This window comes from Clostridium lentum, assembly GCF_014287815.1.
Lineage (GTDB): Bacteria > Bacillota > Clostridia > Clostridiales > Clostridiaceae > Clostridium > Clostridium lentum.
The window spans coordinates 1-57,671 of the sequence record NZ_JACOOQ010000018.1 but is presented as its reverse complement, the minus strand read 5'-3'; the positions used below and the strand labels follow the sequence as shown (position 1 = coordinate 57,671).

The window sequence follows — 57,671 nt, the reverse complement described above, 5'->3', positions numbered from 1 at the left end:
ATTAAAACTAAAAAATATTATCAAATAGAAAAGTTTACAGATAAACAGGTATTTCACAAAAATATATCATTGGAGGAAATTAAATCTGTGGTATTAGAATATACATCAGGAAATTACAAACAATTCACAGCTTGGTCAAATGTAACTACATATGATGTGAAGATTTCTAAAAAAGGAAAGGTACATTGTAGCAAGAAAGATGGAAATAACGAAAAATTTGCTAAAAAGGGACATAATAAAGAAAAGAATTATATACTTAAAGAAGGAATGATAATAGAACCGTTAATAGACTTAGGTGTATTTACTAAAGAAGGAAAAGTGATAAATTCTAAATACGACAAGTATAAGCAAATAAATAGATTTATAGAGATAATTGACGATGAGATAAAGAAGAATGATTATAAGGAACTTACAATATTAGATTTTGGTTGTGGAAAATCATATTTAACATTTGTTTTATATTACTATTTCGTAGAAATTAAGAAAATTGATGTAAAAATGATTGGTTTAGACTTAAAAGAAGATGTAATAAAAAAATGTAACGATATTGCTAAAAATTATGGATATAAAAATTTAAGTTTTGAACTAGGTGATATTAATGGATATAAGTATAATAATAATGTAGATATTGTTATTACACTTCATGCTTGTGATACAGCCACAGATTATGCTTTATATAATGCAATAAAGTGGAATGCAAAAATGATTTTCTCAGTTCCTTGTTGTCAGCATGAATTTAATGCTCAAATGAAAAGTGATAATTTTTCAATATTAACTAAGTACGGCATAGTAAAAGAAAGAATTGCTGCATTAATGACTGATAGTGTAAGAGCAAATCTTTTGGAATGTGCTGGGTATAAAACTCAATTATTAGAGTTTATTAATATTGCACATTCTCCTAAAAATATTTTAATAAGAGCATCAAAAGCCAATATATCACAAGAAAAACAAGAGAAATCTTTAAAGGAAGTAAAATCATTAATTAATGAATTTAATGTGAGTCCTACGTTATATAAATTATTAAAAGAAGATAAAATAATATAAAAAAACTTCCAGTAGTTTTAGCTACTGGAAGTTTTTTTATTAAATTGTAACAAAGCTATAATGATATATAAATAATCAATATTCAAACTAATATTATAAAAATATGAATAAAATCAAAAAAAATACATTAATGTATATTTTTATAAAATATTATGATAAAATCAGAGTATTATTAACATTTGGAGGTAGTTTATGGGAAAAGTAAATAATAAATATGGTTTAGTAGCTTTAAGCAGTGTATTTGCCTTAAGCATGTTTGGATGTACTAAAGTAGGATCAGCAGCAGAAATGGGAAGATACATAGAAGAATTCTATGATGCACCAGAAGGAATTTATGATGTAAGAGACTTAAGAGTTCTTTCAGATGGTACTATAGGAATGTTAGCGTATGGGGAAAAAGAAATTGAACTTTATATATCAGACGATGAATGTCAAAACTGGAATAGAAAAGAGATAAATTTACCACAGGGTGATTCGGAAAATAGCATGCTATCAGTAAATAATGCTATTTTATCAAAAGATGGAAACATTTTTATTTCATATTATTTTTATGATTATATGAAATCTGAAGAAGATGAAAATTTAAAAGAGGAATCAGTGGATGACAATGCAGAAGATGCTACAGATGATAAGTATTTTGAACCAGAATACAAATATGCATTTATAGATGATGAAGGGAGTATACATGATATTTCTTTAGATGAAATTTCTCAAAATACAGCAGAAGATGAGGATATGTCTTATAGTAGATATTATTATACATTTAAGTTTGCTAAGAATGGAGACATTGTATTCTCCAATGATAATGGAATGATATATCAATTAGATCCAGCTAGTGGTGAGATAAAAAATGAATTTGTTTTAGATGATTCATATATTAGTGATTTTACTACTGTAGGAGATTCTTTAGTTATTGTTGGAGGTAATTCTGTAAAGGAATATAGTTTAGAAAGTGGTAAAGAACTAGGAAATATTAAACCTTTAGAAAGTGAAGTATTATATGAAAATAACTCAAATTTCTATGGTATTTCAAATATATTTTCTGATGATGATAAAACTATATATTATACTAGTACCACAGGGCTTTATAAGTATAAATTAGGTGAAAAGGAAGTAGAGCAAATCATAGAAGGGTCATTAAGCTCCATAGGTGATGACAATATGTATATTAGTACGTTTGTAGTAGGCAAAGATAATACTTTCTTGGCTTGTGGACAAGATTATAACAGCTATGAAGTTGGTACAAGTATCATAAGGTTTACTTATTCAGCTGATACACCAAAGGTTCCAGAGAATCAAATAACAGTTTATTCATTATATGAAAATTATCAGATAAGACAAAATATAGTGCTATATCAAAAAGCTAATCCAGATATATATATTAAGCTTGAAATTGGTACTTCAGGTGAGGATGCTGTTACAGAATCAGATGCTTTAAGAACTTTAAATACTGAGATAATGGCAGGTAAGGGTCCAGATATAATATTACTTGATGGTATGTCAGAAGCATATTTTGAACAAGGATTATTAGAAGATATAAGTGATGTTATAGCAGATTATACAAAGAATGACTTATTATTTGAAAATATAATAGATGCATATACAGATAAAAATGGAAAAGTATATTCAATTCCAACAAAGATTACAATTCCAGTAGTGGTAGGAAAAACTGAATATGTAAGTTCAGTTACTGATTTACAGACATTAAGTGCAGCATTAGTTAAATCAGCAGAAAACTCTGGTAAAGCCAATGATGATAAATATGTTGAAATGTATACTCCATCAATGTTAGTCAGTATGCTTTACTATGCTAATGGTAGTACTTGGTTAAATGAGGATAATACAATAAATGAAGATAATATAAAAGAATTTTTAGAGGAAACAAAAAATATATATGATGCATATTTAGCTACTTATGATGAAGCTCAATATGAAGAATATAAGGAAAGTATGCAGTCTTATATAGATGAATATGGTGAAGATATAGGGATTTATTATTTAGATAATTATTTAAATCCGATGAGTATTATGAATGAATCGTCTAAAAAGCTTGCAGTAGGGGTTATTAGTGGAAGAGATTTTATAGAGTATATGTATTCTTTAAGTAAAGGGAATCAAGATATATCTTATGCTTTAATTAATGGACAAACATCAGGAGTATTTGTTCCAAAAAACTTAATGGGTATTAATGCTAAAAGTGATAATAAGGAAATAGCTAAGAAGTTTATTGCTTATTTATTAAGTGAAGAAAGTCAAAGTAAAGAATCTTATGATGGTTTACCTATTAATAAAGCAGCTTTTGATAAAATTTCAGAATATCCATATGCAGATGAATTTGTTGGAGAAAATGGAGAAGGTTATAGTGAAGATCAATCTATTGGTACATGGGGATTTTCAAATGAAAATGGAACAACAGTGGAATTAAAAGTGTATTGGCCAACGAAAGAATATTTTAACAACTTTAAAGCTGAAATAGAAAGTTTAAAGTCGCCAGTTACAGTTAATACTATTGTTTTAGAGGAAGTGGCAAAAGCCTTTGATAAATATGCAAATGGAAATGCGACATTAGATGAAGTTGTTAAGAATATAGGCGATAATATTGATTTAATATTGGCGGAATAGTATGGAAAAGTTAAAGAAAAGGAAAAGAAAAAAATATGAAATGGAAGGATGTTTTTTTATCCTTCCAAGCTTAATAGGGGTAAGTATATTTATTTTAATTCCATTTGCAGATGTGGTCATACGATCTTTTCAAAGTCCAATAACTAGAGAATTTGTATTTTTTAAAAATTATATGGAGGTATTTAAAAATGCAGCTTTTAAGTTAGCAGCAACAAACACCATAAAGTTTGTTTTTATATGCATTCCATTATTACTGATAATTTCTCTTATTATAGCAGTATTAATGCAGAGGTTTGTAAGAAATGCTTATATAATAAAGACAGCTTTTTTAATACCAATGGCTGTGCCTATAGCTTCCATAGTATTGATATGGAAAATAATTTTTCATGAAAATGGGGCATTAAGTTCATGGTTAGTTAAAGTAGGGGGTCATGGATTTGACTGGATGAACACTAAATTTGCCTTTTGGATATTAGTTTTTAGTTATATATGGAAAAATCTTGGTTATAATATTGTTTTATGGCTAGCTGGTTTAAGCTGTATACCTGAAAGTGTATATGAAGCTGCTAGAGTTGATGGGGCCAGTGAATGGAAATGTTTTACACAAATAACTCTTCCTAATTTGAAGACTACATTATATACAGTAGCAGTGCTATCTCTTTTAAATTCCTTTAAGGTATTTAGAGAAGCTTATCTTATTGGTGGAGATTATCCTGATAAAAGTATGTATGTATTGCAGCATTTATTTAATAATTGGTTTAGAGATTTATCCTTTGGCAAAATGTCAGCAGGTTCAGTGATTATGGCTATAGTGATATATATTCTAATAGCATTATTACAAAAAGTATGGGAAAGAGAAAATTAAAGAAAGGTAGATAATATGAAAAAGAAAATAATAACTTTACTTTTATTTATTTTAGCAATGATAATGTGTTTTCCTATAGTATTTCTACTTTCAGGATCTATTATGGGAGCTGCAGAAATCAAAGAGTATTTGGGACCAGTATTAAATGATGGGAGCGGATATGTTACTTGGAGTGTACTACCAAAGTATGCTACTTTAAGATCATATGTAGAGCTTTTACTAGATACACCAAAGTTTTTTGTGATGTTTTGGAATTCTGTAGGTATGACAGTAAGTATTTTAATTGGACAGTTAGTAGTATCAGTAACAGCAGCCTGGGGATTTGCACGATATGAATTTCCATATAAAAAACTGCTATTTACTTTATATATAGTGCTGATGCTTATGCCTTTCCAAGTAACAATGCTTTCCACATATTTAGTGCTTGATAAGATTAAACTTATAAATACAGCAATGAGTATAGTGTTACCAGCAGTTTTTTCTACATTTCCTGTATTCATAATGTATAGATTTTTTATAAGTATTCCAGAAAGCATTATAGAATGTGCAAGACTAGATGGGGCTAGCGAGTTTAAAATTTTTATTAAGATTGGAATACCTCTTGGAAAGCCTGGAATTATGTCAGCAATGATACTTGGATTTTTAGAGTATTGGAACTTAATTGAACAGCCATTAACATTTTTAAAGGATAAGAGCCTTTGGCCTTTATCATTATATCTACCTAGTATTGGTCTGGAAAGTGCAGATGTAGCATTTGCAGCATCTGCTGTAACATTAATAACAGCAATAATAGTATTTTTTGCTGGTCAAAGTCATCTAGAGCAGGGAATAGCAGCAACAGCAGTAAAGGAATGATAGTATGAAGATAAAAGAAATAATAAAATATCAGTGGAAAAGCAAGACAAATAAAACCTTACAGCAAAAAGCCTTGAAGCTTTTAGCCTACTTTTTAGTACTAATGGTTATCCTTACTATATTATCAAGATTTGCAGATTCTTTATTGATACCAATTGTAAAGGTTGAAACATCAAAAGGAATGACTATTACTCATGAAGTTGAGGTAGATGGAAGTATAATTCAAAATAGAGAAGAGGGTATTGCTGTAGTGGAAAATTTAAAGGTTTCATATGTAAATGTATATCCAGGTAGTGAAATTAAAGCAGGTGATACATTGTTTGAAATAGATTTAACAGATTTAAAATCACAGATTCAGCAAATTGAAAGTCAAATATCTGAAAAGGAAAAGAATTTATCTAGAGCTACGGAGGATTATAATTTAGCAGTATCTAGGCAAGATAAAATAATTTCAGATGCATTAGCGGCATATAAGGAAGCTGAGGCTTTAGTTAACAAATATAATAATGCCAGTGAAGAGGAAAAGCAATCATTAGATAAGGAAAGTATTGAATATGATTATAACTTAAAGAAATCGGCTTATGATCAAGCTACGAATGATAAAAGTAACAATCTTTTAGCAGAAAAGAGAACTTTAGAAGATATTAAGGAAGCATCTAATACTGATGAACTTAAAAATAAACTTGAAAGCCTTAAAAAAATTGAAGGAGCAGAAGGAAAGATTGTATCAGAGAAGGAAGGTATTATAACTAATGTAGTAGTAACGGTAGGAGATATCACTAGTGGAGGAAGTACAGTATATTTAGCAGATAAAGAATCAGGATATAAGTTTGTAGCGGAATTATCTAAGGATTTAAAAAAATATGCTAAGCAAGGGCAATCAGTTGTATTGAAAATAGGTAGTTCCAATAATGAAATAGGAGATATAACCATAGATAGTATAAGTAAAAGTGAAAGTGATAATTATAATATTTCAGTGATACTACCAGTTGGTATAGGAGAAATAGGTGATTCAGGTAAGCTTACTTTATCTAGTAAGAGTAAGAAATATCAAGTATGTGTACCGTTAGAAGCATTGCATCAAGAAGGGCAAGATAAATATTATATCTTAGTGGTAGGAGAAGAAGAAACTATACTAGGAACAGAAAAAGTTGCTATAAGAGTTGATGTATCTATTGCAGATAAAAATGATACTTATGCAGCTTTAGAAGAAGGTACTATAAGCAATAGTCAGAAAATAATAATTAGCAGTAATAAGACTATAAAAGAAGGCGATAGAGTTCGTTTGGAGGAAGAATAAATGAAAAGGGTATTTAGCCATGTAATTAAGATAGCTTTAGTTTTGGCTATGATTATATGCTGGGTTTTATCTATAGGATACACCAATAGATTAGCTTCAGTAAAAAATACTTTTAACATATATTTTGATGAAGAAGAATATTTTCCTGCTGATATTTATAAAATGCAGAAAGAAGAAAAAGATAAGGGAAACTCTCTAGTATTTACAGGATGGCATGAAAAAGAAAAGCAAACAGTATTAAATAGTAATTTTAATAGAAGGGTAGAAAGTAACATAATATTTATTTGTGGGCAGTCTTCTCTTGTGGCAGAAGGACCTATATTATTTGAAGATGATATAAAAGGGTGCTTAATTGATGAAGAAACAGCATACAAGCTTTTTGGTAGTAATGACGTCATAGGTAATACAATTATTTATGATAGTAGAGAATTTATTATTAGAGGCATCCATAGAGCAATGGAAGATACTATAATAATGAAGGCAGAAAGTGATTCAAAAGATAAAATTCAAGGATTACTTATTGATATAAGCAATGATGGTATAAAAAATATAAAGCTTATAAGTGAGAGATATGGTGTAAAAGAATATGGAGTTAATTCTACAGTTTATTATAACTTAGGAAAAATGTGTACAAGTCTGTTACCATTGATAATATTGTTGATTATAGTATGCAGTGATTTAAAAAAAGCTATTGAAATTAAAGATAGACCAGTATTGTTCATATTTAGTATTATGATGATAATAGTATGGATAATTGCATTCTTTTGTATAACAAGATATAAAATATCTATTCCAGTGGATATTCTTCCAAACAAATGGTCTGATTTTGATTATTGGAGTAAATTTTTTCAAGAATGTATGGATAAGATAAAATATGTTATTTATATGAAGAAATATATGCTTGATATTTATGTAATTTCATATTTAAATAAAATATTTTTATGCACTATAATAGCCATAATACTATTTTTTGTAAATAAGAGAAATATTGAGATTAACTCTATGAAAGAATTATTTATAAGTATTATTGCGTTATTTATTATTACTTTTATGGCTATTTATATATTAAAAGAAAGTATATTTATTAACAAATCTTCAGCGGTAATATGGCTTATATATCCATATTATTTATTATATAGATATGTATATTTGATTAAAGAGCAGTTTTTAAAAAGAATACTAAGATGAATTATGTATTAGAAAGTTTTAATCTATTGAAAAGTTTATAGAAAATAATAAATAAATGTATATTTTATTTGCACATTTAAAATCTTTATGATATATTAAATTTATAGATAAATAATAATTATTAATTAATAATTAATACAGAGGAGAAATAATTATGTTAGATCAAAAGACAATAGATATAATAAAAAGTACTGTACCAGCATTAAAAACTCACGGATTAGAAATAACAACTACTTTCTACAAGAATATGTTTGCTAATAACCCAGAAGTAAAACCTTTATTTAATATGGACAAGCAAGCTTCTGGTGAACAACCAAAAGCTTTAGCAATGACAATATTAGCTGCAGCACAAAACATAGATAATCTTCCAGCTATTTTACCAGTAGTTAAGAAAATTGGAGAAGTTCACTGTAATAAAGAAATTCAAGCTGAACATTATCCAATAGTAGGAAAAAATCTTTTATTAACTATAAAAGAAGTATTAGGAGATGCAGCTACTGATGAAGTTATGGAAGCATGGGAAAAAGCTTACCAAGTAATTGCTGATATATTCATTTCAGTTGAAAAAGAAATTTATGAAACAAGAAAATAATCTAAAGAGATTGTATTAAAATAATATTTGATATTTCGTAGATAAAAAAGGGGATTTGCATTAAAAATCCCTTTTTTTAATGTAATATTATTATGAAATATTCCATTTATATAATTTTAAGATTTATTTATTTGATATATAATAGATATTATTAAAAAATAATTGTAAAGGAAGATACTATATGACAGAAATGATAAAGAAACCTGAATTATTAGCTCCAGCAGGTAGTTTGGAGAAATTAAAAATAGCATTTCAATATGGAGCAGATGCAGTATATTTTGGAGGAGGAGCCTTTTCACTAAGAGCTACGGCACAAAAGTTTACATATGAAGAAATGAAGGAAGGAGTAGAATATGCACATAGTTTAGGAAAAAAAATCTACTGTACAGTTAATATAATGCCTAAGAATAGCGAAATAGATGCTTTAATTGAGCACTTAAAAAAGCTAGATGAAGTTGGAGTAGATGCTGTTTTAGTTTCAGATTTAGGTGTACTAGCGTTGGTTAAGAAGTATACTAATTTAGCAATACATATAAGTACACAAGCAAACACAACTAATTATGCAGCTTGTAATATGTGGGAAGAGCTAGGAGCTGAAAGGGTAGTACTAGCAAGAGAAAGCACACTGCAAGATATTAAGGATATACGTAAAAATATTTCTCCAGAGTTAGAACTTGAAATATTTGTTCATGGAGCAATGTGTATTTCTTATTCAGGAAGATGTCTTTTATCAAGCTATATGACAGGAAGAGATTCCAATAGAGGTGCATGTGCACAAAGCTGTAGATGGAAATATTCTTTAGTAGAAGAAAAAAGACCTAATGAATATTTCCCAATAGAAGAAGATCAGCATGGAACTTATATAATGAATTCAAAGGATTTATGTATGATTGAGCATATACCAGAGCTTATGCAAGCAGGAGCACAATCATTAAAAATAGAAGGAAGAAATAAAAGTGAATATTATTTAGCACTAGTTGTTAAGGCGTATAGACAGGCAATAGATTTATACTGTGAAGATCCAGAAAACTATAAGTTACCTAAAGTATTATTAGATGAAATGTATAAAGTAAGCCATAGAGAATACCATACTGGTTTCTTCTTTAATGAGCCAAAGCATGAAGGAATAATTTATAAAACAAATAACCATGTAAGAGAATATGATGTAGTGGCAATTGTTCATGAATATGATGAAGAAACTCAAATAGCTACATGTAAGCAAAGAAATAAGTTCTCAATGGGAGAAAAGGTAGAAATACTTTCTTCAAACTCTGATGGTGGAGAATTTGTAGTAGAAGAAATTTATGATTTAGAAGGCAATAAATTAGAATCATGCCCACACCCTGGAATGATGTGCAAAGTTAAGATTCCATACAAAGTAGAAAAGAACAGCTTTATTAGAAAAGAGCTTGTTTAATATACATTAAGGAACAATTTTATTGATAAAAAAGGCGAATTTTGTTAAAAAATTGTTTTATTATTAAAAATATAGCTTTCTTTAACGGTTCATATCCTTTACTAATTGTATATATGAAATTATAATATTACTGTGAAAAAAATAAATTTAAGAATTTAGTTTATTATTCTAAATAATAAACAATAGGGGGAATACATATGAAAAGTTTACTTTTAGTTACGTCGCCACCAGCTTGTGGAAAGACATTTGTTTCAAAAGAATTAGCGAAAGCGTTAAATCCAATAGTATACTTAGATAAAGATACTTTAATTGGATTATCTAAGCAAATCTTTGTTGTTGCTGGAGAAGAGTATAACAGAAGTTCCGATTTCTTTGAAGAGCATATAAGAAATTATGAGTATGATGTAGCGTTAGATTTAGCTTTAGAAGCTTTAAACTACTGTGATACAGCACTAGTAAATGCTCCATTTACTAGAGAAGTAAGAGATAAAGAATATATGGATAACTTACGTGAAAAACTTGCAGAAAGAGATGTTGAGTTAGTAGTAATATGGGTAGAAACAGATCCAGAAGTATGTCACCAAAGAATGATTGAACGTAATTCTGATCGTGATACTTGGAAACTAGAAAATTGGGACAAGTATATAAGCAGGTGTAATTTTGAAAAACCAGATATTCCAGGACTAATGGTATTTAAAAATTCATCAACAGAAGAATTCAATGAATCAATAGAATCAATGGTAAAACATTTTAGAGGATAATTTTATTCTTTTGTGTTAGAAAATAATCATCAATCTAATAAAAAAAGTAGATAAAATTAAACTTATCTACTATTTTTTATTAGCTATAATTTATATATGATTTTTAACATTTATAATATGCGTATCTTTGATATATACTCTAGGAAGTCTAGATTTAAGCATACATGTAACTTCGTAATTGATAGTGTCAAGTTTTTTGGCCATATCATCTGCATTATATTTAAGACCATTTTTTTCGCCAAGAAGAATTACTTCATCACCAATTTTTACATCTGGAATATTTGTTACATCGATCATAAATTGATCCATGCATATGCGGCCTATGATAGGAGCAAATTCACCTTTAATTATTACTTTACCATTTTCAGCAAGTTTTCTTAAATAACCATCGGCATAGCCAACAGGTATAGTAGCCACAATTGTTTCATTGCTAGTTTTGAATGTTCTGCCATAACTTACATACATATCTTTTTCTAGAGTTTTTACATTAGTTATTGTTGCTTTTAAGGTTAAAGCAGGTTTTAAAGCAAGGTTATTTTTATCTATTTCATCGGAAGGATAATAGCCGTAAAGGATTATTCCGGCCCTGACAGCATCTAAATAAGTATCAGGTAAATCAATAATAGCACCACTATTAGCTACATGCTTAAGAGGAATATCTATACCTCTTTTTTTTAGTGTATCCATCACTGATAGCATCTTAGTAAATTGCTCATGACTATATTCTTTATCTTTTTCATCTGAAGTAGAGAAATGAGTGAAAATTCCTATTACCTCAATTCCTTCTAAGGAACAAATTTCAGTTATGTTATCAATTGATTTTTCATTAGGCAAGAAGCCAATTCTCCCCATTCCAGTATCAATGGCAATGTGAATTTTAGCCTTTTTATTAAGGGTTAAGGCTATTTTTGATAACTCTTTTGCATAATCTAAATCATAAACAGTTTGTTCAATATTATTATTAATAAGCTCTTCACCTAAGTATAAAGGTGTAAAACCTAAAATCATTACAGGTGCAGTTATCTTATTATCTCTTATTTCAAGAGCTTCTGAAATCATGGCAACAGCAAAGCGAGAAACCCCATTTTCCAGCAAGGTTGGAATTATATCTATGACTCCATGACCATAACAGTTTGCTTTTACCACTGCAATTAAGTCTTTATCGCCAATTAATTTTTTTATATTTCTTGTATTATAAGCTATTGCATCTAAATCTATTTCAGCCCATGCAGGTCTTAAAATCTTTTTCATTAATAACACCTCGTATAAATTTTTAACTCTAAAAGTATTATATTACAAATATATAATAAAGATAAGAACCACTAGGGATATTAATTAAGCTTATAGTGGTTCCTTTATATATAAGGTATAAATTATAAGAAGTATATGGTATAATTTATATATTGTGCTAAAATTGATAATGATTTATAATATTTTTCAATGCTCAATACAAGTTTTCTAGATATTTAACAATAAGGAAGATATAAGCAATATAGAGTAGAATTTAATATTCTAAAAAATCAAATAATATTCGACGGGAAAAGAGGGAATTGTTTTATGATGAAGGATTTAATTTATACTATACCTAAAGAAAAACACACTAAAGAAAATATTAAAGCCATATTAAAAAGTCATTCAGAAATTAAATTTGTTTCATTTGTAGGTGTTGACTTATCAGGAAATGACACAGATGAAAAAATACCAGTAAGTCTTTTTTTAGATGATTTAGAGTCATTTATTAATGGAGTTGCTGTACAGACAGATGGATCTTCTGTTGTACTTCCAGGAATAGCAACTCTTAATAACGCTAAAGTTGATATGATAGCAGATTTAAATGCAAAGTGGTTTGTTGATTATAATTATGATTTTATTGATCCAGAAACCCAAAAACCAATTGGTACATTAAGAATTCCTTGTTTCTTATACCATGATAATAAGGCAGTAGATTCAAGAAATATACTAAGATCTGCCATCGAAACATTTAAGGGAAACCTATGGAATATATTTGATAATCATCCTGAAGTTTTATCTGATTATAATATTTCTAAGGATGATATAGAAGAAATTATAGTTACTTCAGCTACTGAATTAGAATTTTGGGTTAAGACACCAAATGATGTAGCAGAAATAGAACAGCTATCAACATCACAAGAATTACATGAACACTATTGGACTAGAACAAAAGGAAACGTTCGTACAGCATTGGAAGAAACTCTTATATTAATGGAACTTTATGGTTTTGAACCAGAGATGGGTCATAAAGAAGTTGGTGGAGTTAAGGCTAAGTTAAGCTCAAGTGGTGATTTTAATCATATAATGGAACAAATAGAAGTAGATTGGAAATATGCAGATGCTGTTCAAGCAGCAGATAATGAATTATTTGTAAAGATACTTGTACAGGAAACATTTAGAAGAAGAGGATTGGAAGTTACGTTCATGGCCAAACCAATTGATGGAGTAGCAGGTTCAGGAATGCACGTGCATTTAGGAGTGAGCTTAAAGCTTAAGGATGGCAAGAGAATCAATTTATTCCATACTGATAAAGAACACTTTTTATCAATTATTGGCTATGGTGCCTTAATGGGAATATTAAAGAACTATGAAGTTATGAATCCATTTATTTCTTCAACTAATAATTCATTAAAGAGATTAAAACCAGGATTTGAAGCACCAGTATGTATTGTAACATCACTAGGAATTTCACCAAGCAATCCTTCAAGAAATAGAAGTATATTAGTTGGCTTGATAAGAGATTTAGCAAGTCCATTAGCTACAAGGTTTGAACTTAGATCACCAAATCCTCATTCCAATGTTTATTTAACAATGGCCACATCGTATATGGCAATGCTTGATGGTATACTATATGCAGTAAATAATAATAAATCTCAAGATGATTTATTAGCTGAAATATCTAAAAAATCAGGGGAAGCTGCAGATTATTTAGAAAAAGATAGAGAGTATAGAAGTGAAGAGGATGTCTTCGAAGCATTTAGTGATGAAGAAAGAAATAAATACTTTGGTAAAGCACCAGCAACAATTTATGAAAATATCAGTGCTCTTGCTAAATATCCAGAAAAGGTGCAAGTATTAAAGAGAAATGATGTATTAACTGAACAACTGATAGATAGTGTAAAAATGGCAGTAACTAATAGATGGATTTTAGAAATAAGCCATAGAGTAATAAATAGCTATGGAGATAAGATAAGAGGATATAAGGCTCTACATTCAGTTGACAAGGCCTTAGATTTAGATATAACTAATTGGACTAATATAAATAATTTAAGAGTTTATATAATGAAAGACACATATACAAATAAGAGTTTATTCACTAGGATAAAAGAAGCTTTTGATAAGAAAGATTTAGAACTTGCTTCTAATCTGTATATAGAGTTAGAAGAAAAAATGGAAGAGCTAAGAAAATTATACTCTTCATATAAGAGAAACCTATTAGATATTTAATATAATTATGAATGATGAACTTAAATTCATCATTCATAATTCATCACTATTATTGGAGATACTCATAGAATCACTCCTTAAAAATATATAATAATTTCCTATAAATATTTATTATCCTAAAAATTCAATAAATATACCTTTTTTATAAAATATTACAATAAAAGTTTGTTTATAAAAGAACTTGTGAAAGTTGGGAATTTAAAGTAAGATATATAAAGATAAAAGTAGGAGTGAAGGAAATGCATAAAGTAGATGAAATATTAGCTATGAATAAAAAATTATCAAGTAAGAAAGAAATTAAATTTACTTTAGATGGATGTTTATCTGATTTAACTAAGGAGCGATTAAGTAAAATAGCAGCTTCATATGAGATTCCTCAGAGATCTAAAATGAAAAAGGATCAATTGGTGGAGGCAATAAGGATAGCAATAATGGAGCCATCAGCACTGATTGAAAAATTAAATGGCTTTGATAAGGAAAATCTTCAGTTATTAGATAACTTAAAGAATAAAGAATATATAGTTTCAACTGAAATTTCTTTATTAAGCTATGTACCATTATTAAATTATGGTGTAATATTTACATATTTAAAAAATGAAGACGTATTTATGGTAATGCCGAAAGAAGTCAAAGAGGCTTTAAATGATATGAGTAATGATGAAGATAGCCAAAGATATTTTGAAGTAGTAAAGTATATTGTAGCTTTTGCAGAAGCTTATGGTGTATATGAATCAGAGATACTTGTAGAGACTTTCAATCTTCATAATGAAGAAAAATTATCATTAGAAGAATTTAATAGCATATTTGAAAAGTATGCAGCTTCTAGCAAAATAGTGAAACCATATAAAGAGCACATTATTGAAAGCATTTTATTATATAATATAGAATCTTTAGAGCAATTGCTTGAAAATAGAAAGAAAATAGCAGAATACTATAAATTAGATAAAGAAAAGATAGATGCTTATAGTAAAGAATTCCATTGCCATATGACTGAAGCACATACAAGTCTTTATGAAACATTTTTAAAATTATGTGCCAATAAGGATATAGCAGATAAATTATTTAAAGATATCTGTGGACCATTAGTATTTTCGGATGTAAATATCCAATATGTAATATCTGAATTAAAGAAGAGAAATATCCAATTTAATACTATGGTTGAGTTCCAAAATGTTGTGGCTAAAATTCAAAAAGTAAATAAGAATACAAGAAAGTGGAGCTATAAGGGATATACAGAAAATGAATTAGCTTTAATTCCAAACAAGAAGCTTTTAGGAAGAAATGAACCTTGCTTATGTGGTAGTGGAAGAAAGTATAAGAAATGCTGTGGAAGATAAATTTTAAGGGGTTATTGTCTGACAATAACTCTTTTTTTAACGCTATAGATGTATAAAAGTGTATTTTTTTCATAATAATGAGTAAACTAATAGTTAGATAGATTTTATCTAATAAGAAAGTAGAGATTAATAAGATTGGACTACAGTAGGTTATACAGCGATGATTATAAAAAGGTTCAAGGAAGATTAGTTTACTTGAACCTTTTTCAATGGGTTTGATTAATATTAGATTTTCATTTGTTTAACAAGATAAAAGCTTATTGCCTAATCAATTTAATGGGGTAATAGAAATTAAACTTATTTGCTGCTTTAAAGTTTCATATTGAGCTTGTAGAGCTGATAAACTATTAGCCAAAGGGGTGATGTTTTCTTCGATAAACTTTGAAATATTAGGATTTTCTAAAGTGTTAAGCCTTGTATTCACTTTTTCTATGGCAGAAGAATTATTAAGATTAATTTCATTTATTGATGATTTAAGAGTGTTTACTGAATTATTAAGTGAATTTATCATAGGTGAAAAATCAGATGAATCTGAAATGCTAGAAAGTTTAACTTCAATTTCAGCCAAGTGATCAACGATTGAGGCAATAGTTTCATCATTTTTATTTAAAATGTTTTTTAATATATCGTAATTAAGTTTTAAAGTATTAACGTTATCATTAAATATATCTAGCTTTTCTTCTAAGTTTAAAATTTTGCTAGAAAGTTCCTCAGTAGCATTAGAATCTGATGGTATGGATATGCTATCAGCAGTAGTTTTAACTATGGACTCTAAAGATGAGTATTTAGTATTAAGTTCATCAATTGAAGTTTTTAATGAAGTGAGCATTGAAGGCTCAATATTGCTTTCCAAAGTGTTTTTAGGTGCTAAATTTTCAGTAGTTTCATCAGGAATATTTGTAACTATTTCAGCAGGACTTTCTTCATTGTTATTAACTGTATCGGAGACTGTTTCAATGATTATATAAGGAGGATTAGATGAATTTTTACTTAAAAACTGAAGCATGGATGTATATTTTTCATGTGAGCTTTCTAAGGCTATGCCATAAAAGTTATCATAAGAGTTTTTTATTAGATAAGTAATATCAAATTCTATATATTTTCCAACGCTAGAAGAGTTTATTGGGAAATTCAATGAATTTAAACTGTTTATTTCAGGTTTATTGCTCCAAGTTGCTGTATAACTCATAAATGGAGCTGTTAGTGTGGAAATTTTAAAGTTTGCTTGCATATTATTATAAACACGGATATTATTTAAAAATATATTTAAGCTTATCTTATTTATGTTATCTAGATCAATAGAAGGCAAAGAAAAATTTAATAAGGTTTTATAGATATCATAATTATATAAATTTACATAAAATACACCACACAATAAAAATTCATTTTTGAAGAATGTATTATTATTTCTAAGTTTCTCTACATATGTGGAAGAAATATTAGTTATTTTAATTATATCGTTCAAAGTTAATATCCTTTCTAATTATTAATAGTCACATTTATAATATGAAAATAATCAGTATTAAGTTCAAATTAATTAGATAATAATTGGGGATAGAGAGTTTTTAATGGCATAAAATATAAATAGATAGCTAATGATTCCAGTATTACTATTATATTGGCAACGATAAAAAGATTTAAAATAATTAGGAGCTGAAGTTTTTTGCCTCAGCTCCTTTTGTTATAAATTTAAATATGTATTATATAAATTGTCAATTAAGTTTTTAATAGCTATACCTATTTTTGGATAAGCTTCATCTTTTAAGTTAGCCAGAGACACTCTTATAGACCATTTTGAAGAAGCAAAGCCATCACCATTTAATAAGATTACTCCATGATATTTGGCCAAATCATATAGTAAATCAAAGGTACTATAGTTTTCTTTTATGTGTTCAGCAAAAGTGTTGCCGTATTTCATTAAGGCTATATCTAATATGTTTAACTCAGTATAATAAGCTGCATCATGGCGGCTTTTCTCATATTCAAGTTCTAATCCATTAAATAATAAATTTTTTCTGCTTTTACAAATATCCTTTGTAAGTTGTTTGTAAGTATTTTCCTTATCTATTAAGGCGAATAGTGAGAAAAATGCCATTTGTACTTGTTGTGGTGTAGAAAGTCCAGCAGTATGATTTAAGGCAACTTGTCTGCTGTCAGCCACTAATCTATCCATAAATGAAATCTCAGTTGGATTTTGGCATAAATGTTTGTAACGTTCATTTAATTCATTTTTCATATCTGGTGATAGTTTTTTAATAAGGTCATTAAATATATTTTTTTCATTTAAAAAGATAGTTCCTAATCTCCAGCCAGTTACACCAAAATATTTTGAGTATGAATAAACACCTAAAGTATTATATGGTAGTTCACTAACTAATGAATGGAAGTTATCAACAAATGTACAATATACATCATCTGTAACTATCATTAACTCAGGATTATGTTCTTTAACTACAGAAATAAGGTTATCTTTGCAGTCTCTGCTTAAAGCAACGGAAGCTGGATTATTTGGGTTTACCACAAATAATACCTTGATATTTTTATTCTTAAGTTTATTTAATTCTTCTTTTGTATATTGCCATGTTGGATTTCCATTTTCATCTATCTCATTTGCTTTTATATTTATAACATTAAACTTATAGTTAGGTAAATGAGGTATTTCTAAATAAGGTGTAAATATAGGAGTCATTAAAGCAATGGTATCACCAGATTTTAAAAGGTTATTTACAACTAATGAATCAAAGATATAACACATTGCAGCAGTACCACCTTCTACAGCAAATACTTCAAAATTACTTTCAAATTCTTTGTTTTGGCATAATTCCTTCATTAAATAATTATGTACTATTTTTTCAATATGTATAAGCATTTTGTCTGGTACAGGATAATTATCTCCGATAATTCCATCAGTAAGTTCAAAAATATATTCATCTGAATTAAAATTCATTTCTTCAGTTCCATATTTTAAAATATTAGTTAATAATTTTATAGCAGATGTTTGGGGAGAGTTTTCTAAAAATTCTTGGAATCTTTTAGCAATACCTTTCTTTTCAGGCATTCCTGCCAAATCATCTTTGCACCAAGTTCTTTGCGTCTCTTTTATAGCAAATTGGCCAAAGGTAAAAAATGCTTCTCTTGGTGTGGATGCAGTCCAGTTGGGATTTCCCCTTCCAGCATCAAGAATATCATCATTATTTTCTTGTGCCAGACGTATCAATTTATCTTTAAATTCAAATGGACTTATTTGACCATAAATTTTTTGTAATTCATCTTTTGGTAAATTCATTATCAATATCTCCTAACTTTAATTTGATAGAGTATATTCTATCAATTAATTTTTAAAAACACAAATATTTACTGAGCAAAATTAAAAAATGATAATAAAATGTAGAAAAAAATAATAAATTATTGATATACATATTATTAATATATATTAAAATTATTAATATGATATAATTATCATTAGTAAAATTATAAAAATAATAAAAAAGTATAAAAGTGAGAGATAAAAATGGACTATAACAAATTGAGTTTAGATATACATGAAAAAAATAAAGGAAAAATTCAAGTAGTTTCAAAGGTAAAGGTTGAGAACAGGGAAGATTTAAGTGTAGCCTATACTCCTGGTGTAGCAGAACCTTGTAGAAGGATTAGTGAAAATAAAGAAGATGTTTATAAGTATACAGCAAAAGGAAATCTTGTGGCGGTAGTATCTGATGGTAGTGCAGTATTAGGACTAGGAGATATTGGACCTGAAGCTGCTATGCCCGTTATGGAAGGAAAGGCAATACTATTTAAAGAATTTGCTGATATTGATGCTTTTCCAATATGTTTAGCAACAAAAGATGTTAATGAAATAGTTAAGACAGTAAAATATTTAGCACCAACTTTTGGAGGAATTAATTTAGAGGATATATCTGCTCCAAGATGTTTTGAGATTGAAAGAATATTAAAGAAAGAGCTTGATATACCAGTATTCCATGATGATCAGCATGGAACTGCCATTGTGGTTTTAGCAGGAATAATTAACGCTTTAAAGCTAGTTAATAAATCAATAAATGAAGCTAATGTTGTAATAAATGGAGCTGGTTCAGCTGGAATATCAATATGCAAACTTTTGTTGGAAGTAGGTATTGGCAATGTGGTTTTAGTAGATATGAAAGGAGCTTTAGCTGTAGGAGAGCAATGGATGAATCCAGAACAAACTATTATGGCAGAAAAGACTAATAAGTATGATGAAAGAGGAAGCTTGCAAGAAATTATTAAGGGCAAAGATATATTTATAGGAGTGTCTGCCCCTAATATTGTATCAGCAGAAATGGTTAGTACTATGGCCAATGATGCAATTGTTTTTGCCATGGCAAACCCAGTGCCTGAAATTATGCCTGATGAAGCTAAAAAAGGTAATGCTAGAGTTATAGCAACTGGTAGATCAGACTTTCCAAATCAAATTAATAATGTGCTTGTATTTCCAGGAATATTTAGAGGGGCTTTAGATGTGAGAGCTAAAGATATTACTGAAGAAATGAAGATAGCAGCAGCAAAAGCTATTGCTTCAATTGTTACTGATGAAGAATTAAGTGAAGAGTATATTATTCCTAATGCTTTCGATAAAAGAGTAGTAAAGGCTGTTTCAGCATCAGTTTCAAAAGCAGCATATAAATAATTTAATGAATAATAAAATCCTTAAAAGGCAATTCTCTTAAGGATTTTTTATATTTTTTTGAATATTAATCTAGTGTATACTAAAAAATATTTTTTATGAATTTATTTTAAATTTAAAAGAATTGATAAGGATTTAAAAACTGAATGGTTATAATCTTGATGTAGCGATACATCTAATACGTCATATAATTTTTGCAGCTGCTTTATAACTTGATCTAGATATAAATCATTTTTTACAAGTAGATATATCTTGCTAGTCTTTCCATCACCAACTTCTCCACATAATATTCCTTCAAGATTAAATCCTCTTCTGGCAAAAAGATTTGTAATATGACTCATTACTCCAGGATGATTCCTAACATGAAGTTCAATAAGATAAAAATCAGTATTAATCATTTATAGGTATACCTCCTATCATTTCAGTATTGGCAGCACCAGGTGGAACCATAGGATAAATATTTTCATCATCATTAATTGGAATATTAATAACAGCAGGTCCAATTTCAGTGAGCAAAGCTGTGAGTTTTTCAAGTGGATCACTTTCATTACTTAAATCATAACCTTTGATGCCAAAGCCTTCAGCAATGGTTTTAAAATTTGGATTGAAGATAAATTCAGAAGCAATATAGTGTTTATGATAAAATAAGTTTTGTTGTTGACGAACTAATCCAAGATGATGATTATTGATAATTAATAGTTTTATATTAGATTTTGTTTCTGCTAATGTGGCTAATTCTTGAATATTCATAAGTATGGACCCATCTCCACTAAAGGAAACAATGAGCTTTTGAGGATTATATAGAGATGCTCCTATAGCTGCCGGGAGGGCAAAGCCCATGGTACCTAGTCCACCGGAAGTTAATAGTGTTTTTGGATATTTAAATGGATATCTTTGAGCAGTCCACATTTGATGTTGTCCCACATCTGTTACTATAATAGAATCATCAGGTATTTTATCAGCTACAAAAGAAATGATATTAGCAGGATGCATAGGGTCATCATATGAAGGTAATGGATATTTATTTTTAAAGCAATTAATACGTTGTATCCAGCTAGTTCTAGGATTTTCATCTATGTAGCCAATAATTGCTTTTAAAAATGAATTAATGGAGCAATTCATAGATATACTACTATTTTTAACTTTATTTATTTCCGATTCATCAATATCTACATGAATAATTGATGCCTTAGGGCAGAATTTTTTTATATCGCCAGTGGCTCTGTCATCAAATCTTACCCCAAAAGCTAATATTAGGTCTGCTTCATTTATTAAAATATTAGTAAATGGACAGCCGTGCATACCTAGCATTCCTAAATATAATTCATCATCAGCAGAGAATGCTCCAAGGCCCATCAATGTTAATGCTACAGGAATATTATTTTTCTTAGCTAAGTCATAAAGATATTTTGAGGAATTAGAACTTATAATTCCGCCACCTGCATATATAATTGGTCTTTTGGCTTTATTAATTTGTGTTCCAATATATGATAAAGCATTGGTATTAGGTATATCTATATCCACTTTATTTTCTTCTATAGAAGGAAATTTCTTAAACTCAATCACTTCGCTTTGAATATTTTTCGGAAAATCTATTAAAACAGGGCCAGGTCGACCTTCCGTAGCAATTTTAAAAGCTTCTGGAACAACATAAAATATGTCTTCAATTTTTCTTATTATAAAATTATGCTTGGTAATAGGAATAGTAAGTCCATAAGCATCAACTTCCTGAAAAGCATCAGTACCGATGGCTGAATAAGGAACTTGTCCAGTGATGGCAACCATAGGTATAGAATCTAGCTTGGCATCAGCTATAGCAGTAAGGAGGTTAGTGGCACCAGGACCAGAAGTAGCAAGGCATACACCTATCTTATTGGAAGATCTGGAAATACCTTGAGCAATGAAGCCAGCACCTTGTTCATGTCTAGATAATATATGTTTAATATTGCTATTATATAGTGCATCATATATAGGTAAATTAAAACCGCCAGGAATTCCAGCTATATATTCTACCCCTTGTTTTTCTAAAAGTTTTACTAATATTTCTGCTCCATTATATTTCATAAAAAAACTCCTTTAAAAAGATACCTCATCATGAAGAAGAGGAAGAAAAATTTTACATAAAAGTAGTAAGCCTTTACGTAGCCATAAAAGTTTATATAAATATATGCAGATAAAATTAATTTTAATAATAATTTTTTATGTGTATAATAATAGATAAAATACATTAAAAAGAGGGATAGGAATGGAACTAGTAAAAACATACGAAGAATATAATGAATTAAATAAGGAATACGTGAAGTTTATTCAAATGGTTATGGAAAGTGATATTGCAAATTATGATGATATAATTATGAATAATCTTGAAAAGTATAGTGAATTATTTGAAGAGTTAAAGTTAAGATGTGATAAGGTAGAAGTGGAAGAAAAAGATATTGATAATTTAAGAGATTTAAATTATTTAGCTTTAGATACTTTATTCTTGACAATGGATTTAAAGAATTTTTATAAATTAGGTGAAAGTGAAAGATTCAAAATGAGAGCTGTAAATTATATTAATAAGAGAAGTAGAGGGCAAATTTTATAAGTAAAGTTAAAAATACTGTATCAACTTAACATTTGATACAGTATTTTCTATTTTATAATCACCATTTTTATTGTAGTGCTTTTTTATCTTCTCATCATCTTAGTAGATTGTTGTCTAGCTTTCTTTATTTGGCTATGATCAAAAGGATGAAGGTCTTTTTTTGTTGTTAAGTTTGCTATATTAGAAACAAGAATATTTTCTGAGTTAGCTTTTCCTTTAATACCTTTTAATCCCATTATAATAACTTTATGACCTTGATTTACATCAATAAATTGAGGCTTTTTAAACCATTTATTCTGTTTATATTCACATTTTACAACTTGTTTACCAACTTCAGGTTTAACAACTAAAAATACATGTAATTTATTAAAAATTCCTAGAATGCTTTTAACTTCAGTTTTAACTGATAAAATTGTTCCAGCTACACTTGTCATTCTATCTCCGTATTTTTCCATATAAGCATCTGAGTAGTATTTAGTCATTTTATCTTTGAAACCCATTCAAAAAACTCCTTTTACTATAAATATAATATATTTATTCAATGAAATAACCCTGACTCAAGGCTGAGTATTATGTTGAGTTAATCATGTATAAGCTTTACAAATTTAAATTATTTAAGTTGATTATATCATATAAAGGTACTTTGATAAACAAAAATGAAAGAAAACTTCATAAATAAACTTATGAATATATAAGAATTTATTGTTAAATATGGATATAAATAAAGTATAATTATAGTATAATTACAAATATTTCCAAAGTGAAATTTTTAAGGAGGTCTTATGGGAAAAATAATTAAAAGAGCAATAGAAAAAGATAAGTTATTAAATGAACTGGAAACAAATATAAAAAGTGGTGGGCGGCTTGTATGTATCAATGGATATATAAATGAAGAGGGACAGATGATGGTGATTTATACTATTGAGCATGATGAAGTTAGGGAAATTCTTAAATTGGAAGATCAAAGAGAAATACCTACAGCTACAAGCATATATATAGGAGCTGCTTGGTTTGAAGAGGAAATAGAAGAGATGATGCCAGTAAAGTTTATTGGGCTTAAAAGAAGTGGAAGATTATTTTTGCCAGATGAATTTAAAAATGGAGAAGGAAAAATATTAGTATTGCCTTTAAATGAACTTAAAAAATTAAAGGATAGTTAGGAGGTATTGATTTGAGTTATGTTTTACCATTAGGACCATATCATCCATCTCTTGAAGAGCCGGTTCATGTGAAGCTCTACACAGAAGGTGAGCTTATAAAGAAAGCAGAAGTCTTTATTGGATATAACCATAGAGGAATTGAAAAACTAACAGAAGTAAGGAATTATATTCAAACAATAACTTTGGTGGAAAGGGTGTGTGGAATTTGCTCACATTCACATGCCATGACATATTGCTTAGCCGTAGAAGATATAGCTGGTCTGGAAGTTCCTAAGAGAGGACAGTATATAAGGATTATCATCAGTGAACTAGAAAGAATTCATTCTCATTTTTTATGGCTTGGACTTGCAGCACATCTCATAGCTTTTGATTCATTATTCATGAAATGTTTTGCAACTAGAGAAAGAATAATGGAAATGTTGGAAATAATCACAGGTAATAGAGTTAATTACGCTATGAATATAATAGGAGGGGCCAGAAGAGATATAAGTAAAGAACAATTTAATGAATTATTAAAAGTCATTAAGGAAACTGAGGAAGAGTTTAAAGGTATATATGATATATATGACAGTGATAGCAGCATAGCTGCAAGGACAAAAGGAGTTGGTATACTGACTCATGAAGATGCTTTAATTTATGGAGCTTGTGGACCACATGGTAGAGCATCTAATGTAAATTTTGATGTAAGAAAAACTATGCCTTATAACAGCTATGAAGATTTTGATTTTAAGGTAGCATTAGCAGAAGATGGAGATGTATTTTCAAGAGCTGTAGTAAGGCTTGTGGAAATTGAAGAAAGCTTTAAAATAATCAAGCAGGCAGTAAAAAATATGCCAGATGGACCTATAAACTTAGGAAATAAAATTCCTAGAGTGCCTAAGGGAGAATCATTAGCAGTAACAGAAGCACCAAGGGGAGAAGTATCGTATTTTGTAGTTTCTAATGGTGGACAGACTAATAGTCGAGTTAATATTCATGTACCAACCTTTAAAAATGCAGCCACAGTGCCTGTGATGCTTAAAGATAACACCATTGCTGATGCAGGTCTTATTGTAGCTAGTATAGATCCATGTTTCTCATGTTTAGATAGGTGATATTATGCATGAATTGTCAGTAACTGAAGGAATTTTAAAAATATGTTTAGATGAAGGAAAAAAACACAATATAGAAAAAATAAAGAAGATAAATATAGTAGTAGGAGAGCTTACAGGTCTTATGCCAAATTGTATATCATATTATTTTAATATTGCTGCTAAAGGAACTTTAGCTGAAGATGCAGAAATATCAATTGCTTATGAAAAGGTAATGATTAAGTGCCATAATTGTGGATTTGAAGGAAAGTTTATAAATAAGCAATATGTTTGTCCAAGTTGTGGTAAATCTGATTATAAAATAGTAAAAGGTAGAGAATTTTATATTGATACTATGGAGGTGGAATAAATGCAAATTAAGGTTATGAGACAGATATTAGAGTGGAATGAGGATATAAGCAGTAAAGTTAGAAGTATTCTTCAAGAGAAAAATATTTATATGGTTAATGTAATGGGATCTCCAGGAGCAGGTAAAACAACATTTATTGTTAACTTAATTAAATATTTAAGAGATAAAGGAATTAGTTCAGGTGTAATAGAAGGCGATATTGAAGGTACCATTGATGCTGAAAGAATTCAAAAAGAAGGTTTTCCAGTGGTGCAGTTAAATACAGAAGGTGCCTGTCATATTGAAGCTAAGTCCATTGAAAATATATTACCTTATTTTGATTTAGATAAGATTAATATGATTTTTGTGGAAAATATAGGAAATTTAGTATGCCCAGCAGAATTTGATATTGGTGAAAATTTAAGAATAGCATTGTTAAGTATTCCAGAAGGTGATGACAAGGTAGTAAAATATCCACTTATGTTTATTAAGGCTAATGCAGTGGTATTAAATAAATATGATATGGCAAAGTATTTTAACTTTAATGATGGAAAAGTGGAAGAGGAGTTATGGGAGAGAAATAAGGAAGCAGAGGTATTTAAGATAGATTCTACAGATGAATCAGAAATACAGCCATTTGCAGAGTGGCTCATTAAAAAATATAAAGGATAGGGGAAATCATATATGAAGTTTAAAGCTTTTTTTTCAACGTTTCTATTATCATATATTTTTTGGATACTTTTTTTGGCACAAGATTTTAATATTTTTAAGTTAGGATATGAGGAATTAATTACAGGACTAGTTGTAGCTGTGGTGGTAGGAGTGTTTTGTAGTCAGTTTTTTGTTAAGAAAGATGGATTTTGGTTATTTAAAAAATTTAGGCTTGTTAATCTTTTAATTTTTATTCCTATTTATAGTATTGAACTTATTAAAGCCAATTGGGATGTGGCAAAAAAAGCACTATCATTTAAGAAGATAGAAGTAAATCCTGCTATTGTAAAAATACAAACAAATCTTTCATCAGATTGGGGATTATCAATGCTTTCTAATTGCATAACGTTGACTCCAGGAACAATAACTATGGATATATATGAAGAAAAAAATAAAAATTACCTATATGTGCATTGGCTTAATAGCACTACAGATGATGGAAAAAAGGCGGCAAAAATTATTAAGGGCAAGTTTGAAAAATATATAAGGAGGATATTTGATTAATGAATATTGATTTGCTATTTAAGGGAACAGCTATAATATTTGCTATTTTTTCATTAATACTAATTTATAGGGTTATTAAAGGGCCAACTATTATTGATAGGGTGCTTAGTGCAGATGCCATTGATATTTTAGCTGGTATAATAATGGTTTTATTTGGTGCTTTAAAAAATAGAGCCATGTATTTAGATCTAGGACTTATAATAACTCTTTTAGGATTTATTGGTACAGTACTCATATCTAAATATATAAAGGGGGAATTATAATGGGTATATGGGAAATCATAATACTAATACTTATTATAATGGGAATCTTTTTTACCTTTGCAGGAGTGGTTGGGATACTTAGAATGCCTGATACTCTTTGCAGATTACAATCTTCAACCAATATTGCAACAATGGGGGCTATGCCAATAGCTTTAGCTTGTAGTATATATGGGTTTCTTAACAATAACATTTCTATTGGTATTAAATCACTTATAATAATTTTCTTTTTATTAATCACTAATCCAGTGGCTTCCCATGCTATGGCAAAGGCGGCATATAAGCATTTAGATGAAAAAAGCAATAAAGTTAAGTACGATCATTATGGGAGGGATATAAAATGACAGCATTTAATATTGTCAATGCCATCATAATAATAGGGCTTATAATTTCAGCGGTATCCATATTTATTCTCGATGATGTATTACAATGCATTATAGCTACTTCAGTTTTAGGGACATTTTTAGCATTAGAATTCCTACTTTTAAAGGCACCAGACGTGGCCATAGCTGAAGGTGCAGTAGGAGCAATACTAACTCCAGTAATTTTTATCATAACTTTAAATAATGTTAAGAGAAATAAAAATAAGGAGGAGAAAAATGGGTAAAAAGATAACATATATTATTTTGTTTGCGTTATTAGCCTCTTTTATATATGTAGGTTTCAATATTGAAGAAAATAGGGATTTAGGTGATGCTTCACAAATAGTCCTTAATGAAACCATCTCTAAGACTTCAGCCCTTAACTCTGTAACTGCTGTAGTATTTGATTTTCGTGGATATGATACGTTAGGAGAATCTATAGTTCTATTTACGGCTATTTGTGGTGTTAGTGCTGTTTTAAGAAGCAGTAAGAAAGATGAGGTGAATAATAAAGATGAATAATAAAAGAATGAGAAAGGATTCAATTCTTACCTGTTGTTCAGATTTAGTACTTCCAATAATAATAACTTTAGGCTTATATATCATTATACATGGCCATTTATCACCAGGTGGAGGATTTCAAGGAGGAGTATTGGTTGCTGGAGCCTTTGCAATTTTATATGTGTCTTATGGCATTAAAAATTTAAGTAAAAAAATAAAGGTGAATGTCCTTAAGATTGGTGAAGATATTGGTGCTTTAGGTTTTATAATATTGGCTTTTCTAGGATTTGTTTTTGGTGGAACATTTTTTAAAAATATATTTTATTTAGGTGAGCCAGGAGAATTATTTTCATCAGGTAGTATATTTCTAATGAATTTTGCAGTAGGATTTAAAGTTTTTGCAGGAGTATCTTTTTTGATTTTAATAATGGTATCAAATTTGAAATCGAAAGGGGATGAATAATCATGACCATTAATTATATAGGAGCATTTTTACTGATATTTATAGGACTAGCTATCATAGTTTTAAAGAAAAATCTTATTAAAATAGTTATTGGTATGGGAATAGTTGATTCAGGAATAAATTTACTGCTTATTTCAATTGGATATAGAAATGATGCAACAACACCAATATTTACTGATGGAGCAGCTAAATTTGTTGATCCTATTCCACAAGCTCTTACACTTACATCCATAGTAATAGGAGCTTGTGTTTCAGCATTAGCACTATCACTAGTCATTAAGATAAATGAACATTATGGCAGTATAGATAGTGATGAAGTAAGGAGGATTAAAGGATGAATAAAGAAATATTAAATAATCTTCCACTTATAGCAATTATTACACCAATAGCCATAGCCTTTGTTATAGGCTTATTTAAAAATAAGTACATGAAGCTAAAAAAAATCTTTGTTATAGTAGCATTATTAGTAAGCGTAATTGCAGTGATCTTGATGATAAAGCCTGTAATGTTTAACAATGATACCATAACTGTATGGCTAGGGAATTGGAAACCATTGGCTGGAAAGGCCTTTGGTATAGCATTAGAAGTTGATGCACTAGGTATATTTATGGCACTTATAATTTCAATAGCTTGTTTGCTCTCAGCTATTTATTCTTTAAAATATATGAGTAAAGATAATGGACTTGATAAATATTATGCATTGTTCCTACTTTTATCAGGTAGTATGCTAGGATTTGTATTTACAGGTGATTTGTTTAATATGTATGTAATGCTAGAGATAATGACTTTTGCAGCTATTTCATTGACTGCCTTTAGAAATTATAAGGATAAATCCTTGGAAGCAGCATTCAAATATATAGTAACAGGTTCATTAGGGTCATCCCTTATATTGCTAGGAACAGTTTTATTATATACAGAAACTAAAACTTTAAATTTAGCAGAAATAATAGATATACTAAGAAATACTTCAGAAATGTCTTCAATTACCATCTTAGCTTTTAGCTCCATGATGGTAGGATATGCCGTAAAAGCTTTTATGGTTCCATGTCATACTTGGCCTACAGATGCCCATATGGCAGCACCTTCATCAATTTCTATGATATTATCAGGTGTTATGAGCAAAACAGGAATATATGCAGTAATAAGAATATTATTTGGTATATTTGCACTTAATGACAATAAATACGTAGGTTATCTAATTATTGTTTGGGGTATTGCAACAATGATAGTTGGTGTAACCATGGCATTATTGCAGCATGATTTTAAAAGACTTTTGGCTTTTCATTCAGTTTCACAAATTGGCTATATTGTAAGTGCATTTGGGGTAGCAATTATATGTACTGGCAAGATTCAAGATTTGGCTATGGCAGGTGCATTATATCATATGATAAATCATGCCGTCTTTAAGGGATTATTATTTTTATGTGCTGGTGCAGTATTATATACAACTGGTACAACTGATTTAAATTCAATATCAGGATTAGGTAAAAAAATGCCTTTTACCATGACTATGTTTTTATTTGGAGCAGCAGCTATCAGTGGAATACCTCCTTTTAATGGGTTTGCTTCCAAGTGGATTATTTATGAAAGTGCATCACAAGGTAGAGTGGAAATAGTTACTGTTGTAGCTGTAGTGGTATCGGCTATGACTTTGGCATCTTTCATAAAGGTAGGACATTCAGTTTTTTTTGGCCCAGAAAATATAGGTGGTGGACAGATAAAAGAGGTACCTTTTTCTATGAAAGTACCAATGTCTGTCTTATCTATAGGTACATTAGTTTTAGGGCTATTTCCAAGAGTTATGATGAAATATATATTAAGTCCAGTTATATCTTGTATCCTCAATATAGACTCCTACATCAATGCAGCACTTAATATTGGTACCAGTGAAAGTATAGATACTACAATAAAGATAAGTGGAATATATTCTCCAGGAAACTTTTTTATATTGTTTATAGTAGTGCTTTTAGCAATATTTATTTTCATCCTGTTTAATATGAAGTACTCAATAGATGAAGATAAAGATTTAAGTGAAGCATATATAAATAGAGGTAGTAGGAAGTTTGATGTATTTATTGGAGGAGAAAATGAAGAAGCTACTAAGGTGAATTCAAGTGATTTATTTTGGCCAATGAAGCATGAATTAAAGGGATATTTTAAATTTATTGAAAATGCACATAATGGAAGTGTAAATACCTACTCACTTTGGATTGTAACTATGCTGATAGTAGTAACAATACTTTCCTTTATATTTTTATAGGAGGTGGAAATATGGAATATTTAAAGATAATTTTATATATACTTGTATTTCCAGGGATAATTTTTTCAAGTTTAATAGGATTTTTCATATCTGGATTAGATAGAAAGATTGTAGCAAAGATGCAAAGAAGAAGAGGGCCCAAGATAAGTCAGAGCTTTTATGATTTTATAAAGCTTTTAGGAAAAGATACAATTATACCTTCTAGTGCCAATAGAAAGTTATTTATTATTGCTCCTGTTATAGCAGTGGTAAGTATAGTAATCATACCGTTATTTATTCCTTTGGGAAAGTATACTTTTATAAAAAGTACAGCAGATGTGGTGGTATTAATATATCTACTTATTATCCCATCTTTAGCTTTAATAATTGGAGCAATGGCATCAGCATCACCATTTGCTTCCATAGGATTATCCAGGGAAGTGGTATCAATTATAGGGTATGAACTTCCTTTAATTATAATTATTATAGATGTATGTAAGAAGGCAGGAAAGATATTAGGTACTGAAACTATTTATTCCATGGAGCTTATAGAAAAAGCACAGGCAATAGAGGGGAATTTTATGTTTTCTTTAGCTTTATTGCCTGCAGCTATAGCATTTTTAATGATTTTACCAGCTAAGGTAGGAGTAGCACCTTTTGATGTAGCAGAAGCAGAAACAGAAATATGTGAAGGACCTTTAGTTGAATATAGTGGAATATATTTAAGTTTATTTAAATTAAGTCATAGCATTAAAAGCTATGTAATGGCTATGCTTTTTGTGGCCTTGTTTTTAGGAAATATATTTGTGGAGTTTGGAAGCACTTCTATTAATTTAATAATTAATACAGTAATTATGATAGCTTTATCAACTTTAATAACTATAGTCTGCTTATCTATAGTAAGAGGATCTATGGGAAGGTATAAGGCACATCAAATGTTTAAATTTTATTGGACAATACCTACAATATTATCAGTAATAAGTTATTTTTTAGTGAGTATGAATATATAGGAGGAAAAGCTTATGTCATTAATTGAAAAAAGTAGAGAAAAATCTCCGTGGATATATCATTTAAATACTGGTTCTTGTAACGGCTGTGATATTGAAATAATGGCATTGCTAGGTCCTAAATACGATGCAGAAAGGTTTGGTGTGAAGCTTACAGCTTCACCTAAACATGCAGATATAGTGCTTATAACAGGGCCAGTTACAACACAATGCAGAGAAAGAATGATAAATGTGTTGTCACAAGTGCCAGAACCAAAAGTTATAGTATCAGTAGGATCATGCCCTGCTTCAGGTAATGTATTTAAGGATAGTTACTCTGTTGATGGACCTTTGGATAAATGGACAAAGGTGGATGTATCAGTGGCAGGTTGTTCACCTAAACCAGAAGCAATCTTAAAAGGAATACTAGAAGCTGTTGAAATATTAAATAAGCGTAGGAGGGAAGAAATATAATGTTTAAAATTCCATTTCTTACAGAAGGAATAAAAAATGTATTTAAAAAGCCTATTACAGAAGAAGGCTCTATTGAAGAATTAAAATCAGCTGATAATTATCGAGGAAGATTAAGCTTTAATGAAGATGCTTGTATTGGTTGTGGATTATGTATAAGGGTATGTGCAGGCAATGCTATAACTAAGAGCATAAAGCCAGTAGAAGATGGACAAGAAATTACCATGTCCTTTGATATGGCATCTTGTACTTTTTGTGGTTTGTGCCAAGATTTTTGTAGTAAAAAGGCCATAACATTAACAAATGATCCTATAATGGTACAAAAGAATAAAGATAATTTAAAGGTACAGGGGACTTTTATTAAAAAGATGCCATCTAAAGTTAAAATAGAGAAAAAAGTATCAAAATAAGAAATGGCTAAAGAAGATGATAAATTAGTATAATAAGTGTTTATATATTCTAAAGAAAGAAGCAATATAAAAGGACAGCTAAAATTATTAGTTGTCCTTTTAGGTTAATTGTTTTGAGAAAGTAATATTAATTAAAATCATGAATTACATATTTATAAATATGATTCAATTTTAATCTTTCTTTCAGAAGCTGTTGAGTCTGTAGCCTCTTTATTTGTTTTAGTAAACCTAGCATGCTCCCATATTCCAAAGTACTTATCGAAAATGTATGATTCCTCATCGATATTTACTATAGGGGCAGAAGTTTCATCAAACCCAATCAGTGAAACTTTTCTTCCGGTATTTTTTAAGTATTTTAAGGCTTTTCCTAAAAGAATATCTGGATCAGGGATTATTCTTTCTTCTAAAAAAACCTCAAAAAAATTCTTCTTGCAACTACTATTTTCCAAAGCTTCATCTCCTTATTAAATAAATCATAATAATATTATATGTTTTGTGGAAAAAAATTACAATAAGCTAAAAATAATTAAGATAATTAATTAATTTAATAAAGTAGTTCGCTTATATACGTATAAAAATTATATATTTTCAAGTTTTATATGGAAAAAAGATTATAAAAAAGCTTGAAAAAAGTATCTATATACAATACTATTACAAGTGTATATACACATATGATGGTATTTATTTTTTTATATTAATAAAAGTGGGAGGATAATATATTATGGCAAAGTTACTTGTAGTAGTTGATTATCAAAATGATTTTGTTAACGGTGCTTTAGGTTTTGTAAAAGCAGAAACTTTAGAAAAAGGCATATGTAATAAGATAGAGGAATATTTAAATAGGGGAGATAAAGTAATATTTACTTATGACACTCATTTTGAAAATTATCTACATACTAGGGAAGGCAAAAAGTTGCCAGTGAAGCATTGTATCATAGATACTGAAGGACACGATTTATATGGAGAGTTAAAGAAGTTCAAAGATGTAGAAAATACACTTCATTATAATAAAAAGTCCTTTGGACTATCACCGGAAGATATGTTGGACATTGCTAAAAAGGTTTATGATGATATTGAAGAAATAGAGTTGGTAGGAGTTGTGACCAATATATGCGTTATTAGTAATGCAGTTACTTTTCAATCTCAATTTGTTAATGCAGAAATAATTGTGGATGCTTCGCTTACTGCTGGTTTTGATGAAGAAATGCATAAGAAGTCATTAGAAGTTATGGAATCATTTCAAGTTAAAGTTATTAATAGGTAGATTTTCTCATGGCAATTATTTATGACTATTTTTTTATTCAAATATGTTAAAATATAAAAATAGTAAATAAATAATTGGAGGAAGAAAAATGTTTAATTTTAATCTTAATGAAAGAACAATAGATATAAACGAAATTGATGAGCTTATTGGAGAAATTAATTTAATAGATATAAGAGAGCCTCATGAATTTAAATGTGGAAGTTTAAGAACTGCTAAAAATATACCAATGGATACTTTATTAAATAATCCAGATAAATATTTAGAAAAGGATAAAAAGTATTACATAATGTGTAAAGCAGGCAGAAGAAGTGCTATTACATGTAGAGAATTAAAGTATAAGGGCTTTGATGTAGTAGATGTAACTAGTGGAATGGCTTTTTATGAAGGTAATGAAAGATCTTAGTTATTGTTTTTAGAAATATAAACCCCTTTACGGGAGTTTATATTTTATCAGAAGAATAAGAAAAATTAAAAAAATAGTTTAATATATTAAGTATAAATTCATAAATATAACAAATCTTAGTATTAACAAAGTAGATAATATTTGTGGATTTAGTATAATGATGGAGCATATCAAATAGTGAATGTATACAAAAATAATGATGAGTATGAATCAGTTGTTTTTCCAGATTTAAAAATAAATTTACGTGATATATTTGAATAAGTTTAAAGTACCTATTAACTGGGTACTTTTTTTAAGGTATAGACCAGTTATATTTTTATAATATGCAAGTAAAATAACATTAGCAGGAACTTCGTTTTGAAAACTCTTATTCAAATTAAAGAACCTTTTTATAATAAGTAACATAATATTTTTTATAGAATATTATAAAGTGAGTAATTAAATATAGAGGTGATTATAATTATTGGCTTTAAGAAGGATTTTCTAGGAAATATCATACTTTACAGAACCAATTTATGGTGTAGATAGGTAAAGGGGGAAGATGTTTATGGATAATAAAAAAATAATTGCCTTAGGTACTTTTAAGGTTATGAGCGTAGTGGAAGATACAAATGAAATTCCCAAGGGTGTAGCAATGATAAAGGCTCCAGAATATTGGAATAAAGGAGATAGAGGAAGAGGAGTTGTTATTGCAATTATTGATTCAGGTTGTGACTGTACTCATGTAGATTTAAAAGATAGGATAATCGGTAAATATAATTTTACGGAAGACGATGGTGGTGATCCTGAAATTGTAACAGATTATCTAGGTCATGGCACTCATGTGGCAGGGACTATTGGAGCAAGTCAAAATGGACAAGGAGTTGTAGGTGTAGCACCTTTATGCAGTTTACTTATTTTAAAGGCATTAAATAAAAAGGGACAAGGCACTGAAGAAGATATTGCAAAGGCCATTAATTATGCAGTAAGAAAAAAGGTGAATATAATATCAATGTCTCTTGGTAGTACGGAAGAAACACCTTTAATTCATGAAGCCATAAAGAAAGCTGTAGAGAGTAATATTTTGGTAGTATGTGCAGCAGGCAATGAAGGTGATAGTGATGGAGATACGGAAGAACTAAGCTATCCAGCAGTTTATAGTGAATGTATTTCAGTTGGAGCAGTAGATTATAGTAAAAATATTGCCCGCTTTACCAATTCTAATAAATCAGTAGATTTAGTAGCACCAGGAGTAAGTATAATGTCTACCTACCCAAATAATAAATATGCTAATTTGCAAGGAACTTCAATGGCAACACCTCATGTAAGTGGAGCATTAGCTTTAATAATAAACTGGTCAAGAAAGGATTTTGGGCGAGAAATGAGTGAAACAGAACTTTATGCTCAATTAATAAGGCATACTGCTTCATTAGGATTTAAGAAGACTTTAGTAGGTAATGGGCTCCTTTATTTATTAGCACCTCAAATATTAGAAAATTATATATCACAGGCATCAGTTTTAAAGGTATAAAAGCTACAGAAATATTAAACTTAATTAAGAGTTTCTAAAGCTATTTTGGTAAAGTATTGCAAAATTTATAACTGGCTATAGATTAGATAGATAAATGTTTAATAGAGGTTTTACTAAATTAGCAGTGAAACTCTAGAATTAATTTAAATTTCTTAAACTTTGTGAGTTGATTTAAAAATTCATAATTAGTTAAGTCAATTTTTAACTTTAAGTTATTTCTTATTGGCTAGTACATTTTTTTTGTAATCTAGTATTGCTTTTGATAAAGCTTCAGCACAGTTTTTTTGTCCAACATTTGAAGTAAGATATTTTTCATCTTGAGAGTTACTTAAAAATCCAAGTTCAACTAAAGCAGCTGTATTTTCATTAAGCTCTAAAACAGCTAAGGCATCATCTTTGCTTTCATAAGTTTTTAAGCCTCTATTATAAGTATAGTCTAGTTGGCCTAGCTCATATTGAAGGTAGGAAGCAAACGTATAGCTTGCATCATCACCATTTTTGTACCAAGTTTCCACTCCTTTAGCATCGGTGGCAGTATAATCGCTATTACAGTGGATGGATATAAAAACGTCCACATTAGATATTTTAGAAACTTTTAATCTTTCTTTTAGACTATCATTGGCAGATTGAGACCAAGGAAGATTATCATCAATTCTGGTATAAACTACATCAATATCTTTTTCTTTAAGAATCTTTCCAAGTTCCAAAGCTATATTTAATACTAGATTCTTTTCATAGGAGCCATTTATTCCTTTTGCACCTATGTCTTCATCACCATGACCAGGGTCTATGCAGACCTTAAAGTTATCTTTACTTTCTTGAGTGGAAGAAATTTTATTTTTTAGTGCATTTTTATTAAGAGTTGTTATATTTGTATTGTTTTTTATATAAGAAGAAGCAATGCCTAATACTATCATTAAAGAAAAAAATGATGTAAGAAATAGTTTTAGTAGCCTCCTTATTTTCTTTCTTTTGTAAAGCATCCTTCGTTTTGCATTTAAATCAAAATGATTATTTTCCATATTTCACTCCTATGCTTTACATAAAAAATAATTAGTTAAAATACTGTTTATATAAATAAATTATAATTTAAAAGTAAAATTATGTAAATTGAGTAAAGTTAATTTTCATACGAATTTTTACGAGTACTTTCGAGTAATTATTTAAGAAATAAAGTTTAAAAAGAAAAATACGAAATATTAAATATGTATGCTTATTAAAGTATACAAGTATTAATTTAGTTATTTGGGAGTATATTATGAGAAGAATACCTTTAAGATATTTAAAAGAAAATAGTATAACTGCAATGGATATATATAACTCTAGTGGAAAGCTTTTAATTAGTAAAAGTATGAAAATAGATAAAAATATGATGGAATTATTGCATAAAAATAAAATTATATATGTATATATAATGGATGAAAGTAGAGAAGATATAATTGATGATGTTATTAGTCCAGAATTAAGAAGAGAAGCAGTATTAGAGTTAAAAAAGATGTCTTATGAATTTTCTAATTTAACATCAATAAAAAGAACTAAAGAAATAAATAATGTATATATAGAAAAAATTTTAAATTTAGTAAATAGAATAATTGATGAATTATTGAAGAAAAATAGTTTAACTATAGAACAAATTGATGTAAGAGATTTTGAAAGCCAATATTTTCAACATTCTGTAAATGTAGCTGTAGTATCTCTTATTATAGGAATTGAATTAAATTATGATATAGACAAACTAAGACGATTAGGAATAGCAGCAATTTTACATGATTTAGGATATGCTTTTTTACCTAAAGAAATAATATATAAATCTACTAAATTATCAAATGATGAAGAGGAAGTAGTAAAAACACATAGTGAAAAAGGATATAATTATTTATACTTATATACTGATGTAAGTAGAGATGTTCTTTTTCCAATTTTATATCATCATGAACATGTTGATGGAAGTGGTTATCCAAGGGGAATTAAAGGAAATAGGATAAATGAATATAGTAAAATAATAGCTATTGTAGATTTTTATGATAAGTTAGTAAATAGTGAAGTAATTCTTCAATCAGACTTACCTAATAATATTTTAGAAAGAATAATGGCACATATAGGGACTGCTTTTGATTATAAAATTGTAGAAGTTTTCTATAAAAAGGCAATACCATTTTTAAAAGGTACTATGCTTAAATTAAGTAATGGTGATATAGTATTAGTTGAAGGAACTATTAATGGATTTCCTTCACGGCCAATTGTACGAGTATTACAAAGTGATGATAATTCAAAAATTAATAAATGTATAAATTTAGTTGATGTTTTAAACATAAGTATAGATAAAATAATATATTATTTGTAGTATTAAAAAATATAGATTATTTAAAATTAAACTTATATTTTTTATGATAAAATAAAAATATAAGTTTAATGGAACTTTTATTATAATTAATAGTCTAATTATAATAAAAGAAAATTACATATAAGGTGGGATTTTTCAATGAAAAAAATATTAATAAGTGGACTTATACTTGTTATGATGAGCAGTGTTTTAGTTGGTTGTGGAAAAAATAGTGATGTAAGCAGTAATATTACATCAAAAGAAATAGCAAAAAAACTGATAGAAGCAGATTACTTAATATCACCAAAGGAAGTTGATTCTAATATGGTAGAAGAAGTATATCATTTAAATCTTGATGATGTAGAAAATTATGCAATATATGAAACAGAAAGAAGACCAGGTCCAGGATTTATTATGATTGTAAAAGCTAAGGATGGAAAAGTTGAAAATGTTAAGAATTCAATGGAAAAAGTTTTAGAAGATAAGGTAGGGCAGGCTTTTTATCCAGAAGAACAAGAAGTAGCTGAGAATGCAACTATTGAAGTTGATGGTAATTTTGTATCATTATTCTTATTAAACAGTGAAGTTGAAGCAGATGCTGAAAGGATGTATAATAATTTAATTAAAAAATAGTATTGAAATTTTCTTTTTAATGATATATATTTGAAAGAGACTTTTTAAGTGGAAATAAATTAATAGAAATCTAAGAGAATTCTTAGGAGAGGTTCGTCAATACCATCCCTCTATAAAAAACTAGGATTATAATTAGCTGTAAGCTACTTTATTAATTTGCATTTATATGTTTGTTTTTTATGAACCTCTAAGACTTATGTCTTAGAGGTTTTATTTGAGGTATAAGTTATATGAAAAGAACCATTCTAGGATGGTTCTTTTTTTGTAGAAAGGAAGGGATTAATATAATTTTAGAAAATTGTAAATATGGAGTTTGAAAGGAGTTTTTTATGAGAAATAATAATACATTGAAAATAACTATTATGGCGTTAGCTATAGCATTAAATTTTATTGGAGGACTTATTGCAATTTCTTTAAAATTACCTATATATTTTGATTCAATTGGTACAGTTCTTGTAGGGTTCTTATTTGGAGTTGTACCTGCAATATTAACAGGAGTGGTATCATATATAGTAAATTATATAACTTTTGATCCATGTGCCTTATACTTTATTCCAGCTCAAATAATAATTGCTTTATGTTCAGGAATATTTTATAGAAGGGGATTATTCAATGGTAAGAAAAGTATTTTAGGTATAATTTTAATGGCTATACCAGTATCTTTTGTTTCAGCATGTATAGCAGCTTATGTTTTTGGTGGAGTTACTTCAGCAGGTAGTGCTATTATTGTGGGGATATTAGGAAATAATGGTATTAGTATGGTGCTTGGTGTATTTTTAACACAAATAGTAACGGATCTTTTAGATAAGATATTGATTGTTTATTTAGTATTAGCAGCTATAAAAGTGATTCCAAGAGATATAAAAAATAAAATTACAGCAGTTTAGGTGAAATATGGATAGATATAGTAAGGTAATTAATAAGAATTTAAGAGAAATAGTGTTGCTTAAGGCACTACCTTGTATTTGGGGTAAATGTGCTTTTTGTGATTACATTGATGATAATGATGATAATATAGCAGAAATAAATAAACTTAATAAGGAAGTACTGAATAATATAACAGGAGAATTTGGGGTTTTGGAGGTAATTAATTCTGGAAGTTGCTTTGAAATACCAAGAGAGAGCTTAGAGTATATTAAGAAGATAGTTGTTGAAAAGAAGATAAAAAAATTATTTTTGGAAAGCCATTGGTGTTATAAAAATAGGTTACAAGAAATGAGAGATTTCTTTGGTATTGAAATAATTTTTAAGATTGGCGTAGAGACTTTTGATAATAGCTTTAGAAATTTAGTATTAAATAAAAATGCTAATTTTAAAACTGTAGATGAAGTGAAAGAAAGTTTTCAATCTGTATGCCTTCTTGTAGGAATTAAGGGGCAGACAAAGGAAATGATAAAGCGAGATATAAATCTTGTTTTAGAGAACTTTAAGTATGTCACAATAAATGTATTTATTAATAATACCACTGATGTAAAAAGAGATGAAGAGCTTGTACAGTGGTTTACTGATAATTTTAAGTATCTAGAGGATTATCAATATATAGAAGTGTTATATAATAACACTGATTTTGGTGTAGGAGATTAATTTTTTTAAATATAAAAATCAGCTATTAGGTTAAATAGCTGATTTTTATTATCTACTAGAAATAATCAATTGTCTAATTACTTACTTTAATTATTGATAAATTAGCATTACTATAATCTAAGGAACCTGGATCTGCGCCAGTTGCAATAATTCTTACAGTTGTGCCAGCTGTAGTTGTTGTATATACTTCTTGACCAACTATTGGCACATTAGGATTTGTACTTGTATTTATTGTAGAAGTTGATGCAGCTGAAGGTGTAGTTGAATCATTATAACTTAAGCCAACAGTAACTATTGGAACTGTAGCAGAAGGTACTACAACATAAGTTATTTTATAAGTTCCAGGTTCTGATAGTGTTACTGTTCCAGTGGTTGGATTTAGTGACATGTTAGAAGCAACATTAGTAGTAGTAAGAATTATAGGAGCAGCAGTTGTGCTTAATGGTGTACTTCCTCCTGTGCTTGTAAATGTTCCATAGGCACTTGAAACAGTACCTGTGACACCAGTAGGGCCTTGAGGACCAGTAGGACCTTGAGGTCCGGTAGCACCAGTAGGCCCCTGAGGTCCAGTAGTTCCAGTTGAACTTAATAATGTGAAGTCAGCAGAGATTCCAGGGATTCCTTGAGGATTGTTAGCATTTACTAGATATAGCTGATTATTATATCTAATAACTTGTCCAGCAGAGTAGAAAGATGCTAAAGCAGGATCAAAGTTTGCAGGTGTACATGCACCACTTGGGTTTGTTGTTCCTGTTGGGCAAGGACAACATGGTGGGAATGAACAAGGAAATGGATTATAACCGTTGCAACAAGGGTCAGGGTTGCAGCACTTTACAGGAGCAATTGCTAACACTGGTGGATTACAAGAGTTTGTAGATGCAATAGTAATAAGAGGAGCACGGTTTATGATGCTGTTAGAACTTAAAGTGATGCTCTTTACACCAGTAGTACATTGCCAACATCTAACTATTGGTGTAACATCTAACTTTATATAGTACCCTATATCAGATGTAAGCAATTTATAGTTAAGTGTAGAATAATAATCTACTGCAGGTGCAGTATTCCAAGTTACAGTGTCTGTATCTACAGTAGTTGTATTATTACTTATTGATATAGAGAGATTACAGTCTGTAGTAGACTGAATATTTTCTACATATAAATAAAGTACAGCCATATTTATTGGGTATGAAAAATTAGTTAAGTCAAAACTAATTATAGATCTATATTCATTTGCGGCTGGACAACAAGAAGATAAATTTCCTACTAGCAAGCTGGAAGATGAAGAAAAATTACTGTCAGGTGTTCCACTAGCAATATAGGTGCTTCCAGTTGAAGCTATTTTTATTCCTTTTTTCAATGTTAATCAACTCCTTAATCTAAAAGTAATTTAGTTTAACTCAATATCATAATATGAATTTTAATTTAATTAGGTTCGAGCAAAATAGACTTGGAGATAAATAAAACATATTATTATACTTAAGTAACAAAAAGATAAACTTAAAATTAATATGATAGTGAAAGAAAGATTTTAAGAGGTATCAATGAGTACTATAAGTTTATGTATGATTGTAAAAGATGAAGAAAAGGTTATAGAGAGGTGTCTTAATACAGTAATTGATATAGTAGATGAGATAATTATAGTAGATACTGGTTCACAAGATAGTACCAAAGATAAGGTGAAAAAATATAAAGCAGATATTTATGATTTTCCTTGGCAAGATGATTTTGCAGAGGCTCGAAACTTCGCTTTTAGCAAGGCAAGGATGGATTATATATTATGGTTGGATGCCGATGATGTTTTGGAAAAAGAAGATCAGCGGAAGCTAAAGTTATTGAAGAAAAGTTTGAATGGAAATGTAGATGCAGTATCAATGCCGTATGTATTATCAATAGATGAGAATAATAATCCAATAGTTTCTTTGAGGCGAAATAGGATAGTAAAAAGAGAAAATAATTATATTTGGATAGGAAAGGTTCATGAATATTTAGAGGTTTATGGAAATACTTTAAATGCAGATATTGCTGTAAAGCATTTAAAAGATAAGGAATATACCGATAGAAATTTAAAAATATTTCGTAAGATGATACTTAAAAATGAAGAATTTTCACCACGAGATTTATTTTATTATGGTAATGAGCTTTATGATAATGAATACTATTTGGAAGCTATAAAAGCATATAATGATTTTATAGATACAGAAAAGGGGTGGATTGAAGATATAAAACAGGCTCTTATAAAGATTTCAGAATGCTATGGATTTATTGGCTATAAGGATAAGGAAGAAGAGTATTTGTTTAAGGGGTTACAGTATGATATTCCATCTAGTGATCTCTGCTGTAGAATTGGTTATACATTTTATGAAAAGGAAAAATATGAAATAGCAGTTTTTTGGTATGAGAATGCCATAAACAATCCACCAAAACCAGGAAGTTTGAACTTAGTTAATAGTGCTATGTATACGTGGGTACCGGCTCTTCAATTATGTGTGTGTTATAGCAAGATAAGTGATTTTAATAAAGCAAATGAATATAATGAACTAGCAGCCAGATATGTACCTAATCATAGCAGTGTAATAAATAATAGAAAATATCTTTTAGATAAGATGAAATAAAATAAAAAACTCCTTGAAATTATATTCTTTTAAGTATATAATCAATATAATAAGTTCTGTAGGGGAGTAGTTAGCAGTGAATTACTGTGATAATATCAACAATCATGGCCTTTATGGTCTGGTATTATCTTAAATAACGAGACTTACAGATAGTATGTTTAGAGACATGCTATCTGTAAGTCTCGTTTTTTTTGCGGGACAAAGCAATGGAGGGATTTATATGATTTATTTAATTTACTTAGCGCTAGCAATAGCTGTAGTATTATTATCTATTAAGGCATCTGTATATGTTGATTTATTAGATAAGAACACCAAATTATCAGGGGCATTTATAGGTGGGGTTTTGTTATCAGCAGTAACATCACTTCCAGAATTATTAACAAGTTTATCATCAACAGTATGGTTAAAGAATCCTGGGCTTTCTTTGGGAAATATTTTAGGAAGCAATTTATTTAATATGACCATTATAGCAATGCTTATTATTTTATGGACAAGCAACTTTAAAAAGTCTAATATATCTAAAAGTCATAGCTATACTGCATGGGTTACACTTGCTATATATGTAGCAGTGGCTTTGAATATGTTGAATATAGTCAATTTTGAAGTAGTAACAATTTCAATAACTTCAATAATAATATTAGTATTATATACATTAGGAGTAAAGACTATGTCCAATGATGATAGTGGAACAGCAGATGAATTTAAAGATGAAACAGCTGTAACAACATCACTTTCATTAAAACAAATAATTATAAGATTTATTTTAGTGAGCATTGGATTAGTAATATCAAGTATATTAATTACATATGTTACTGATATTATAGCAGCTAGACTTAATTTAGGTGCAAGCTTAGCAGGAGCTTTATTATTAGGTATTGCAACTTCGCTTCCAGAACTTACATCATGTGTTTCTCTTGTTAAGATTGGCAATTTTAATGTATCTGTAGGAAATATTGTAGGAAGCAATTTATTTAATTTCTTAATTATTTTTATATCTGATGTGCTATTTATTGGTGGAACAGTTTATGATTTTGCAGAAAGTCAAACAAGAAACTTAGTTATATTTGGTATAATCAGTACAATGTTAATGTTAACTGTATTAAAGATTAAAGATAAAGTAAAAAATAAATATATTTTATATATTCCATCTATTGGAATTATAGTTAGTTACTTGTTATTCATGATTGTATAAAAAGGGAAGTGTAAAAAATCGCTGTAGGTATTAAACTTGCAGCGATTTTTGGTATAATTAATTTTTTTACTAATATGGTTGTTTGATTTCAAAGGCTTTTTTATAGCCCAATTCTATTTAAGCAGTTTTCTGACTACATTCTATATCAGTAAATATAGTATTATCATAGAAAGAAAAAATAAAGGATATTATGCTTGGCAAAACTATTATAAGTAGTGATGTAGTCTTTGATACTAAGTAAAAACTTCCCACAAGTATTGCAGATTTTAAGATAGTTATAGGAAGTTTTTTAATAATATAATATGATGACAATATAAATATATCTTTTGTTTTCATTTCAAAGCGAGAATTTATTGGAATAGCATATAGGATTAAAAGAGCTATATATATTGCAAGAATTTCAAATACAACATGTATGCCATATTTTGGCATGTTTAAAAAGAAATATTGAAAATCCACAAACATAAGAGATAGCAGAAAAAGTATTATAAGCCAAAGTTTTAGGCTACTTACAAAATTATCTTTGTATGACTTAAAGAAATACGAAGAGAAGGAAATTGATTTTTCTCTTAATATTTCAGAAGTAGAAGCTGATAAGGCTGATAATGATGGTCCTAATGGAATCAAGGAAATAAATAAAATTATTAAGTTAAAGGAGTCAGGATTAATAGCTGTTGCTGTTATAAATAAAACTAGCAATATGTTAGTGATAAAGAAGTAGGCACCTCCTTGTAAGAACCAAAATAGATAACTTGGTAGTGTGAATAGTGGTTTATCAAAAAAATCTTTATTTTTACTCATAATATAGTCCTTTCTTTAAAAATTATATTATTACAGGCAATGTTATTTCTACAGTAGTACCAAAGCTATAGTTGCTGGTAAAGGATAAGCCGTAGCTTTCACCATAAAGTACTTTAATTCTCTGGTTAATATTTTTTAAACCATAGCCACTACCTTTTGTCTGTAAATTATTTTCTTTTAATATAAGTGGTAACACTTCCTTTTCAATACCTATACCATCATCGGAAATCTGAATTATAAGATTGTTTTGAGATATATAGCCACTGATAAGTATAGAACCTTTTTCCATGCCCCTTCCTAGTATGCCATGATTAATGGAATTTTCTATTATAGGCTGAAAAGTAATTTTAGGAATTGAGCAATTCATTAAGTTTTCATCTAGTCTAGTTGTTAGGGTAATTCTATTGTCATATCTCATATTCTGTAGATTTACGTAAAGCTTAGAATGTTCTACTTCATCTTTTATAGTAACAATATCTTTTCCTTTATTTAATGAAAGTTTATAAAACTTAGCTAAGTTTTTAACAGCAATACTTATTTCTTTATTCATATTTCTATAAGCCATCCAGTTAATCATATCAAGTGTATTATAGAGGAAGTGTGGATTAATTTGTGATTGCAATGCTTTTAGCTCTGCATTTTTAACCTCTTTTCCTAGTTTGTATTGCTCATCTATAAGTACAGACATTTTACTGATCATATAATTATAATTATCAATAAGTTCTCCAACTTCATCTGAACTATCATTTTCTATATATTTATTTAATTGTCCATTGGGAACTTGACGCATGCCATCAATAACTTGGAATAATCTTTTATTAATTAGCTTAACAAAATAAGCAGCTAATATTATTGCCATTATACTTGTTAAAACCACAATTATAAATAAGTAATTACGCTGTATTTTAATAGTAGATAATATACTGGATTTGGAAAGTACATTTACCATATACCAATCAGTTTTATCTATAGAAGCACTTTGCAGATAAAATTTACCATCATCAAAGGTAATAAGTTCATTAGATAATTGTGCAGCATTTTTTATAAGTTCTAAGTTTATAGAGGAATTATCATATAAGTCCTTTAAATCTCTTGAAGATGCTATTATTTTATTATCAGAATTAATTACAAAGCTGAAAACATCATCAAGAGGGCTAATTTTATCTAGTATATCTTGAATTATGCTCTTTCTAAAATTAATCCTAATAAAGCCTATATCCTTTGAAAGATCATCAGGATTCTTGATACTTTTAAGGAGAAACAGTGTATCATTTACAGTGTTTTCATTGAGATACCACATTGATCCCCAAATAAATCTTGCATTAGTACTTACGATACAATCTTCAGCCTTTGTTTTTTCTAAAGAGCTAGCTTTAAAAAAATTCACATTTTCGCTGGAATAAATAAATTTATCGTTTATATAAAGATTTATTTTTTTTATATCCAGATTATTTTCAAAGGAGCAAAGGTACGATTGAAGGTTAGAAAAATCATATATCTGATCAGTTAAAGCATAAGATTCAACATCACGAGTTAATATATCAGTAACTGTATTGTTTACGACTATGGTGTTAGATGTATCAAAAATTTTATAAACTGTATAGTTCATATAATCTAATGATTGTTCAAAGGATTCACTGGCTGAGTTAAGGAAATTATCAGTTATTATATTTGAAAGATTAGCATAGGCATAAGAAGAAATTATTAAAACAGGTATAATTAAAAGGATACAATATGTTAATACAAATTTTTTAAATAATTTCATATTATGCAACAGTGGTAATTTCATTATAAAAATTTCCTTCTATATTCTGAAGGGGTATAGCCTGTTTCTTTCTTGAATATCTTTGCAAAATAATTACCATCTTTATAGCCAACCTTTAAAGCAATATCATTCATTTTTATATTTGAATCCTTCAACAGTTCCTTAGCTTGTATTATCCTATATTCAGTTATATATTTATTAACAGTTTTTCCAGTATAATCTTTGAAGATTACGCATATATATGCAGGTGTTAAGAATGTATTCTTACTGATATCTTCTAAAGACAAGTCATAGCTATTATAATGTTCATTAATATATTTGATTATATTTAATGCTGGCTCATTATAGATATCTTTTTCCTTTAAACATGAAAATACATCTTTGATTATTTCTAATAAATAATGCTTTATTTCAAAGATATTATTAAATTGCAGTATAGCATTAAAGTTGGTATTTTCATTTACAGAATTATTAAGATTAATATTTCTGCTATGACAGAAATTAAATATATGCATTAGAAATTTATTATATACATTTTTTATTTCATTGATGTCTGTACCACAATTAAGCATAAATTCTGATGTTATATTATTAATATCATTTAAGACAGCTTGTTTATCTTCATTATTCAAATTTCTCTTAAAATCTGAATAAGCATTAGAATCAATAGTGGCACAAGTTTTATGAGGAATTTCTTCAAAATAAATCACTGAATTATAATCTTTAAAAAAGGATAAAGTGTCTAATGAAGAAGCATATGCATATGATTTATGCATATCCTGCATATTGGTAACAATAGAGCCTACAAATATATAAAATTGGCTATAATTTTTAATATATTCATCTAAAGTAGCAAAAAAGCTTTGGAAAACATTTGAATTATGTATTGATTTAATATTCTTTGAGAAAAAAATCTGTAATACTATATCTTGTTCATTTTGCATTGAAACAAAGCCTTCTAATCCACAATCATGAATAATTTCACGAATTTTATCTATAAACAAATACTTGTTTGGAATATTTTTGTAAATCTTTATTAAAACGCTTACATAATGGCCATCAACTAATTTGTCATTGAAATCTTTAGGAAAGTAAGAACTTATTATAGATTTAACTGCTACAGAATTATCTATAGATGATATTTCATTGGCAATAGTATGTTCAATGCTATTATGAATAGTAGTATTTTTTACAAATTCAAGGATAGCATTATTTAAATTTTCCTCCAACTCTTCAATTTCAATAGGTTTTTCAACATAATTGATAGCTTTTAGCTTAATAGCAGATTTTAAATATTCTTTATCTGAATAACCACTCATAAAGAGTATCATGCAGTTAGGATAAAGCTCCCTTGTTTTAAATGCTAAATCTATGCCATTTAGTCTAGGCATACGAACATCTGTCAGAAGTATGTTTGGTTCAAAATCTTTTAATATTTCTAGAGCATTAATACCATCATAAGCCTCCTTGACTTCGCTTACATTAAGCTTGTCCCAGTCAACCATATCTAGGATACCTTGTCTAGTAAATCTTTCGTCATCTGCAATAAGTACTTTAATCATAATCCACCTCCATTAGATATCATATAAAAGTATAACATTAAAAAAGAATATATTTCAATAAAAAGGTAAAAATGAGATAATTTATTTATGTAAATGTTTAAAATAAAAATATTTTACTATAATCAAAGAATTTTACCATAATTACATCTTTTATAAGATGTTATTATTTATACATGAGATGAAAACGTATAATAAGGGGGATTGACAATGGAAAATCAAATTGAGAACAATGTTTTTAGTGATGATAAGATTTCGACTGCAGGAATAAAGCAAGAGTCATCATTTACTAGAGCATTAAGAAAGAATAGAGTTTTACTTATGATGCTTATTCCTGCATTTTTGTATTTCTTTATTTTCAGTTACTTGCCAATGAGTGGGGCAATAGTAGCATTTAAAAGTTATAATTTTAGGGAAGGTATTTTTGGAAGTCCATGGGTAGGTTTCAGTAACTTTGAATATTTCTTTAAATCTGGACAAGCATGGACAGTAACTAGAAATACAATTCTATATAATGTAGGATTTATAGTAGTAAATACAGTATTACAGATGGGACTTGCTATATTTATATCTGAAATTGGAGGCAAGTATTTCAAAAAAGTTACACAAACAGCAATGTTTTTACCATACTTTATCTCTTGGGTAGTTGTGGGAATGATTGCTTATAATTTCTTAAATGTTGATTATGGTACAGTAAACACAATTTTAAATAAATTAGGTATGGAAAGTATCAATTTTTATGGGACTAAGTGGGTATGGCCAATAATAATTACTGCTTTCTGTGCATGGAAAAATGTTGGATATGGAACAGTATTATATTTAGCAGCTATAATGGGAATTGACCAAGAAATCTATGAAGCAGCACAAATAGATGGAGCAAACATATTCCAAAGAATATTTAAGGTAACAATACCTTGTCTTGTTCCAACGTTAATAATTTTAACATTATTATCAATAGGTAATATCTTCAGAGGAGATTTCCAAATGTTCTATCAACTGGTAGGAAATAATGGACCATTATTCCCAATTACAGATGTTATAGATACATTTACCTTTAGATCACTGATACAATCAGGAGAAGTTGGGATGTCAGCAGCTGCAGGTCTTTATCAATCAATATTCTGTTTCATAACAATTATTATTACTAATAAGATTGTTAAATCATATGATAAAGATTATTCATTATTCTAGGAGGTGATGTTTGATGAAAAAGTCAAAGGATATAAAAGCGTTTAATATATTAAGTTATACAGTAGTTACTTTAATTGCACTGTTTTGTTTTATTCCATTTCTTATTGTAGTTATGGGGTCAATTACAGATGAAAAAGAAATCATTGCTAATGGTTTCTCACTTTTACCAAGTAAATTATCACTTAGTGCATATGGAACTGCATTAAAGGAACCAATGGCAATTTTAAGAGCCTATGGGATAACTATAAGTCTTACTATAATTGGTACTGCTTGTGGGTTATTTATAGTGGCAATGACAGCTTATGTTTTACAAAGAAAAGATTTTAAGTGGAGAAATAAATTTTCATTTTACTTCTACTTTACAACATTATTTAATGGTGGATTAGTACCATGGTACATTTTAATGGTTAAATATTTAGGGTTAAAAGATACTTATCTTTCTTTATTAATACCACCAATGCTTAGTGTTTTCAATATAATACTTATGAAAAGTTATATTGGAGGAATTCCACAAGCTTTAACAGAATCAGCTAAGATTGATGGTGCAGGGGACTTTACAATATTTGTGAAGATTATACTACCATTAATTAAACCAGCATTAGCAACAGTTGGTCTTTTAATAGCTTTAGGATATTGGAATGACTGGTATAATTCAATGTTATTTATAAATAATGAAAATTTATATTCACTTCAATACTATTTATATAAAATAGTTAATAATATTGAAGCTTACAAGACGATACTAGCACAAAATAGTTCAGCAGTATCAGGAGCAATTGAAATGCCAAGTGAATCGTTAAAGATGGCACTTACAGTAATTGTTACAGGACCAATAATATTAGTTTATCCATTTATTCAAAAGTATTTTGTAAGTGGTGTGACAATTGGAGCTGTAAAGGGCTGATAAAACAATAGATAGTAATTCTTATGGTAAGGAGAGGAAAAGAGATGAAAAGAAATTTAGTAAAAAGAATGTCTGCTATAGCACTAAGTACATTAATGGCAGGAACAATGATGGTAGGTTGTGGATCAAGTTCTTCAGGAACAGCAGGAACACTAGCATCTGGGGTATTAACAGATAAAGAAGTAACATTAAAGATGTATTTAATAGGTGATAAACCAGCAGACTTCGATGAAGTATATGACAAAGTAAATTCAATAATGAAAGAAGAAATAAATGCAACTTTACAAGTAAATTTTATTCCATGGTCAGATTTAGCAACAAAATATCAATTATTATTCCAATCAGGTGAAGATTTTGATTTAATATTTACAGCTTCAGGATGGGGATATTATAGTCAAGTGGCAACTAAAAACGGTTTCTTAGAATTATCAGATGAGATGCTTCAAGAATATGCACCAAATATTTATGCAAGTGAACCGGAAGAGGGGTGGAGCCAAGCTAAAATAGATGGAAAAGTATATATGGTTCCAAATGATAAGAGTGAATATGGAATAAATGTATTTGGTGTTAGAGGAGACTTAATGGCCAAATATGGATTTGACTCAATAACTTCTTATGATCAATTAGAAAAATTTATGGATGCTGTAGCAACAGGTGAAAGCTCCAATGGTATAAAAGTAATAGCAAATGGTGGAGGACAAAATCTTCAATGGCCATACATGCTTGAAAGATATGGATTTAATACTATATCAGGAGCTCCAACTCCAACTTTAGGATTTGATGTAAATGATAATTCAGGAGAGGTGTTTGCCTTTGTTGATACTGATGAGTATTTAGAATATGCAACTAAAATGAAGGAGTTTGCTGATAAAGGATATTGGGCTGCTGACTCAATATCAAGTAAAGCTACTAGAGATGATGATTTTGAAGCAGGAAAAACAGCTGTAATGGTTTGGAATTTAGGATCAGTTGCAAATAGCGTTACAGAAATGAATAATGTTCATCCTGAATGGAATACTCAATTAATTGATTTATCAGAAGGTATATCTAAAACTGTTCAACCATATACAAATGGTGGTATGGCTATAAATGCTAGTTCAAAAAATCCAGAAAGAGCATTAATGGCAATAGAATTATTAAGATCTAATGAAGAAATTAATAAACTTACTTGGTATGGGGTAGAAGGAAAGCACTATACAACTGATGGTAACCAATATTATACACCAACAGAAAATGCTTCAAATTACCCAGCTGAAGAAGTATGTCCATGGGGATGGTATTCATCTAAGTATGCTATGACTTCATCTACTGAACCAGAAATAGTTCAAGAAACTATTAATAAGTGGAAAGAAAATGATACAGTAGATAATCCACTTACAGCTTTTACATTTGATGATTCAAAGGTGAAAAATGAAATGAGTGCTGTTGGTAATGTAGTTACTCAATATGGTGTTCCAATAGACTTAGGAATGGTAAGTGATGTTAATGCAGCTATAGCAGAATATAAAACTAAATTAAAAGAAGCTGGATTAGATAAGATTACGGAAGAATGTAAAGCACAAGTTGAAGAATTCTTAAAATCTTATAATGAGTAAGACACAATATTATAAACAATGAATAATTTAAACTTATAAATTATCATGATGTTTTAATTATATATATTTCCTTGGAGCCTCTTTAAAGTGGGGTTCCAACTTTCAATTTTAAAAATATACTTTTTAAAACTAAAAATGTATTCGTTACCAGAGAATAAAAGGAGAAAATTTATGAAAAAAAGATATGATTTATTTAATAATATAATAGGAAAAGAATTTTTACATGGAGGAGACTACAATCCAGATCAATGGCTTGAGTATCCTGAAATAATAAAGGAAGATGTAAGGCTTATGAAGTTAGCACACATAAATTGTGCTGCTATTAATATTTTTGGCTGGAGTGCCATAGAGCTTGAAGAAGGAAAATATGAATTCGAATGGCTTGATAATATAATGGATGATTTATATAAAGCAGGAGTAAACATAATACTTGCAACACCAAGTGGAGCAAGACCAGCATGGATGTCAGAAAAGTATCCAGAAGTTTTAAGAGTAAATGCAGATAGAACTAAAAACCTTCATGGACAAAGGCACAATCATTGTTATACATCACCAGTATATAGACAAAAGACTTCAGAATTAAATAGAAAGCTAGCTGAAAGATATAAGAATCATCCAGGACTTATCTTATGGCATATTTCTAATGAACTTGGTGGAGATTGTCACTGTGAATTATGCCAAGAACGTTTTAGAAATTGGCTTAAGGAAAAATATCATAACAATTTAGATGAATTAAATTCAGCATGGTGGACAGGGTTTTGGAGTCATAAATTCAATAGTTGGAGTCAGATTGAAAGTCCATCACCACTTGGAGAAATGCAAGTTCATGGACATAATTTAGATTGGCGAAGATTTGTTAGTGATATGCATATTGATTTCTATAAAAGTGAAATAGCTCCAATTAGGGAAATAACGCCTAATATACCTGTAACAACTAATTTTATGGGTGATTACCCTAGAATGGGCTTATTTGGTGGAATAAATTATGGTGATTTTGCTAAAGAAGTTGACATAGTATCATGGGATGAATATCCAGCTTGGCATAACAATTGGGAAACTACGGAAGAATTAGCTTCTAATGTTGGTTTTGTTCATGATGTATATAGATCATTGAAAGGTGGACAACCATTCTTGATTATGGAGAGTACACCAAGCTTAGTAAATTGGCATAAGATTAATAAAGGTAAGAGACCAGGAATGCACCTTTTATCATCATTACAAGGAGTAGCTCATGGAGCAGATTCAGTACAATATTTCCAATGGAGAAAAGGAAGAGGAAGTTCTGAAAAATTTCATGGTGCAGTAGTTGACCATTGTGGACATGAAAATACAAGAGTATTTAGAGAAGTAACAGAAGTTGGAGAAAGCTTAAAAAAAATCAATGAAGTATGTGGAACAAGTGTAGATGCAGAAGTAGCAATAATTTTTGATTGGGAAAATAGATGGGCAATAGATGATTGTCAAGCATTAAATAATGAAAATAAAGGTTATATTGAAAGCTGTGAAGAATATTACAGAGTATTCTGGAGAAAGGGAATTCCAGTAGATGTAATAACTATGGATGCAGATTTTAGTAAATATAAGTTAGTGATTGCACCAATGTTATATATGGTTAAGCCAGGAGTTGCAGAAAGAATAAATGACTTTGTAAGAAATGGTGGTAATTTTGTAACTACTTATTTTAGTGGAATAGTTAATGAAAATGATCTTTGCTTCTTAGGAGGATTCCCAGGACCATTAAGAGAGGTCACTGGTATATGGGCAGAAGAAATAGATACATTATACGATACTGATGTAAATTATATTGAATATGAAGGTAAAGAGTATAAGGTTAAAGATTACTGTGATGTAATACATGCTGAAAATGCAGAAGTTTTAGCAAGGTATACCACTGATTATTATAAAGGAATGCCTGCTTTAACTCGTAATAGGTATGGAAATGGTAATGCATATTATGTAGCAGCAAGAACATTTAATGATTTTGATACTAAGTTCTTTGGTAGTATAATTGATGAATTAGAACTTAGGAGAGCCATCAATATTGAACTTCCATTAGGTGTAAATGCTGAGTTGAGAGAAGATGAAGAAAATAAATATATCTTTTTAATGAACTTCAGTGAGGAAGAAAAATCAGTAAATCTAGATAAGGAGTATTTAGATTTACTAAGTGGTAGTAAAGTAAGAGGAGAAGTTAAATTAGATAAGTATAAAGTGATGGTTTTAAAAACTAATGTTTAGAATTTAAGGTATAAGGGGGATAAAATTTTGGGAAAGAAGTCTTCATTTAATAGAGTTATATCTACAGCAGTAGTTACTATGTTTTCTTTAGGTATGTACACAGTATCACCTGAGTCTGCAGAAAAAGATGTAATAACTAATTATAGTTTTAAAAGTTCTCTTGATGGATGGACTGTTAAAGGTAATACTAATGCTGCCAACTGGAAGAATTCATGGGGGTATGATGATTCAGCTAGTTTGGGGTATTGGAGTTCAGATAATTATGAAGTGTGGACAGAACAAACTATAACAGGATTAGAAAATGGTTATTATAGAGTAGAAGTATATACTGCTAGTGGAGGCGGACAAGAAGAACATTATATTTATGCTAATGATTTTGGAGGTACTGGTGCCAAAACCAGTATCCCTGTCAGTGATGATTTCAGAAAAGTAGTACTAAATTTTGAAGTAACTAATAATCAAGTTACTTTAGGATTTTATTCTAAAGGTAATGCTGGTAATTGGTCAAATTATGACTGTATTACTATAGCTAATGATGAAAATAAGTATACTTTTCTTAAAGGTGGAGACCTAACAATGGTAAATTGGCTAGAAGATGAAGGTGCTGTTTTTTATGATGAAGAAGGAGAAGCTAGAGATGTTTTTCATATTTTAGCTGAAAATGGCTTCAATTTTGTAAGGCTTAGAACACATAATGATGTGGGAAGAGAACATGGTTCAATAACAAATCCAGATTATTATCTACCAGATGGATATCAAAATACAGAAGATCTTCTTGATTTAGCATTAAGATCTAAAGAAATGGGTATGCAGATTGAAGTTACTCTTAATTATAGTGATTGGTGGCCTAATGCAGGAACACAGGAGATACCTTCCTCTTGGCGCAGTGAAATTGAAGGATTAAATGAAGAAGAATCTGTAGCAAAATTAGAAGAGCTTATTTATGATTATACAAAAGACATCATGAGAAAGTTAGCAGATCAGGGAACAACTCCTGAATTTATTTCTTTAGGCAATGAAATGCAAAATGGAATATTATATCCTTATGGAAGCACTGTCAACTTTGAAAATCTTGCTAAATTCTTAAATGCTGGTTATAGAGCTGTAAAGGAAGTATCAACCAATACTGCAGTGGCAGTACATTTAGATATGGCTGGAAATACTAACAAGTATGTTACTTTCCTAGATAATTGTGAAAAATATAATGTTAATTATGATGTTATAGGAAGTTCATATTATCCTTTCTGGACTAAAAAGACAGTGGAGGAAATAATACCATGGTTTAATGATTTAGGTGAAAAGTATCAAAAACCAATATTAATTTTAGAAACAGGATATAATTGGAATCCTACAAAACCAGATGGATATCCAGGACAACTTGCTGATAATGGACCTGAAAGTCACCAATCTTCTCCTCAAGGGCAAAAGGAGTTCTTAGATGAATTATTTAATGGTATAAGAACTTCTGAAAAGAACTGGATAATTGGTGATTTGTACTGGGATCCAGTTATGATAGATCACGAAGGTATTGGTTGGGCTATGGAAAGAGGTCAGGCAGAAGATGGTAGTGAGGATAAAGCTGGAAGCAATGTGGTTTCTAATACTACTTTATTTGATTTTGATGGATATGCACTAAGGGCATTAAAATCTTTTAGAGATAACACGGAAGGATACACCACAGGAATGTTATCAGGAACTGTTGTAGGAACAGGTGGAAATAAGATTACTAATGCAAATGTAGTAATTGAAATAAATGGAGAAAAATATATTAGAAAAACTGATAAATATGGAAACTTCTTTATGGTGAATTTATCACCATGTAATGAAGTGAAGATTTCTGTAAGTAAAAATGGCTATGGCGATGCACAAGCAATTACTGAAATAAAGATTGGTGAAGTATCAAAAGTTAAACTTGAAGTAGGAAGTGGAAAAATAATAGGAAAAGTAATTGACAATAAAGGAAATGCTTTAGAAGGTGTGAAGGTATATAGTATATTAGATGGAGCTGAATTCTCTACATTTACAAGTGATGATGGCAGTTACACTTTAAGCGATATTCCAGAAGGAAAAGGATATACAATATACGCAACTAAGGAAGGGTATGCAGATGCTACTTGTGAAGATATAGACATAGTTAATGGAATAGTAACCAAAGATGTTAATTTTACATTATTAGTAAATTCAGCATCTTTAAGTGGAAGAGTTATTGATGAAGATGGTAAAGCAGTGGTGGATACAACAATATCTTTAGAGGGTCATAATGGATTTAAGTATACAGCTAACAGTAAGGAAGATGGAAGTTTTGAGATTTCTTATGTCAATGAAGGTAACTATACAATGACTATAAGTAAAGCTGGATATGAAACATTTGTAATGAAAGATTTAATGGTAAAAGCTGAAGAGGTAATATCTATTGAAGATATTATTTTGAATAAAGCTTTTGGGAAAATTATAGGAGTAGCAGTAGACTCTAATAATAACAGGCTATCTGATGTGGAAATATCTATTAGTTTGAAGAATGAAGAAAAATTTAATACTATAACAGATGAAAATGGATACTTTGTAGTTGATGAAGTTATTGATGGAGATGGCTATACTGTATCAGCTAAAAAAGATGGATACGGTGATAATAAAATAATTGATCTTCAAGTATTACCTAGCAAAGCTAGTGAAGTTATTATGAGGCTTTCTAGTAAGATAAGCATTAATAATGGTGATTTTGATTTGGGTAATTTAGATGGTTGGACTGTAATAGATGAGAATAATTCAGCATCAGCACAAGATAGGAGTAAAGGTGATAATGATGCACCATCAGGAAAGTATGCTTTATCATTATGGAATGATAAGCCATACATTGCTAAGGTAAGTCAAGAAGTTGCAGGCATTATTGATGGAAAATATGAGCTTTCAGCATATGTATATAATGGTGGAAATCAAAATAAAGCTAATATGTATATAAAGGATGGAGAAAATATAGCTGAATTTGAATTACCAAAAACAACTTATTGGACAAAAGTATCTATGGAAGTATGGATAAAAAATGAAACTATTGAAATAGGCTTTGATTTTGATGCAAAATCAGGATGTTGGGTACTAATCGATTCAGTACAATTAAACTTTATTACGGCTATAGATTATGAAAACTTAGAAAAAACTATCAAAGAATATGAAACTTTAATAGAAGAAAATTACACTCCAAATTCATGGAATATTTTTAAAGCTAATAAAGAAGTATTATCAGCAAAGATAGAAGAAGTAAAAAGTATTGATTTATCAAAATATACAGAAGAAAGCTCTATTGTTTTAAAAGATGAATTATATAAGGCATTAAATATTGAAGCAGATGAAAATGCTATGCAGGAAGCTGTAGATAAGGCAATATTAAAACTTGATGAAGCAATAAAATCTTTAGTAGAAAAAATAATAGAGCCGGATGTTGATGATGAAATAGAGGATGATGACAGCATAGGAGATTCTAGTAAAGATGAAGAAGATGATAAAGATCAAAATCCAGTAATTGAAGACACTAAAAAAAAATCTTACTATAAATGATAATATAAGAAAAGAAGAGTCAACAGAAAAGGATAAAGGCACTGGTAAACTTCCTACAACAGGAAAAGAAAGTGGATTAATATTTATATCATTTGCAGCAGTAATTATTGGAACAACCTTTCTTAAAAAAAGAAAGAAGGCATAAGTAAAAGGTATCGTGTCAAATAAACTTTGACATGACACCTTTTTTAAAGTACAGGAAAGTATAAAATTTTCGATGGCTGAAAGTTATATGTTATCTAGCATTCAGCCTTTAAATATGTTAAATTTATTAATTATAAATTAGAGGTTTTTACATATGAAAAAAGGTAAAATAAAAATAATACTAGAAGATCACTGGCATGGGTTCTTAAAAATATATGAAAATAA

At 29.0% G+C, this 57,671-nt stretch carries 55 protein-coding genes, 1 pseudogene and 1 riboswitch (1 of these 57 running past the window's edge); of the genes and pseudogenes, 43 read left to right on the top strand and 13 right to left on the bottom strand.

Annotated features, from left to right (window positions below; translation table 11 throughout):
* The 9 genes from H8R92_RS10680 to H8R92_RS10640 form a co-directional block, all read left to right on the top strand.
* Nucleotides 1-1,044, top strand: the 3' portion of a protein-coding gene (locus H8R92_RS10680; protein WP_186835435.1) for a class I SAM-dependent methyltransferase. It extends 120 nt beyond the left edge of the window; the window shows 1,044 of its 1,164 coding nt (coding positions 121-1,164); its start codon lies beyond the left edge, outside the window; its stop codon occupies nucleotides 1,042-1,044.
* A gap of 192 nt (nucleotides 1,045-1,236) precedes the next feature.
* Nucleotides 1,237-3,666 carry an ABC transporter substrate-binding protein gene (locus tag H8R92_RS10675; RefSeq protein WP_186835434.1) on the top strand — a complete coding sequence of 810 codons (2,430 nt, stop codon included), beginning with the start codon at nucleotides 1,237-1,239 and terminating at the stop codon, nucleotides 3,664-3,666.
* Between the two features lies 1 nt (nucleotide 3,667).
* Nucleotides 3,668-4,531 carry a carbohydrate ABC transporter permease gene (locus tag H8R92_RS10670; RefSeq protein ID WP_022212660.1) on the top strand — a complete coding sequence of 288 codons (864 nt, stop codon included), beginning with the start codon at nucleotides 3,668-3,670 and terminating at the stop codon, nucleotides 4,529-4,531.
* Nucleotides 4,532-4,546: 15 nt separating this feature from the next.
* Nucleotides 4,547-5,386, top strand: a complete 840-nt coding sequence (locus H8R92_RS10665; protein ID WP_022212659.1) for a carbohydrate ABC transporter permease — start codon at nucleotides 4,547-4,549, stop codon at nucleotides 5,384-5,386.
* A gap of 4 nt (nucleotides 5,387-5,390) precedes the next feature.
* Entirely contained in the window at nucleotides 5,391-6,686 is a 1,296-nt protein-coding gene (locus H8R92_RS10660) for an efflux RND transporter periplasmic adaptor subunit (RefSeq protein WP_186835433.1), read from the top strand.
* On the top strand, nucleotides 6,687-7,874 hold the full coding sequence (locus tag H8R92_RS10655) for an ABC transporter permease (protein WP_186835432.1): 1,188 nt from the start codon (nucleotides 6,687-6,689) through the stop codon (nucleotides 7,872-7,874).
* Between the two features lie 154 nt (nucleotides 7,875-8,028).
* The gene (locus H8R92_RS10650; protein ID WP_186835431.1) at nucleotides 8,029-8,466 is read left to right on the top strand and encodes a globin domain-containing protein; all 438 of its coding nucleotides are present in this window, start codon (nucleotides 8,029-8,031) and stop codon (nucleotides 8,464-8,466) included.
* Nucleotides 8,467-8,647: 181 nt separating this feature from the next.
* On the top strand, nucleotides 8,648-9,883 hold the full coding sequence (locus H8R92_RS10645; RefSeq protein ID WP_022212655.1) for a peptidase U32 family protein: 1,236 nt from the start codon (nucleotides 8,648-8,650) through the stop codon (nucleotides 9,881-9,883).
* A gap of 197 nt (nucleotides 9,884-10,080) precedes the next feature.
* Nucleotides 10,081-10,644: a P-loop nucleotide/nucleoside kinase family protein gene (locus H8R92_RS10640; protein WP_022212654.1), complete on the top strand. Its 564-nt coding sequence runs from the start codon at nucleotides 10,081-10,083 to the stop codon at nucleotides 10,642-10,644.
* 90 nt (nucleotides 10,645-10,734) lie between these two features.
* On the opposite strand, the gene alr is transcribed toward H8R92_RS10640, so the two are convergent.
* Nucleotides 10,735-11,895, bottom strand: coding sequence for an alanine racemase (gene alr / locus H8R92_RS10635; protein WP_186835430.1), 1,161 nt, complete (start codon nucleotides 11,893-11,895; stop codon nucleotides 10,735-10,737).
* A gap of 306 nt (nucleotides 11,896-12,201) precedes the next feature.
* Between alr and H8R92_RS10630 the strand changes: the two genes are divergently transcribed.
* Both H8R92_RS10630 and H8R92_RS10625 read left to right on the top strand, forming a co-directional pair.
* A complete protein-coding gene (locus H8R92_RS10630) occupies nucleotides 12,202-14,103 on the top strand; it encodes a type I glutamate--ammonia ligase (protein WP_186835429.1) in 1,902 nt (633 codons plus the stop codon).
* Between the two features lie 239 nt (nucleotides 14,104-14,342).
* Nucleotides 14,343-15,440, top strand: coding sequence for an SEC-C metal-binding domain-containing protein (locus H8R92_RS10625; protein WP_186835428.1), 1,098 nt, complete (start codon nucleotides 14,343-14,345; stop codon nucleotides 15,438-15,440).
* A gap of 268 nt (nucleotides 15,441-15,708) precedes the next feature.
* Here H8R92_RS10625 and H8R92_RS10620 read toward each other — a convergent pair whose 3' ends face one another.
* Both H8R92_RS10620 and aspD read right to left on the bottom strand, forming a co-directional pair.
* Nucleotides 15,709-16,905, bottom strand: a complete 1,197-nt coding sequence (locus tag H8R92_RS10620) for a DNRLRE domain-containing protein (RefSeq protein ID WP_186835427.1) — start codon at nucleotides 16,903-16,905, stop codon at nucleotides 15,709-15,711.
* A gap of 216 nt (nucleotides 16,906-17,121) precedes the next feature.
* Complete coding sequence (gene aspD, locus H8R92_RS10615; protein ID WP_207722831.1) at nucleotides 17,122-18,726, bottom strand: aspartate 4-decarboxylase; 1,605 nt, start codon at nucleotides 18,724-18,726, stop codon at nucleotides 17,122-17,124.
* A gap of 225 nt (nucleotides 18,727-18,951) precedes the next feature.
* Here aspD and H8R92_RS10610 point away from each other — a divergent pair, with 225 nt between their 5' ends.
* Nucleotides 18,952-20,106 carry an NAD(P)-dependent malic enzyme gene (locus tag H8R92_RS10610; RefSeq protein WP_186835426.1) on the top strand — a complete coding sequence of 385 codons (1,155 nt, stop codon included), beginning with the start codon at nucleotides 18,952-18,954 and terminating at the stop codon, nucleotides 20,104-20,106.
* Between the two features lie 101 nt (nucleotides 20,107-20,207).
* Here the strand turns inward: H8R92_RS10610 and H8R92_RS10605 are convergent, their stop codons facing one another.
* On the bottom strand, nucleotides 20,208-20,501 hold the full coding sequence (locus H8R92_RS10605; protein ID WP_022211520.1) for an ACT domain-containing protein: 294 nt from the start codon (nucleotides 20,499-20,501) through the stop codon (nucleotides 20,208-20,210).
* A complete protein-coding gene (gene ilvB / locus H8R92_RS10600) occupies nucleotides 20,494-22,167 on the bottom strand; it encodes a biosynthetic-type acetolactate synthase large subunit (protein ID WP_022211521.1) in 1,674 nt (557 codons plus the stop codon). Before ilvB ends, H8R92_RS10605 begins: the two co-directional genes overlap by 8 nt.
* 181 nt (nucleotides 22,168-22,348) lie before the next feature.
* Here ilvB and H8R92_RS10595 point away from each other — a divergent pair, with 181 nt between their 5' ends.
* A complete protein-coding gene (locus tag H8R92_RS10595) occupies nucleotides 22,349-22,690 on the top strand; it encodes a hypothetical protein (RefSeq protein WP_022211522.1) in 342 nt (113 codons plus the stop codon).
* Between the two features lie 83 nt (nucleotides 22,691-22,773).
* Here H8R92_RS10595 and H8R92_RS10590 read toward each other — a convergent pair whose 3' ends face one another.
* Complete coding sequence (locus H8R92_RS10590) at nucleotides 22,774-23,190, bottom strand: hypothetical protein (protein WP_022211523.1); 417 nt, start codon at nucleotides 23,188-23,190, stop codon at nucleotides 22,774-22,776.
* Between the two features lie 282 nt (nucleotides 23,191-23,472).
* On the opposite strand from H8R92_RS10590, the gene H8R92_RS10585 reads away from it, so the two are divergent.
* Genes H8R92_RS10585 through H8R92_RS10515 form a run of 15 tightly spaced genes read left to right on the top strand, consistent with a single transcriptional unit; the run spans nucleotide 23,473 to nucleotide 32,176 of the window.
* Nucleotides 23,473-23,850, top strand: coding sequence for an NADH-quinone oxidoreductase subunit C (locus H8R92_RS10585; protein WP_022211524.1), 378 nt, complete (start codon nucleotides 23,473-23,475; stop codon nucleotides 23,848-23,850).
* Between the two features lie 11 nt (nucleotides 23,851-23,861).
* On the top strand, nucleotides 23,862-24,944 hold the full coding sequence (locus H8R92_RS10580; protein ID WP_022211525.1) for a hydrogenase large subunit: 1,083 nt from the start codon (nucleotides 23,862-23,864) through the stop codon (nucleotides 24,942-24,944).
* 4 nt (nucleotides 24,945-24,948) lie between these two features.
* Nucleotides 24,949-25,290: a hydrogenase maturation nickel metallochaperone HypA gene (gene hypA / locus H8R92_RS10575; protein ID WP_022167113.1), complete on the top strand. Its 342-nt coding sequence runs from the start codon at nucleotides 24,949-24,951 to the stop codon at nucleotides 25,288-25,290.
* Nucleotides 25,291-25,941 carry a hydrogenase nickel incorporation protein HypB gene (gene hypB, locus H8R92_RS10570; protein ID WP_022211526.1) on the top strand — a complete coding sequence of 217 codons (651 nt, stop codon included), beginning with the start codon at nucleotides 25,291-25,293 and terminating at the stop codon, nucleotides 25,939-25,941.
* Between the two features lie 12 nt (nucleotides 25,942-25,953).
* The gene (locus H8R92_RS10565; protein WP_022211527.1) at nucleotides 25,954-26,484 is read left to right on the top strand and encodes a Na+/H+ antiporter subunit E; all 531 of its coding nucleotides are present in this window, start codon (nucleotides 25,954-25,956) and stop codon (nucleotides 26,482-26,484) included.
* Complete coding sequence (locus tag H8R92_RS10560; protein WP_022211528.1) at nucleotides 26,484-26,747, top strand: MrpF/PhaF family protein; 264 nt, start codon at nucleotides 26,484-26,486, stop codon at nucleotides 26,745-26,747. Before H8R92_RS10565 ends, H8R92_RS10560 begins: the two co-directional genes overlap by 1 nt.
* Nucleotides 26,747-27,088 carry a monovalent cation/H(+) antiporter subunit G gene (gene mnhG / locus H8R92_RS10555; protein ID WP_022211529.1) on the top strand — a complete coding sequence of 114 codons (342 nt, stop codon included), beginning with the start codon at nucleotides 26,747-26,749 and terminating at the stop codon, nucleotides 27,086-27,088. Before H8R92_RS10560 ends, mnhG begins: the two co-directional genes overlap by 1 nt.
* On the top strand, nucleotides 27,085-27,351 hold the full coding sequence (locus H8R92_RS10550; RefSeq protein WP_022211530.1) for a Na(+)/H(+) antiporter subunit B: 267 nt from the start codon (nucleotides 27,085-27,087) through the stop codon (nucleotides 27,349-27,351). Before mnhG ends, H8R92_RS10550 begins: the two co-directional genes overlap by 4 nt.
* The gene (gene mbhE, locus H8R92_RS10545; protein WP_022211531.1) at nucleotides 27,344-27,628 is read left to right on the top strand and encodes a hydrogen gas-evolving membrane-bound hydrogenase subunit E; all 285 of its coding nucleotides are present in this window, start codon (nucleotides 27,344-27,346) and stop codon (nucleotides 27,626-27,628) included. The genes H8R92_RS10550 and mbhE overlap by 8 nt, the downstream gene beginning before the upstream one ends.
* Complete coding sequence (locus tag H8R92_RS10540) at nucleotides 27,621-28,070, top strand: MnhB domain-containing protein (RefSeq protein ID WP_022211532.1); 450 nt, start codon at nucleotides 27,621-27,623, stop codon at nucleotides 28,068-28,070. The genes mbhE and H8R92_RS10540 overlap by 8 nt, the downstream gene beginning before the upstream one ends.
* A gap of 2 nt (nucleotides 28,071-28,072) precedes the next feature.
* Entirely contained in the window at nucleotides 28,073-28,408 is a 336-nt protein-coding gene (locus H8R92_RS10535; protein WP_022211533.1) for a sodium:proton antiporter, read from the top strand.
* Nucleotides 28,405-30,330 carry a proton-conducting transporter transmembrane domain-containing protein gene (locus H8R92_RS10530; protein ID WP_022211534.1) on the top strand — a complete coding sequence of 642 codons (1,926 nt, stop codon included), beginning with the start codon at nucleotides 28,405-28,407 and terminating at the stop codon, nucleotides 30,328-30,330. The genes H8R92_RS10535 and H8R92_RS10530 overlap by 4 nt, the downstream gene beginning before the upstream one ends.
* An 11-nt stretch (nucleotides 30,331-30,341) precedes the next feature.
* Nucleotides 30,342-31,319, top strand: coding sequence for a respiratory chain complex I subunit 1 family protein (locus H8R92_RS10525; RefSeq protein WP_186835425.1), 978 nt, complete (start codon nucleotides 30,342-30,344; stop codon nucleotides 31,317-31,319).
* Nucleotides 31,320-31,331: 12 nt separating this feature from the next.
* A complete protein-coding gene (locus tag H8R92_RS10520) occupies nucleotides 31,332-31,769 on the top strand; it encodes an NADH-quinone oxidoreductase subunit B family protein (protein WP_022211536.1) in 438 nt (145 codons plus the stop codon).
* The gene (locus H8R92_RS10515) at nucleotides 31,769-32,176 is read left to right on the top strand and encodes a 4Fe-4S binding protein (protein ID WP_022211537.1); all 408 of its coding nucleotides are present in this window, start codon (nucleotides 31,769-31,771) and stop codon (nucleotides 32,174-32,176) included. The genes H8R92_RS10520 and H8R92_RS10515 overlap by 1 nt, the downstream gene beginning before the upstream one ends.
* Before the next feature lie 152 nt (nucleotides 32,177-32,328).
* Here H8R92_RS10515 and H8R92_RS10510 read toward each other — a convergent pair whose 3' ends face one another.
* Nucleotides 32,329-32,625 carry a hypothetical protein gene (locus tag H8R92_RS10510; protein WP_022211538.1) on the bottom strand — a complete coding sequence of 99 codons (297 nt, stop codon included), beginning with the start codon at nucleotides 32,623-32,625 and terminating at the stop codon, nucleotides 32,329-32,331.
* A 272-nt stretch (nucleotides 32,626-32,897) separates the two neighbouring features.
* On the opposite strand from H8R92_RS10510, the gene H8R92_RS10505 reads away from it, so the two are divergent.
* The 3 genes from H8R92_RS10505 to H8R92_RS10495 all read left to right on the top strand — a co-directional run bounded on the left by H8R92_RS10505 (nucleotide 32,898) and on the right by H8R92_RS10495 (nucleotide 35,353).
* On the top strand, nucleotides 32,898-33,440 hold the full coding sequence (locus H8R92_RS10505) for a cysteine hydrolase family protein (RefSeq protein ID WP_022211539.1): 543 nt from the start codon (nucleotides 32,898-32,900) through the stop codon (nucleotides 33,438-33,440).
* An 88-nt stretch (nucleotides 33,441-33,528) separates the two neighbouring features.
* On the top strand, nucleotides 33,529-33,843 hold the full coding sequence (locus H8R92_RS10500; protein ID WP_022211540.1) for a rhodanese-like domain-containing protein: 315 nt from the start codon (nucleotides 33,529-33,531) through the stop codon (nucleotides 33,841-33,843).
* A 547-nt stretch (nucleotides 33,844-34,390) separates the two neighbouring features.
* Nucleotides 34,391-35,353 (top strand): S8 family peptidase, encoded by a 963-nt coding sequence (locus H8R92_RS10495; RefSeq protein ID WP_022211541.1) that lies wholly within the window; start codon nucleotides 34,391-34,393, stop codon nucleotides 35,351-35,353.
* Nucleotides 35,354-35,565: 212 nt separating this feature from the next.
* Here H8R92_RS10495 and H8R92_RS10490 read toward each other — a convergent pair whose 3' ends face one another.
* Complete coding sequence (locus tag H8R92_RS10490; protein WP_022211542.1) at nucleotides 35,566-36,375, bottom strand: N-acetylmuramoyl-L-alanine amidase family protein; 810 nt, start codon at nucleotides 36,373-36,375, stop codon at nucleotides 35,566-35,568.
* Nucleotides 36,376-36,611: 236 nt separating this feature from the next.
* Here H8R92_RS10490 and H8R92_RS10485 point away from each other — a divergent pair, with 236 nt between their 5' ends.
* The 4 genes from H8R92_RS10485 to H8R92_RS10470 all read left to right on the top strand — a co-directional run bounded on the left by H8R92_RS10485 (nucleotide 36,612) and on the right by H8R92_RS10470 (nucleotide 39,893).
* Complete coding sequence (locus tag H8R92_RS10485; protein ID WP_186835424.1) at nucleotides 36,612-37,697, top strand: HD-GYP domain-containing protein; 1,086 nt, start codon at nucleotides 36,612-36,614, stop codon at nucleotides 37,695-37,697.
* Nucleotides 37,698-37,835: 138 nt separating this feature from the next.
* Nucleotides 37,836-38,309 (top strand): DUF4358 domain-containing protein, encoded by a 474-nt coding sequence (locus H8R92_RS10480; RefSeq protein ID WP_186835423.1) that lies wholly within the window; start codon nucleotides 37,836-37,838, stop codon nucleotides 38,307-38,309.
* 82 nt (nucleotides 38,310-38,391) lie between these two features.
* A riboswitch (PreQ1 riboswitch) is annotated at nucleotides 38,392-38,439 on the top strand.
* 199 nt (nucleotides 38,440-38,638) lie between these two features.
* Complete coding sequence (locus H8R92_RS10475; protein ID WP_022211545.1) at nucleotides 38,639-39,196, top strand: ECF transporter S component; 558 nt, start codon at nucleotides 38,639-38,641, stop codon at nucleotides 39,194-39,196.
* 7 nt (nucleotides 39,197-39,203) lie between these two features.
* Nucleotides 39,204-39,893, top strand: a complete 690-nt coding sequence (locus tag H8R92_RS10470) for a radical SAM protein (RefSeq protein ID WP_186835422.1) — start codon at nucleotides 39,204-39,206, stop codon at nucleotides 39,891-39,893.
* Nucleotides 39,894-39,966: 73 nt separating this feature from the next.
* Here the strand turns inward: H8R92_RS10470 and H8R92_RS10465 are convergent, their stop codons facing one another.
* Nucleotides 39,967-41,250 (bottom strand): DNRLRE domain-containing protein, encoded by a 1,284-nt coding sequence (locus H8R92_RS10465; protein WP_186835421.1) that lies wholly within the window; start codon nucleotides 41,248-41,250, stop codon nucleotides 39,967-39,969.
* A 184-nt stretch (nucleotides 41,251-41,434) separates the two neighbouring features.
* On the opposite strand from H8R92_RS10465, the gene H8R92_RS10460 reads away from it, so the two are divergent.
* The gene (locus H8R92_RS10460) at nucleotides 41,435-42,505 is read left to right on the top strand and encodes a glycosyltransferase (protein WP_186835420.1); all 1,071 of its coding nucleotides are present in this window, start codon (nucleotides 41,435-41,437) and stop codon (nucleotides 42,503-42,505) included.
* A 220-nt stretch (nucleotides 42,506-42,725) separates the two neighbouring features.
* Nucleotides 42,726-43,697 (top strand): sodium:calcium antiporter, encoded by a 972-nt coding sequence (locus tag H8R92_RS10455; protein ID WP_022211549.1) that lies wholly within the window; start codon nucleotides 42,726-42,728, stop codon nucleotides 43,695-43,697.
* Between the two features lie 117 nt (nucleotides 43,698-43,814).
* Here H8R92_RS10455 and H8R92_RS13525 read toward each other — a convergent pair whose 3' ends face one another.
* The 4 genes and pseudogenes from H8R92_RS13525 to H8R92_RS10440 form a co-directional block, all read right to left on the bottom strand.
* Nucleotides 43,815-44,156 carry a YesL family protein gene (locus H8R92_RS13525; RefSeq protein WP_302703072.1) on the bottom strand — a complete coding sequence of 114 codons (342 nt, stop codon included), beginning with the start codon at nucleotides 44,154-44,156 and terminating at the stop codon, nucleotides 43,815-43,817.
* 51 nt (nucleotides 44,157-44,207) lie between these two features.
* Nucleotides 44,208-44,498, bottom strand: a pseudogene (locus H8R92_RS13520) (DUF624 domain-containing protein); the annotation flags it as partial.
* Nucleotides 44,499-44,520: 22 nt separating this feature from the next.
* The gene (locus H8R92_RS10445) at nucleotides 44,521-46,287 is read right to left on the bottom strand and encodes a sensor histidine kinase (protein WP_022211551.1); all 1,767 of its coding nucleotides are present in this window, start codon (nucleotides 46,285-46,287) and stop codon (nucleotides 44,521-44,523) included.
* Complete coding sequence (locus H8R92_RS10440; protein ID WP_022211552.1) at nucleotides 46,287-47,825, bottom strand: response regulator; 1,539 nt, start codon at nucleotides 47,823-47,825, stop codon at nucleotides 46,287-46,289. The genes H8R92_RS10445 and H8R92_RS10440 overlap by 1 nt, the downstream gene beginning before the upstream one ends.
* Nucleotides 47,826-48,032: 207 nt before the next feature.
* Here H8R92_RS10440 and H8R92_RS10435 point away from each other — a divergent pair, with 207 nt between their 5' ends.
* The 6 genes from H8R92_RS10435 (at nucleotide 48,033) to H8R92_RS10410 (ending at nucleotide 57,447) form a co-directional block, all read left to right on the top strand.
* Nucleotides 48,033-49,013, top strand: coding sequence for an ABC transporter permease (locus tag H8R92_RS10435; RefSeq protein ID WP_022211553.1), 981 nt, complete (start codon nucleotides 48,033-48,035; stop codon nucleotides 49,011-49,013).
* A gap of 13 nt (nucleotides 49,014-49,026) precedes the next feature.
* Nucleotides 49,027-49,917 carry a carbohydrate ABC transporter permease gene (locus H8R92_RS10430; protein WP_022211554.1) on the top strand — a complete coding sequence of 297 codons (891 nt, stop codon included), beginning with the start codon at nucleotides 49,027-49,029 and terminating at the stop codon, nucleotides 49,915-49,917.
* A 44-nt stretch (nucleotides 49,918-49,961) separates the two neighbouring features.
* Nucleotides 49,962-51,512, top strand: coding sequence for an ABC transporter substrate-binding protein (locus H8R92_RS10425; RefSeq protein ID WP_186835419.1), 1,551 nt, complete (start codon nucleotides 49,962-49,964; stop codon nucleotides 51,510-51,512).
* A gap of 171 nt (nucleotides 51,513-51,683) precedes the next feature.
* The gene (locus H8R92_RS10420; RefSeq protein ID WP_186835418.1) at nucleotides 51,684-53,750 is read left to right on the top strand and encodes a beta-galactosidase; all 2,067 of its coding nucleotides are present in this window, start codon (nucleotides 51,684-51,686) and stop codon (nucleotides 53,748-53,750) included.
* Between the two features lie 27 nt (nucleotides 53,751-53,777).
* Nucleotides 53,778-57,302 (top strand): glycosyl hydrolase 53 family protein, encoded by a 3,525-nt coding sequence (locus tag H8R92_RS10415; RefSeq protein WP_186835417.1) that lies wholly within the window; start codon nucleotides 53,778-53,780, stop codon nucleotides 57,300-57,302.
* A complete protein-coding gene (locus H8R92_RS10410) occupies nucleotides 57,268-57,447 on the top strand; it encodes an LPXTG cell wall anchor domain-containing protein (protein ID WP_186835416.1) in 180 nt (59 codons plus the stop codon). Before H8R92_RS10415 ends, H8R92_RS10410 begins: the two co-directional genes overlap by 35 nt.
* Nucleotides 57,448-57,671: the final 224 nt, after the last annotated feature.

Excerpts from the sequence above, each read along its gene's own strand:
- H8R92_RS10625 (WP_186835428.1), top strand. The coding sequence starts at position 14,343 with ATGCATAAAGTAGATGAAATATTAGCTATGAATAAAAAATTATCAAGT.
- H8R92_RS10540 (WP_022211532.1), top strand. The coding sequence starts at position 27,621 with ATGAATAATAAAAGAATGAGAAAGGATTCAATTCTTACCTGTTGTTCA.
- H8R92_RS10665 (WP_022212659.1), top strand. The coding sequence starts at position 4,547 with ATGAAAAAGAAAATAATAACTTTACTTTTATTTATTTTAGCAATGATA.
- H8R92_RS10535 (WP_022211533.1), top strand. The coding sequence starts at position 28,073 with ATGACCATTAATTATATAGGAGCATTTTTACTGATATTTATAGGACTA.
- H8R92_RS10595 (WP_022211522.1), top strand. The coding sequence starts at position 22,349 with ATGGAACTAGTAAAAACATACGAAGAATATAATGAATTAAATAAGGAA.
- H8R92_RS10445 (WP_022211551.1), bottom strand. The coding sequence starts at position 46,287 with ATGAAATTACCACTGTTGCATAATATGAAATTATTTAAAAAATTTGTA.
- H8R92_RS10500 (WP_022211540.1), top strand. The coding sequence starts at position 33,529 with ATGTTTAATTTTAATCTTAATGAAAGAACAATAGATATAAACGAAATT.
- hypB (WP_022211526.1), top strand. The coding sequence starts at position 25,291 with ATGCAAATTAAGGTTATGAGACAGATATTAGAGTGGAATGAGGATATA.
- hypA (WP_022167113.1), top strand. The coding sequence starts at position 24,949 with ATGCATGAATTGTCAGTAACTGAAGGAATTTTAAAAATATGTTTAGAT.
- H8R92_RS10475 (WP_022211545.1), top strand. The coding sequence starts at position 38,639 with ATGAGAAATAATAATACATTGAAAATAACTATTATGGCGTTAGCTATA.
- H8R92_RS10425 (WP_186835419.1), top strand. The coding sequence starts at position 49,962 with ATGAAAAGAAATTTAGTAAAAAGAATGTCTGCTATAGCACTAAGTACA.
- H8R92_RS10530 (WP_022211534.1), top strand. The coding sequence starts at position 28,405 with ATGAATAAAGAAATATTAAATAATCTTCCACTTATAGCAATTATTACA.
- H8R92_RS10485 (WP_186835424.1), top strand. The coding sequence starts at position 36,612 with ATGAGAAGAATACCTTTAAGATATTTAAAAGAAAATAGTATAACTGCA.
- H8R92_RS10495 (WP_022211541.1), top strand. The coding sequence starts at position 34,391 with ATGGATAATAAAAAAATAATTGCCTTAGGTACTTTTAAGGTTATGAGC.
- mnhG (WP_022211529.1), top strand. The coding sequence starts at position 26,747 with ATGGGTATATGGGAAATCATAATACTAATACTTATTATAATGGGAATC.
- H8R92_RS10660 (WP_186835433.1), top strand. The coding sequence starts at position 5,391 with ATGAAGATAAAAGAAATAATAAAATATCAGTGGAAAAGCAAGACAAAT.
- H8R92_RS10550 (WP_022211530.1), top strand. The coding sequence starts at position 27,085 with ATGACAGCATTTAATATTGTCAATGCCATCATAATAATAGGGCTTATA.
- H8R92_RS10650 (WP_186835431.1), top strand. The coding sequence starts at position 8,029 with ATGTTAGATCAAAAGACAATAGATATAATAAAAAGTACTGTACCAGCA.
- H8R92_RS10480 (WP_186835423.1), top strand. The coding sequence starts at position 37,836 with ATGAAAAAAATATTAATAAGTGGACTTATACTTGTTATGATGAGCAGT.
- H8R92_RS10670 (WP_022212660.1), top strand. The coding sequence starts at position 3,668 with ATGGAAAAGTTAAAGAAAAGGAAAAGAAAAAAATATGAAATGGAAGGA.
- mbhE (WP_022211531.1), top strand. The coding sequence starts at position 27,344 with ATGGGTAAAAAGATAACATATATTATTTTGTTTGCGTTATTAGCCTCT.
- H8R92_RS10675 (WP_186835434.1), top strand. The coding sequence starts at position 1,237 with ATGGGAAAAGTAAATAATAAATATGGTTTAGTAGCTTTAAGCAGTGTA.
- H8R92_RS10610 (WP_186835426.1), top strand. The coding sequence starts at position 18,952 with ATGGACTATAACAAATTGAGTTTAGATATACATGAAAAAAATAAAGGA.
- H8R92_RS10590 (WP_022211523.1), bottom strand. The coding sequence starts at position 23,190 with ATGGGTTTCAAAGATAAAATGACTAAATACTACTCAGATGCTTATATG.
- H8R92_RS10640 (WP_022212654.1), top strand. The coding sequence starts at position 10,081 with ATGAAAAGTTTACTTTTAGTTACGTCGCCACCAGCTTGTGGAAAGACA.
- alr (WP_186835430.1), bottom strand. The coding sequence starts at position 11,895 with ATGAAAAAGATTTTAAGACCTGCATGGGCTGAAATAGATTTAGATGCA.
- H8R92_RS10430 (WP_022211554.1), top strand. The coding sequence starts at position 49,027 with ATGAAAAAGTCAAAGGATATAAAAGCGTTTAATATATTAAGTTATACA.
- H8R92_RS10460 (WP_186835420.1), top strand. The coding sequence starts at position 41,435 with ATGAGTACTATAAGTTTATGTATGATTGTAAAAGATGAAGAAAAGGTT.
- H8R92_RS10455 (WP_022211549.1), top strand. The coding sequence starts at position 42,726 with ATGATTTATTTAATTTACTTAGCGCTAGCAATAGCTGTAGTATTATTA.
- H8R92_RS10515 (WP_022211537.1), top strand. The coding sequence starts at position 31,769 with ATGTTTAAAATTCCATTTCTTACAGAAGGAATAAAAAATGTATTTAAA.
- H8R92_RS10605 (WP_022211520.1), bottom strand. The coding sequence starts at position 20,501 with ATGATTAATACTGATTTTTATCTTATTGAACTTCATGTTAGGAATCAT.
- H8R92_RS10440 (WP_022211552.1), bottom strand. The coding sequence starts at position 47,825 with ATGATTAAAGTACTTATTGCAGATGACGAAAGATTTACTAGACAAGGT.
- H8R92_RS10490 (WP_022211542.1), bottom strand. The coding sequence starts at position 36,375 with ATGGAAAATAATCATTTTGATTTAAATGCAAAACGAAGGATGCTTTAC.
- H8R92_RS10420 (WP_186835418.1), top strand. The coding sequence starts at position 51,684 with ATGAAAAAAAGATATGATTTATTTAATAATATAATAGGAAAAGAATTT.
- H8R92_RS10525 (WP_186835425.1), top strand. The coding sequence starts at position 30,342 with ATGGAATATTTAAAGATAATTTTATATATACTTGTATTTCCAGGGATA.
- H8R92_RS10645 (WP_022212655.1), top strand. The coding sequence starts at position 8,648 with ATGACAGAAATGATAAAGAAACCTGAATTATTAGCTCCAGCAGGTAGT.
- H8R92_RS10655 (WP_186835432.1), top strand. The coding sequence starts at position 6,687 with ATGAAAAGGGTATTTAGCCATGTAATTAAGATAGCTTTAGTTTTGGCT.
- H8R92_RS10435 (WP_022211553.1), top strand. The coding sequence starts at position 48,033 with ATGGAAAATCAAATTGAGAACAATGTTTTTAGTGATGATAAGATTTCG.
- H8R92_RS10470 (WP_186835422.1), top strand. The coding sequence starts at position 39,204 with ATGGATAGATATAGTAAGGTAATTAATAAGAATTTAAGAGAAATAGTG.
- ilvB (WP_022211521.1), bottom strand. The coding sequence starts at position 22,167 with ATGAAATATAATGGAGCAGAAATATTAGTAAAACTTTTAGAAAAACAA.
- aspD (WP_207722831.1), bottom strand. The coding sequence starts at position 18,726 with ATGAATTTACCAAAAGATGAATTACAAAAAATTTATGGTCAAATAAGT.
- H8R92_RS10585 (WP_022211524.1), top strand. The coding sequence starts at position 23,473 with ATGGGAAAAATAATTAAAAGAGCAATAGAAAAAGATAAGTTATTAAAT.
- H8R92_RS10630 (WP_186835429.1), top strand. The coding sequence starts at position 12,202 with ATGATGAAGGATTTAATTTATACTATACCTAAAGAAAAACACACTAAA.
- H8R92_RS10560 (WP_022211528.1), top strand. The coding sequence starts at position 26,484 with ATGAATATTGATTTGCTATTTAAGGGAACAGCTATAATATTTGCTATT.
- H8R92_RS10520 (WP_022211536.1), top strand. The coding sequence starts at position 31,332 with ATGTCATTAATTGAAAAAAGTAGAGAAAAATCTCCGTGGATATATCAT.
- H8R92_RS10505 (WP_022211539.1), top strand. The coding sequence starts at position 32,898 with ATGGCAAAGTTACTTGTAGTAGTTGATTATCAAAATGATTTTGTTAAC.
- H8R92_RS10565 (WP_022211527.1), top strand. The coding sequence starts at position 25,954 with ATGAAGTTTAAAGCTTTTTTTTCAACGTTTCTATTATCATATATTTTT.